Genomic DNA, 56,959 nt, shown 5'->3' with positions numbered 1-56,959 from the left:
AGGCGGCTACCTCGAATACGACGGTGTGTCGAAGGGCTATCGCCTCGCGCCGGTATGCCTGAGCCTGGCGCGCTCGTTCCATATCGGACGCTCGGAGCTGGATGCCGTGTTGCCGCTGATGGGCCAGGTGGCGACGGCGGAGCAGATCAACGTCACGCTATCGGCAGCCGATGGGTTCTGGATGGTCTATCTCCACACGATTCGCAAGGGCCGTGGGCTGATGAGTCGTGCCGCAATGACCGGAACGCGATTCGGGATGGTAAGAAGCTCGACCGGGCACGCATATCTTGCTGGCCTGCCGGAATCGCGGCGGCAACTACTGATGGGCAGGCTGGCGAGCCACTACGGCGAGAAGTGGCCGAAGTACAAGGAGCGCATCGACACATCGAGGGCGAAGTACGCGAAGGACGGCTATTGCCGCTCGCGCGTCGTGCTCGGCATGGAGGGCATCGCGACTGCGGTGATGGGCCCGGATGGTGTGCTCTATACCCTGAGTGTCTCGTACGCGGTAGGGGACGATGACGATGGTCCGCTGGAGGCGCGATATGCGCCTGTGCTGCTCTCACTGCGTGACGCCATCGAGATTGCGTGGTCCGAGTTTGGCGGCGTGTAGGCGGGCGGTTCGTGGGTTCAGGAGCTCATCTGCTTCAGTTGCGGAATGAGTTCTCCAAGAAACTGGCGTGTCGCGAGCGTGGGGCGTCCCAGCCGACGCCGGATCAGCGAGATGCGATGCGCGTCGTGCGGAATATCGGCGATGGGTATCGTTCGCATTCCCCATTCCTCAGCGATGTCCGCCGCATAGGCCGGCGCAATCAACACACCCGCTCCTCGCTTGATCAAGCCAAGCACGCCGCGCCAGTTTGGCAGGCCGACTGGCCTGCATCAGGCGATCAAGCAGCATCGATGCCTGGTCCCCTGCCAACATATTCCATTCGATGATAAATCTATGAAGACAATTCGCTTGTTTGCATGAATGGATCGGAACAACATGGCGGTCATCAGACAGAGGAGACACTCATGAAGACACGTATTGCCGTCTTGTTGGCCGCCGTCATCGTTGCGCCACACGCTTTTGCCCAAGGCGACGGCTATCCGAACAAGCCGATCAAGCTGGTCGTTCCTTTCACGGCCGGCAGTGCTTCCGATACGGCGGCGCGCATTGTTGCCGAGGAGGTGCGTTCGTCGATTGGCACGATCGTCGTCGACAATCGGCCGGGCGCCAACGGCATCATCGGCTCGAACTATGTGGCAAAGTCGCCGGCGGATGGCTACACGCTGTTGTTGACAAGCAGTTCCACGCATTCCGGCATCGAAGCGTTGTTCAAACGTCCCGGCTACGACCCGATCAAGGACTTTGTTCATATCTCCCGCATCGCTACGATCCCCATGGTGCTGGTCACGCGTCCGGATGCGCCATACAAGACGGCAAAGGACATGGCCCTGTACGCGCAGAAGAACCATCTGCGTTATGGCTACGGCAGCGGCTCGGCGCAGATCGCGGCCGCCACGTTCTCGCAGATGGCGAACGTGCCATCCGACGCCATTCCCTACAAGAGTCAGCCTCCTGCGGTGACCGATCTGCTCGGTGGGCAGATCGACTACATGGTGGCGGATACATCGGTCGTCATGAGTTTCCTTCACGGTGGCAAGCTCGATGGCCTGGCCATCACGAGTCCCCGGCGTTTGCCTGAGCTTCCCAACGTGCCGACGATGGCGGAGGCTGGATACAAGAACTTCGACCTGGTCGTATGGGTGGGGCTGGCCGCGCCGGCTGGCACGCCGGCGGCCGTCGTGGAGAAATGGAACAAGGCCGTGAACGATGCCGTGGCACGTCCCCCCGTCGTGGAGAAGCTTGCGAAGCTCGGCATGGTTGCGGCGCCGGCCAGCACGCGTGACTTCGCGGCATTCACTGTCGCTCAGCGTGGCATCTGGACGTCCAGGGCCACCAAGGCGGGTGTGGAGCAGCAATGACGCATCGCGCACCGGATACGACGGGGCCGCTTGCGGGCGTCCGTGTGCTGGATCTGACGTCGGTCATCATGGGTCCCGTCTGCACGCAGATTCTGGCCGACTATGGGGCGACGGTCGTGAAGATCGAGCCGCCTGATGGTGACGTGATGCGCCATGCCGGCAACAAGCGTGCGCCTGGCATGGGAAGCATGTTCCTTCATGCGAACCAGGGAAAATCGTCGGTCGTCCTGGATCTCAAGCGAGAGGATGATGTCCGAACGCTCAGAGAGATGCTACCGGGCTTTGACGTGCTGGTGCACAACGTACGACCGCAAGCCATGCGCCGGTTAGGGCTCGATGAAGCGGCCGTGCGCGGCCTGAATCCGTCGATCATCTATGTTGAACTGACCGGGTATGCAGAAGGTGGGCCGCTGCACGGACGTGCGGCGTATGACGACGTCATTCAGGCGCAGACGGGGCTGGCCGAATTGTTTGCACGCCAGACGGGCGGCGCGCCTCAGTATGTGCCGACGCTGATTGCAGACAGGGTGACCGGCCTGACGGCCGCGCACGCCACCATTGCGGCACTGTTCGCGCGCAAGAGCACGGGGCGCGGTGATACGGTTCGCGTATCGATGTTCGAGACGATGGCGGCGTTCGTTCTTGCGGATCACCTCGGCGGAGCGTCGTTCGAACCTTCGACTGGCGCAATGGGATACAGCCGCCTGCTGACACCGCACAGGAAGCCATATCGAACGCGCGATGGCTACATCGCAGCGGTTGTCTACAACGACAAGCACTGGAAGTCGTTCTTCGAGGCGATTGATGATCTCGCGACGTTCGAGCGCGACAGCCGGTTTCAAACTGCGCCCGCGCGGGCCGAGAACTACGACGTCATCTATGGCCACCTCGCGCAGGTCATGCTGACGCGCACCACCGACGCGTGGGTGGCGCTGCTGGAAGCCGCGGATATTCCGTGCGCGCGTGTCAATCGCGTGGAAGACCTGCTGGAAGATGCGCAGCTTCGCTCGGTTGGCTTCTTTGATCAGCGCGACTTCGGCGATGGTGGTCAGCGGCGTATCGTTGCACGCTTTCGCTCGCCAGCCGCGCAAAATGATCTTGCAACGCCGGCGCCGAAGCTTGGTCAGCAGGCAGGGGAACTGGAAGAATGAATCAGGAAACGGTGAAAATGGTGAACACGGAAGAGATCAAACATCTGGCGCTCGATGTATCGGAGCAGGGCGTGGCGACGCTGCGCATCGCCAATGGCACCAGTCTGAATATTCTGGACTCGGACACGATCGTCGAATTCACGCAAACGCTGCGTCGGCTAGCTCGTCGCCCTGACGTCCGGGTACTGGTGTTGCGCGGGACGGGGGAGAAGGCATTTGTTGGTGGCGCGAACATCAAGGAGCTGGCCAGGCTCCAGCCGGAGACGGCGGTGGCGTTCATCACGCGGTTGCACGATCTGTGCGAGGCAGTCCGCGATTTCCCGGTGCCGACGATCGCCCGTTTGTCGGGCTGGTGCATGGGGGGCGGCATGGAGTTTGCCGCCGCTTGCGATATCCGCATCGCTGACGAGCATGCCAATTTCGCCATGCCGGAAGTCAGGATCGGCATCCCGTCGGTCATTCATGCAAACATCCTTTCTCGCCTGATCGGTGAGGGGAACACGCGCTGGATGTTGCTGACCGGATCGTCGATCAATGCTGCGCGCGCCCACGCTTGGGGATTTGTTCACGAGGTCGTTGCCAACGACGCGCTGGACGCCGCAGTCGCGCATACGGTATCCGAGATACTGGAGTGCGGGCCGGAAGCTGTGCGCGCGCAGAAGTTGCTGCTGCGCGCGTGGGAAGATCCTGCGATCGAGCGGGGGCTGAAGCACAGCATTGCCGTGTTTGGCGACGTCTACGCTGGGTCAGAACCGGATGCGTACATGGCGCGGTTTCTTGAGCGCAAGAAGAAAAGCTGACGGGCGCGGCGAGCGGTCATGTACCATCGAGCGCTCCGTCCAATTGCCAGCGCCATGAAGCCAGCGCCATGAACTTCACACTCAGGGAGTTCCGAGTATTCCGCGTCGTGTACGAACTCCGCAGTTTCAGCGGAGCTTCCCAGGCCGTTCACATGACGCAGTCGGCGGTGAGCAAGGTGTGCCAGGAGATGGAGGCCAAGGTCGGGCAGCGGCTCTTCGAACGGTCGACGCGCAAGGTGACACCAACCCAGTTGGCGCACCAGCTGTATGGCCATGTATGTGAAGTGCTCGGGACCATGGATGCCGCCGAGCGCAGTATGCAGAGCCTGCTGAACCTGGAAGCTGGCGAAGTCAGCGTCGCATCGTCGCCAATGATGTGCGTGGGATTGTTGCGTGGGGCGGTTTCGGCGTTCCACGAAGCCCATCCGGCGATCCGGATCGGCATGCATGAGTTGTCGACGGACGAGACGATCGAGTACGTGGTCAATGGAAAGGCCGACTTCGGACTGGTTTCGATGGAAGAAGCCCATCCCAAGCTCTCGATCGAGCACCTGTACAACGAATCCATGTTCGTGATCTGTGCCGGCGACCACGAACTGGCACGCAAGCGCAAGGTTAGCTGGGAGTTGCTTGCGGACTATCCGCAGATCTCCTTGCATTCAACGTTCAGCACACGGCGGACCATCGATCGCGTTTTTGCGTCGAGACACCTGACGTACTCGACATCCGTCGAGGTCGGGACGGTTCTGTCGGCCATCAGCTTTGCGAAGGCGCGGCTCGGGGTTACGGTGTTGCCCGGCTACGTTCGGGAGTTCGTATCGGAACTGGGCCTGGTAGCGAAGGCATTGCCCTGCGAGGGAGTCGAACACCCCATCTCACTCATTACACGCTGGAATGCGCGGCTTTCGACGCCAGCAGAATGTCTGCTTGACAGCGTCAGGAAGCGACTGGCCGCCGCACGAGCCTAGTTGCGTCAGAAGGCAGCGTCTCGATCCTGTCGTGTCCGAGGGCAACGCTCAGCATCGAACAATCAACTCGCACATCGCGTGGCGATAGTGGTAGTTCGGGCCGTTGTACGAGGTGTCGCGCTTGGAAGCCGTTTCAAAAAGATTCTGGAGTCGTTGCGGGGCCTTGCCGTACTACTTGTACTGTCTGCGGCCCCGCCCCGGGCTTTGCATGCCGATCTCGAACAGTCTCATGGATTCCAGAGGTGCGTCTGCTGCCCTTGCCTTGCTGGGTCCGCCTGTCAATACATGATTTAACGTAGGGGCGTGAAGCCGCATGGAAGGCAAAAATCAACGCTTTAATTCCCAATATGAACTGTACGCTCCCCGCCAACTGAATTCCCATCATCATTGACTAGCGAGAAGTGGATCCTTGCGTCATTGCTGACGCTGTCTTTTTGCGGGCTGAGATGGACGATGGTATTGGAGAAAGGCGCGATCATTTCCACGGGTGCCACTTGTGAGGCAGATCCAGTATCGACTTTAAGCGCCGAGATGGTTGCATAGTATGGCGTGGGATTTCTGATCTCCAAAAGGAACTCATCAGGAATTTTTGTCAAGGAAAACGCGAGGCGCTTCGGGAGTTCGTCTGATGGAAAAGGAAGTTTGCGAGGTCGAACGAAAACTTTGATCTGCGTCCGCATCGTTACAGTCACCAGCTGGCGCTCCGCAATAACGCTATTGGGCGTCGACGGTATCTCATAGATATTGAGCCAGAATAATGACTCGCGATCTTGCGGAAGCGCGGCACCGGAGTTTATTAGTCGGAGACTTGTCTGATCGCCGCGGCCGAGGCGGAATATTGGTGGAATTACGATTATCGGTGCGGTCGACTCTTGTGGCAGCGCGTCTATTCTGCCGTCGTCGACCCAGGCCTGAACAAGAACCGGATAATCATTGACATTAAATACCTGCAGAGACTGTTCAACAGCATCCGCCGCGTAAACAACCCGGGAGATTTCCGGTGTCACGCCAGCAGCTGCTTGCGGGCTCCATGTCTGCATAAGCATCGCGCTGAGGATAATTACCAGTCCAAGTGCGCGGAAACCGGAGAGAAGGCGCCAATCACTCCAGATTTTATTGATTCGGATTCCGCGGAACTCCGGTTTTTCGCGCCCTATCGGGGACATTGCTGATACACCTTGCAAGATAGGAATACTTATTAATCGTCGAGTCTGGATATGCGTAACATAGTCACTGGACTCGAACGACCACTTGGGCGGTCGCATTGAATCGGCCGGCGGTCACCGGTGTAACGCCGGGTGCGAACGCTTTGAGGGTTGCATTGAAGACGCGTGTATACGAAGTCATTCCGCCACTTGCAGGCCCGTTCGCCGTTGCGTCGTTTAGCACGGGGTCCCATCCGTCGATCGCACCTCCTGTCGTAACGTACTGATTTGTCAGGAAGTTCAATGGCGTGCCGTTTGGCCTGGACAGTGTCACGCCCACACCGGTCGCAACGCTCGGATCGATACCATAGCCATCGGAGAGTAGATAAGTGACGCCACTTCCCGCGGTTGTCAGGCCTGCTGCGATGGCGCTTTGCGCATTGGCGGGCTGGACGAGTACACCAAGAGCGGTCTGATTCGCGGCAGTTCCACTTATGAACGCAGACAGTCCGGAAGGTGTTGAGCTCTGGCACTGCATTTGTATAGTCACCGGCAGTTGTCTTGTGTTTCCCTGATTCAGTTCCCGGACAGATATTATTGGAAAACGTACTAAAGGCGTCGCGTTGGTTACCGCGCAGGTTGCAGCCCTTCTAACTATGACCGTCTGGTACGCATTGATTGCGCCTGGCCATGTGCTAGGCCAGCCTGAAAAGTTGGATGCGGAGTCGGCGCCTACAGCAAGGTTGCCTTTGATAACCGTCCCAGTGGCTCCCCCGACGAATGCGACATATCCTTGTGGCTGAGGTTGCGCCCAGGTACCTGTACCATTCGTAGCGCCAGACTGGCAAACCGTACACTGAAACATCTCCAGCCTGTATTGGCTGAAATTCTTTGCTTTGACGAGAATCCATCCCTGACTATCACGGTCCAGCCCGGTTAGGGGACGGGCTTTCCACGCCCGGCTGAGATAATCACCCGTAGTAATATTTGTTATCCGCGACACGACCCCCGTATAGTACGACCTGTAGGTTCCCGGGATACCAGATTGTGCACTTACGTCAGTGGCTCCCGCGTAAGAGGAATCGCCGTTTGTCGCATAGTACTCGTACAAGGTTCCATCTGCATCCGGAGAACATCGGAACAATACCTGCTCAGGGCTATAGCTTCCCACGCCACTTCCCCCGAGGTTATTGATTGACGAAACGCCGCTTCCGAGCAGCGTGCCATCTGGTACCAAAGCGGGTATGTTGACCGAGACGGTCATGGGATACGCGCCTTGCCCTGCCGTATCGACTGCGCCATTCCAATTCCTCGCAACAGTACCGGGATCGGTATAGAGGTAGGAGTTTGGACTCGTTGTCGTTGTCGTGATCGCCCAGCATCCTTTGGATGTCGACTGTGCTAACGCCAACATCGGTCCTGCTATGCCAACAATAAAGAGTAGCGCAGCAAGTGAAGGAATGAGACGCTCTTTCCCTAAACGAAGAATGAATATCTGCAAGCGGCGGATCATGGGTGGTTATTCCGAATTTCTGCCGGCTCCGGCAGGTGTATTTGCCATTGACATGTGCTCTTGAGCTCGTGCAGCAGTCTTGTCCGTATGAGCTGAACGGCATTTCCCCTCAAAACGCTGTATGACTTCCTTCGCATCCGCTGTCTTGAGGTCATAGCCGATGACGCACAGATCCTCCTTGCCTTCCCCCCATTTGACGGTCAGCGTGCCTTGGTCGTTTGGCACACGCGCATAGACCTGATTGCCTTGGCCAACGACGCCAATCGTCGTGCCAGAACTGTCGAGAACGGTGGCACCAAACGGCAATAGTTCTCCATCTGTACCCGTAGCGGTTATCAGCACCGCATGACCAGTGAGCGTCGAGAACTTGAGCAGGACAGAAGATCCGGCATATGGCGCGACCCTGACCTGGCTACCAGTTAGTTCTGCGTTTGGATTGATGCCCTTGGAATCGAGCGCCACATCGTTGTAGCGATAGGGCGTTAGCGAAGGCACGATTGCGAAGCCGAACCGGTTCACGAATGTCCCTGGAGCATTACGCACTGCCGCACCTTCCGCACCTTTTGCCTCGATGAGTCCGAAGGTATCGCTGAGATATCTCCCGAGCGTGACACCGCCTTCGTGCACAACCGCAGCGCCGCGTGCGTTCGCACCAGCCTGCCAATAGTTGTTGCCCTGCGAGTAGTTTGCACCGACTGTTACCGCCGACAGGTTCTTCTGCAGGTTGCCACTGAAGTTGCGCGATTCGTTTTGCGTCTGCCCGGCAACAGAGAATCCATAGCTAAGCGTCTGTGCCGTATCGGCGACGCCGCTTACGGATGTCTGATACGACACGCCTTGATCCGTGCTGTGCGCCACGCTGCCAGATACTGAAGCGGAGCGAGCTCCCAGATCGAGGGGTATGGAAACCGTAAACATCACGGCATTGGTCAACCTGGGCGGCGAACTTGGTAGCGGGGCGCCGCCAATCATGCCAGGAGCATTCCCACCGTAGAGCATGCCCGTTTGCTGACGGATTACCGATAAGTTGTAGCTGATGCGCCGATAATGGTTGTTGTAGCTGAGCTGGAATTGCGTATCCCGTGACCTTGAACTGTAATAGCTACTGGTCGAAGCGGATAAAGACAACGAGCCGAGTCCGTTGAGATTCTGATTGGCATTGACGGTAAATTGGTCCCGCTGACGATAGGTGCTGGAGATCCAATTGGCTCCGTTCTGCAAAGCTGCACGAGAGCTGATCGCATCGATAAAATCTCGATAACCATTTGTTGAATAGCGATAGCCTGCCAACGTGAACGTCGTCATTGTTTGCTGGATCGTATGACTGTAGTTGACAGAACTACGCCAGCCGTTCACGTTACCGCCCTGCGGTTCCTGCGCTCTCGACCACGCTGTGTTCACACCGAATGCTCCGACTTTCGTGCCAAACACGACTCCGCCAAGCACTGACTGATAGTCAGGTGAAATTCGCGCACCGCCGTTTGCCGTCAGTACATTCGTCAAACCGCGTTCATAAGTAACATCGGCAAATTTGGCGTTCGAGTCGGCTATCTGTCGTACCTGGCCAAGCGTCAGACTGTAGTGCGACAGGCCTGGGCGAAGCGAGTTCGGTACCGCCGAGAACGGCACAATGAACGTGGTGACCTCTCCGTTGGCTTCAAGAACCTGTACGGTCAGGTTCCCTTGGTAGCTTGTCGGATTGAGATCTTTGATGGAAAACGGACCCGGTGCCACCGTGGTCTGATAGATCGTTTGACCGTTCTGGCTGATTACGACGCGGGCGTTCGTATTTGCCACCCCATTGACCACAGGCGCATACCCTCGCATTGAATCCGACAACATGCGGTCGTCGCTTTCGATGTGCACGCCGGTGTATCCCACCGCGCTCAGGAGATTGCCCCCGGTGAAGCTCTGCCCAACGACAAGATTGCTGCGCAGCGAAACTAGCGGCCGCTCCGCATAAGTGCGGATATTGTTCCAATGAGAACGACTTTCCCCAAGCCCACTTGTATACGTGTAGGTCGATTGTTGGCGAAGACGCCAGAGTCCAACGTTCAGACCCGCATTGATGCCTGCGTAAGCGGAGTTTGACCGAGCGCCGTAGGCTGACGAGGTGTAATAGTTGGTGTCGTAGTTGACATATCCCATCGTCTGCCCGGCATTCAGATTGGCCGAGTCGACGAAACCGCGTGGCACTTGCTTCATCTGTGCTTGGGGGACGCCGATATCCAGGCGCAAGCGGGACAGGTCAAACGCAGTAGATGCCCCCGGCACGCGGCGCTCAAGCGGGACACAATTCTCGGCGTGAGGAACGGGTGCCAGAGTTTCCGGAGCGGGCGCGGCCCGCTTCCCCGTCGGGGCTAGCGACCGAGTCGACGTGCTGCCAGTTGCACTACCTTCATCAAGGAGTATGCCGCTGGAGGTCAGGAACTCGTCGTTCAAACAAGGGCCAACAACATCACCTTCCATGGCTCGGAAATCGACGGGCTTGCGTGCCGCGAAAGCACCATTGACGTAGATGTCGACCGGATAAATACCAGGCTCTACCGCACTTGCCTTGTTGAATCGTTCGATGTTGGCCACACCGAGCGATGAACCAAGAAGCAGTTTGCTGTCGAAGCTGTAGGCTAGCGTAGCGCCGCCAGACGCCTGCTTGTCAACGTTGATTGGAGCCGCCATAGCCTGAAGCGTTGATGCGGTAATGACTAGCGTACTCAGTATCACGGAAAGCAGAACAGTTCTGTTATGCCTCCAAATCACGGAACTACGAAAGCCACGGGTTCTCCCGTTAGTCATTTCAGTGCGCGCCTTGAACTGTTACCGGAAGCTCCGATTCACGAACTGCGCCGTAGTCATCGACATATTGCACTTTCGTATGGATGGGCGATTCGCCCGCAGGACAGCGTCCCTTCACGCTCCACTCCATGTCGGATTGGGGCGAGATCATGGCAGGGGAGAATGTCGCAACGTCTCCACCGCAAATCAAATTTCCGTTCGCGAGCGATATGTGGTAGCTCGATGCATTCTTTGCAATGATGCTTACATTGGCACCTTGCCGAACTATCTGAAAGCTGAGCTTTTCGATCGCTTTCTGAGGGCTTCCTTCGATACCAGACGGTCGGTAAAGTATCTTGATTCTGTTGCGTAGCATTACCAGCATTTGATTCTGGTTTGCATACGAAGAATTTAAGGAAGGAATTTCCAGGGTGTTAAGATAAAAGACAGATTCGCGGTCTTTAGGCAAATCCTTGCCCACATATAGCAGGCGAATTGTCTGGCCTGCAGTGGGTTCAATACGGAATACCGGCGGAGTGACAATAAAAGGTGCGTCAGCGGTCTTTGGAGTGGATTGCTCGTTTCCAGAGTCAACCCATACTTGCATCACGCTGGGGCTGCTTCCTTGATTGGTGAACTGCAGACTTTCTCCGGGCGACCGTCCGTCGTAGATCACGCGGGTGCCAGTCATGGTTACGCTGCCAATGGCGGAACCTGCTTGTAGCGCGAGCACGATGCTCAGTACGGCGCCTAGAACAGGCATGGGGTAACGCGAGGCCATTTCAACAACTCTCAGTTTTCTCCGCCCGAAGGCTCCTGGGCCTGTCCGAGAAGACAGACCCGGGAACTCCAGTCGTATTTACAGATAGCTCACTGCATACTGGACGCTACCCAGCACCGAACCGGCAGTTGCGCCGCCTGGCTCGGAGATGTACTGAACAGCGAAATCATGCGATGCCGACGTGGCGCCGACTGGCAGCGTGAGGCCGCTGGCTGCGTAGCCACCAGCATTGCCCAGGTTGAAGGGCACCGTCGGCGTCGCCGGATCAAGCAATTGCAGAGCGACATTCGTAGCTGTGCCGGTGTTGCCGAGGTTCCCGGCTGCCGTAACCTGGTTGCCCACGAAGACAGTCTTGATTGCTTGCGTGGTGGTTGTCGGCGCTACACAGCCGCTTACACCCACAGTGAAAGACGTCGTTCCTGCAGTCGCGCCCGCAGAAGTCAAAACCGTCGATGAGACGGCTGGCAACAGAACCGTAGGGTTGGCTGCGTTACCGTTGATCGTGACCTGGCAGGTCTGATCCGTAACTTCCCCTTGAAAGTTGATCGTATTCCCACTGGCCGCGTACGCCATGACCGGTGCGATGGATGCTGCAAGAATAATGAGATGCTTTTTCATGATCTAATTTCGTTTGTTAATTGATGGTAATCTCCACCTGGAAAGTGGTCGTTCTCTACTCCAGATCGTCCCTTTCGGACACGTTTTTGAGCTGAAACTGAATAACCAGATTTCTGCCGCGCGTCCCTAATCGGTTCTTTGCCAACATAATCTCCCGATCAAGATCTGCTCACATCGCACAACCACTTGATACGATAGTGGTATAAGAAGTTTTCTATTTATATAGAACGAGTTCTAAAAATAGATTCCCGGCACTGTCCAACGGTGCGCAAACCTGGGGGGAGGATCTCCGGCGTGTTTCAATGTGATGATTAGTTCGGAGTGGAGCGAGTCCTGCGAGGGGGAGTAAGACGTGGGCAGGATGATTCACTTTCGTTGCCGAGCGCGCGAGGATTACAACGGCCGCGACAATGTAGGGCAGGGTAGTGGCATAGGAGCGAGCTGAATCTTCCTGACTGCCGCTCAAGTCAAGGGAACGTCACCCTGGAACCATTCTTCGGTTTACTGATTTGCGCGGCACGCGCCATTTCCCGCGAGCGTCGCCAGGCGATCACGAGTATCTGTAGCGGCACTGAGTGCTGCGTCTCTCTCGGCGATTGCCACAGCCGCTGATTTCTTGTGCTGCTCGCTCTGGCGCGGGGGAGGGGTGGTGGTGATCAGCGCCGCAAACACTCCGGGCTTGTCAGCACTTCCGCCCTTTTTTCTTCGTTCTAGTCATAGAACGTAGTCGTATGCCTACCCGCTATCGTAAGTGGGGACTGTGCCCGCCGATTCGGGGGGGGGGCTCCACAGGCGTACGAGCCCATGGAGATACAAGCGTTCCTCGGTCGCTCTCCGGCTGAGTATTTCCTTCGGATCTACACAGCATTTGGCTGAATTTTCGCTGAGTGCTGGCGCTCGCCTGGATCAGGCTTCGGCTGCGTTCGTTTCTTTTCAGGAAATCTTCATCTAACCGCACTCATATACCATAAACATTGTTATGCGCCATTTTTATTTAATCTGATGATGATGGGATGGTAGATCATATTTTATAGATTTTATCGATAAATATATGATCTGGAGTCCAAGTTGTGGTGTTCAGCATGTTTGTAAATGCTAGTGCCCACTCTAAAAATAGAATCTATTCTATATCCGGCGCAAAAAAATCGATTTAATTTGCCACCGTGGGTCGGCAGATTGACGGCTGATTCGCTGACCATTCCCGTAATGGGTTGATCCCGTCTGCCGGACTTCCGCCCCAGGCTGTTGCTCCCCGTGACAGCCTGGGTTTTTTATCGAGCAACGGGAGCGCAATGAGGGCTCGGTTGGTGTGCGTCAATCTTGCGAACTCGGGCCACGCGCTGCCGGTGCCGCGTGTGGTAGCGGCCTTGCGCAGCTTTTGCAGTTGCTGCCGCAGTTATGGGCGTAGCCAGCGTCTGCGCCTGGCTGTGGGCATGAACGCGTTCCTGGTAAAGCCGGCGACATTGGCATCGCTATGGCAGGCGATCGAGACCGCATTGCAAGGAGGCCCGGAAGCGCCGTTGCCCAAGACGTAAATTTCGTCTCCGGAAGCATCATCGGCCGATCGGACGTCGGAATCCGGGGAGTTCTGTCCGGAATGTATCGATACCGTCGGGCTGCGGTCCCAACTGGTGCCCATGTTGGCAGAGCGCGACGTGCGCGAGATCTTCTCGCGATCCCTGGCACAGGATCGCGACGCCTTGCATGCGCAGCTGGCGGCGCCGACGCCTGCAGGGCTGAGCAAGCGGTGTCATCGTGCCGGCGGAGCGATTTCCGTGATGGAGCAGCCATACCTGCGCGGGTTGCTCAATCGGATGGTCGATCTGCTGGAGACCGGCTCTCCGGCTCAAATCCAGTCGGCGGGTGCTTCGCTGTCGGCGATGTATGACTACCTGATTGATTGGCTGGAGAAGTTGGATGTTGCGTGACTGGTGTGCGACGGACCGGGGGCGACTGTGGAGCCAGTCGTGAAGATGGCGCGCCCCACGGGGGGGCGTCGGCAAAAGACTGTCAATGGATGCTCGGCCATGCTCACCTGGAACGAAGTAGGACGTTGAAGCCGCGGCGTCAGTCGGCCTTCGGTCGCCGTACGGCGAAGTCGGTGACAAATGCCACCGCCATGGCCACTGCGCCGCACATGAAGATCAGTCTGTAGTTCTCATGCGATTGCGCGAACAGATACGCATAGCCGTAGCCACCCAGCGCCTGACATAGCGCGAACGCTATGGTGGCACGGCTCCATGCGGCGCGCTGGGCCGTGGCGTCGTGGGGCAACATCTCCTGCACTCGGCCCAAGACAAGCGGCACAATGCCTGGCGTGAAGGTGCCGAGGACGATGGTCGATAGCCACAGGGCTACCGTGTGGTGGGAGGCGGCCAGCAGTCCCACGGCCAGGCCTTGCAGCAACATCGCAAGCCGATAGGCGTTCCTGAATCCGAGCTTGCCACCTATGGCGCCCGCGAGCAGTGGGCCTGCGATAGCTGCGACGCCATAGAGTACCCAGTACCCCGCGCCGGCCGATGCACCCTGACCAAGACCGCGCGCGACGTAGTCGACCAACAGCACCATGGCAGGCACCAATCCCAGCGCGTTTGCGGCGTACTGGAAGTACAACACGCGCAATGCTGGATGGCTGGAACCCTGTGCATGGTCGGCGGGGCGGTGGCCTGCCGCAGTTGGTGCTGGCATGCCGGTTGGCACATCGGCTGAGGGCCACCCCTTCCAGCTGACAGCAGTCAGAAGCAATGACACGGCACCAAGTCCAAGCCACGTCTGTCCCAGCCCAAGCTTGAGCAACTCTGGTACCAGCGTGCCCGATGCTGCAATACCCAGTCCAAGCCCCAGGAAGATCATCCCGCTAACGAAGGCTCGCCGGCCCGGCGGCATATGCGGCAGGATCGCAGTAGCCACGAGCACCATGATGGCGCCGCCCGTCAGGCCAGAAAGAAAGCGCCAGAGGAAGAACCAGCTTACCGACACGGGTACTGCGCACGCAAAGAATGCCGCGGTGGCCAGCACCATCAGCAGACGTAAAGCATGGCGGTTCGACAGCCGGGTCGCCAGTGGGCGGCCAATCACAGCGCCAGCGAGGTACCCGGCGAAGTTTGCGGCGCCGAGTGCCACGGTGTCTGCGGCGCTGAACCAGTGGGCCTGGATCAACGAGGGAATCAGCGGCGTATAGGCGAAGCGGGCAAGACCTATAGCGACAAGGCTTGCGCAGAGTCCGGCCAGCGCCGCGTGGAGCGCACGCGCATCCAGCGCACGGTCCGTGGTGCCTGGGACTGGCGTGGTGACAGTGTTCTGTGACATGGGGTGATACCTCTGGGCGAGCGCCGCCCCACGCAGGCGGCAGCCGCGCGTAGAGGCGAAGCGTTATTCAGGGAGAAGTCAGGTCGTGCCGCGCGGCTTGCGTCCGAGCAGAGCCAGTACGGGTCTGACGGATGCCTCAAGCAGTGCGCGATCCGGCATGACGCGAGACATCACGCGCAAGCCGATCTGTACCGACAACAGCGTGGCCGCAACGTCCCTGGCAGTGAGTGTCGGGTCGACAGTCCCGTCGGCCTGGCCCGCGCGAATGGTGCGTTCGAAGAAGTGACCGAGTGTAGTCAGCTCCTCTGCAACGATCGCCGCCAGTTCAGGGTCGTCAGCCGATGCGTCGAGCGCCGTATTGATCAGCATGCATCCACGATGCAGCGGATCGGAGGCGCCACGTTCGATGCTTTCGGCAAAGAATGCTTCTAGCGCCTGGGCCGGGGGAAGGGTGCTTTCCAGTCGCGCAATCCGTTCGCGGAGCGTGTGGTTCAGGTAGTCCTCAAGCGCCTGCAGGAACAGTGTGCGTTTGTCGCCAAAGGCGTTGTAGAGGCTAGGTTGAGTCAGTCCCATCGCCTGCGTAAGTTCGCGGGTCGACGTGGCGTTGTAGCCCTTGGCCCAGAACGCGTCCTGCGCGGCGGAAAGTGCGGTTTGGGCGTCAAATTGGCGGGGTCGTGCCATGGCAGCAGAATTCTGTATCGAATGATATGGAACGTATTTTAGATTGATCGATACAGAATTCAAGGACGATCTTTCGTGTGGAGCTTGAGGAATGTGGAGAGGGTTCGATCAGTGATCTGCAAACGATATGTTGAGCCAGCTGGATCCCGGCTATGCAAGCCGAGCACGGCGCAAGGCCAGCGGTGTCACGCCCACATGCCGACGGAAAACGCGCGTGAAGTGAGAGTCGTCCGTGAAGCCGCACCTGCGGCCAATGGCCGCCACGGTGAGGCGATTGAACGCCGGCGATGACAACTGACGCACGGCGATATCGATGCGGGCCTTCATCAGCAGGAATCCAAAGGTCTCGTTCTGAGCGGCCAGTGCGCGATGCAGGGATCGCACCGAAATCCCCAGGTCTGCTGCCACCTGTGGCGCGATCAACGTGGACTCGGTGCATCGCGAACGAATGCAGTCGACGATTCTCTCGTTTAGCGGCTTCGAGATCTCGTGTTTATGCGTGGCGACCTGATCTGGTCCGCTCGACGCCAGAAGAATCAGCGCACCGAGCTGGTCCACGATCAGCCGGGGCGGGAGCGGCGCATTGAGGATTGTGGTGGGCTGCAATGCGGCGATAAATGTGTTCAGCGCCACTGCCCAGCGCGAGTCAGCGCCAAATTGCCTGCCGACCACTGCGCCTGTCTGAGGGACCCACTCGCTTAGCCACTGCGGATCGAAACCGATATTGACGAAGTCGTAGTCAAAAGCGATATCGAGGCTTAGCGCCTGCTGGGAATCCGTGATGAATGAATCCATGGGGCGCATCGAAACTCTCGACTGGTAGCTCAGGTTCCAGGGAACGTTTCGGCTGAGTACCAGATTCAGGCAGCGTGCGCGTTGTCGTGAGATCTCGACGGCCGTGCTCCGCGCGATATGGGGGGAGCCTGCCACGTGCATCACGGTAACGGGACCGAGCGCCAGAGCCTCGATCTTCGCGCTCAGATCGGGCGAATAGGGCGTCTCGAACTGGAACGGAATGATGGCCGACTCGGTGGCGGCCTGGAAGTACTCACGTCTTTGCGTCGCTGGGACCAGATCGGTGCTCCAGCGTTGCAGTTGCCCAAGCTCGTTCCCCATCCTTTTCCCCCACTCATGGACCGTCGTCGGCGTGGCTGGCACGTAGCGTCCACGCATTCTGTGTTGCTGTCATGAATAGTCAATCCATCAAAGCATATCAAGGGCACTCTGCAATTGCCGATTGACGGGTGCCGAGCCGGCGCCCTTAGCCGGTTGCATCAGGGACTTCGCGCGATATGTGCAGCATAAGCATCTTTCGCTTTTGCCCTGCGGACCGTCTGGATCTGGCGCCGATCGAACATGGCTTCGGAGGTGGCGATGCAGTATCTGAATGGCTTGGACGCGAAGGTTGGTGACGTGGTGATGCTCGGTGACCGTGAAACCGGCGTGGTCGTGTGCAGCTTTACCAATGCGGAATATAGCCCGGGATATGAGTCATTCATGAGGCGACATGCGTCCGAGGGAATCTTGATTGATTTCCCGACCTACGGGCTGATGCATTTCAAGTTCGCAGAGGTCGGACTTACGCTGCTGTCCCGGCGGACTGGCTAGGCAAGCGTCATCCGCTGGCGCCTCGTTGCCTGGCTAGTGCCGCGATGCGGGCTATCTGCCGGTCTCTTTGGGGACTTATGCCGCGCTCCCTCCATAAACTACGACTCTGCAAGGGGCAGTAATGCTAGCGAGTCCGCGGCGACGGTGCAAGGACGATGGTGATTCCCGCACGCACACCCCGGGCTTTCGAATTCTTCCTTGCTTTTAAAACTACGACTCATAGAATCGTAGTATTGCAGTTGACGCTTGTCATTGCTGAAGAAAGCGGGCGCGCGATGAAGGTGCGGCCGAATCACTCAAACCAGGGATTGATGCAGGAGTTTGCAAATGTCCAAACGCATTCTTGTGATTGGCGCCGGCTTCGCCGGCATGTGGAGCGCGCTGGCTTCGGCCCGGCTGCTCGATGAAGTCGGACGCACGGATATCGAGATCGTGTTGGTGGCGCCTGAGGCGGAGTTGCATGTACGGCCGCGCCTCTACGAGCAGAATCCAGGCGGAATGAAGGCGCCGCTGCAGGAGATATTCAAGGCTGTCGGCGTCCGGTTCGTACAGGGTTACGTTGAGCGGATCGATGTGGCGAATCAGCAGGTGGAGGTCAGCAGCGCAGCGGGGACATCACCCGTCGTGCTTGGTTTTGATCGACTGGTGCTGGCCGCTGGAAGCCGTCTGTTCAAGCCGCAGATCTCCGGGCTGGATGAACATGCATTCAACGTCGATCAGGTGGCTTCCGCCAAAACGCTGGAAGCCCACATCGAGAAGCTGGCAACCCGTCCGGCTAGCATCGCCAGAAACACGGTCGTGGTTGCAGGCGGAGGCTTCACTGGTATCGAGACGGCGGCGGAGATGCCAGCACGTTTGCGTGAGGTTCTGGGAGACGACGCACAGGTCAATGTGATCATCGTGGAGCGAGCCAGCGAGATCGGTCCGGATCTGGGTGCCGGACCTCGACCAGTCATCATCCAGGCGCTGACGGAACTTGGCGTCAAGTGGAAGCTCGGGTCGGGTGTTGCGGCCGTGGATGCGGCCGGCGTGACGCTGGAGAGCGGTGAGCGTATCGAAGCCTTGACGGTCATCTGGACCGCTGGTGCGCGTGCCAGCAAGCTCACGGCTCAAGTCCCTGCCGAGCGCGACGGCTTTGGCCGTCTGCACGTCGATAACTATCTGAAGGTCAGGGGGCTCGAGACGGTCTATGCGACGGGCGACGTCGCGTATGCAGCCGTTGACGATGCCGGCAACTACGCCATGATGTCATGCCAGCATGCAATGAACCTTGGGCGTTCCGCCGGACACAACGTGGCCGCGGACCTGGTTGGCGACGAGCAAATCCCATACAGCCAGCCAAAGTATGTGACCTGCCTGGATCTGGGCCCCTGGGGCGCGGTGTACACGGAGGGCTGGGAGCGCGAGGTGAAGCTGGTTGGTGCCGAGGCCAAGGCGCTGAAGACGAAGATCAACACCGAGTGGATCTATCCGCCAAGCGCGGATCGCGCCGAGGCACTGGCCTCGGCGGACCCGCGTCGAATCGTGGTGGCGTAACGATCAAATGGGGCAAGACGAATCGTCTTGTCTCGTTGTTCCTGAAGGAGTGGCGAAGACCGCGTAGCTCGGGCGCTCCCGCGGTCTTGCGGAGTCGTGTGCCGGAACGGGCGTGACCGCGAACGCGGTCTTGCCGGGTCCGACAAGCTCTCGGAAGGCCAATCGTTCGAAGCATTCGAGAAGACATGCTTCGAACAAGCACGTCCGACGTCGCTCCTCAAGCGATTCACTACCCCTGAAGAGGTTACGAACCTGGTTGTCTACGTCTGCTCGCAGCGTCTTCCGCGACAAATGACGCAGCACTACGTGCGGATGGCGGTGTGGTTCGTGCCGCTTTCTGAGCCGCCTGTCAAATGAGAATCGCCTTCCATCTGGAGGGCGATTTTTTCATGCACGGTTGCGCGGTCGTACGGACTTGCGCGCGGGTGGCAACGATTCCTCTGACTTGTCGCCGCGGCGGTTGACGGAACGGGCCGTCAGCCATTGGACCACCTGCGTCCCGTAACTGTTGGGTGCCTTGTCGATGGCGCGATTGGCAATGTCGAATAGCGTGTGTTGCCTGAGTTCATGCCGCATCGCCTTCTCCGCTGATTGCATGACAGCATGGATCGAGCACACGCCGCGAGTGGCCCAGGCGGGTGGCGCGTCCTCGAACACCGCGCAACGGTCGCGGATCTCCAGACAGTCGAACAACGGCTTGTCGCCATCGATGGCGACGACGACGTCATGCACCGTGATCTTGTCTGCCGGCCGCGCCAGGCTGAAGCCGCCTCGTATGCCTTCGGTAGCGACTACGAGGTTTGCCTTCGCCAGCTTGGTGAACAGCTTTGCCAGATAGTCAGCGGGGATACCCTGCAGTTCCGCGAGATCCCTCACGCTTGCGGTTTCCACCGACGCCTGTGAGCGCGACAGGTAAAGGAGGCAATGCAACCCGTATTCCACACCGGTGCTGATGAATGACATGACAACTAAGAGTTATTGGATCGTAGTTGTCAGGTTATACAGGTGCGCGCTGATCCGCAAGCAAATGTACGTTTGGCGAGCACCTGCGATTTGTTCGGATGTACCCGGGATCGTACTGACGACATCTAGTGGGCAGCGGATGCCGCACCGGACGCCGCACCACGCGCTGGCTTGGTCAGCCAGATCAGCGGAACGATGGCGACGAAGATGACGGCTGATATCCAGAAGATGTCGTTCAGGCCCAGCATGATCGCCTGGGTATTGAGCTGTCTTTCAAAGTAGGCGGTCGCCTGGCCAGGGGATAGGTGCATCACGGACTGGATGGCCTCCAGCGCGGCACTGTAGTTCGGATTACCAGGGTTTGCCTGTTCGACCAGTTGCGCGTGATGCAGTATGGCGCGGTCGTTCCACACAGTGGTCGCCAGCGACGTTCCCACCGCGCCGCAGAACACGCGGGCAAAGTTCGACAGTCCGGCCGCGGCGGGGATCTTCTCTGGTGGGAGACCGGAAAGAATGATGGCCGTCAACGGAACAAAGAACAATGCTGTTGGAATGCCCTGCAGCAGCGTTGGGAGAACCAACGTGAACGTGTCGACTCCCGTGGTGTAGTGAGAGCGCATGAAGAACACCGCGGCAAAGCCGAGAAACGAAAGGGTGGAGAGAATGCGCAACTCGGCTTTTGGCATCAGTTTGCCAAGGACTGGCGCAAGCACCACCGCGAAGATGCCCAATGGCGCCGTGACAAGGCCGGCATTGACGGCTGGATAGGCGAGGTACTGCTGCATCCATTGCGGCAGCACGACCAGATTCGCGAAGAAGACCGCGTAGGCCACCGATATTGCGATGGTGCCGGCGAGGAAGTTGCGTCCCTTGAACAGCCTCAGATCGACGATCGGATTGGCTTCGGTCAGTTCCCAGATCACGAAGAACAGGAAGCCGAGCAGGGCGACAATGGCCAGGCTGATAATCACCGGCGAAGCGAACCAGTCGAGATCCTTGCCTTTGTCCAGCATGATTTGAAGGGCTGCCACCCAGGTGACAAGGGCCGCTAGTCCTATGGCGTCAATCGGCAGAATACGGGTCGTTGTCTCGCGACTACGATAGATCGCCCAGGTGACTGCGGCAGCAAATAGCCCAACGGGGATGTTGATATAGAAGATCCATGACCAGGAATAGCTGTCAGTCATCCATCCCCCCAAAGCCGGGCCGGCTATTGGTCCCACTGTAGCGGTCATCGCCCACAACGCGAGTGCCTGACCGCTTTTCTCCTTGGGATAGGACCCCAGGAGAATTGCTTGCGAGAGCGGAATCATCGGACCCGCGACGGCTCCCTGGAGGATTCGTGCCGCGAGAAGGAAAGTGAGATTGGGCGCGACGCCGCATAGCCACGACGACAGGACAAACAGCAGAATCGATCCCACGAACAGGCAGATCTGCCCCACGCGCTGGGTCAGCCATCCCGTCAGTGGAATGGCTACCGCATTGGCGGCCGCGAACAGCGTGATCACCCACGTGCCTTCATCCACGGAGACGCCGAGGTTGCCAGAGATGGTCGGGATGGCGACGTTGGCAATGGATGAATCCAGCACGTTCATGAATGTGGCCAGCGCGACGGCCAGACTGCCCATTGCCAGCTTGCCACCGGTCAGCGGCGGCGGTAATTCGCTTGTCATCGGATTTGCCATGATGCCCTCAGTTAGCGTTGGCGACTACGGTTTCACGAGGCCCTGGCGATTGCCGTAGGACTGGCCACCGGCCGCGCATTTCTGGTCGTTTCGTTTCGCGTGGCGAGGTCGCTGTTGCTGTTCCGGGCGATGATCCGATTGATCTCGCTGTCGGCTTCCGCACCGTAGCGCTCGAACACTTCGGTGCGATAGGCGGTGCGAATTGGTGTGCTTGCGCCCTTGGCGGGGGAAAGTTCTCCGCCGCGCTCCCGGGTCTCCACATCGACCTGCATAGACAGGCCAACTTGCAGTGGGTGCGCGCGCAGCTCCGTCGGATCAAGTGCGATCCGCACCGGCAGTCGCTGGACGACCTTGATCCAGTTGCCGGTCGCGTTCTGCGCTGGTAGCGCGGAAAACGCGCTACCGGTGCCCGCGGAGAAGCCGACGACCTTGCCGTGATAGGTCACCTTGCTGCCGTACAGATCGGCGTGCAGTTCCACTGGCTGGCCAATTCGGATGTGCTTGAGCTGAACCTCCTTGAAGTTGGCATCTACCCAGACTCCATCGAGAGGCACGATGGCCATGAGTGGATTGCCAGGCGCAACACGCTGACCGACCTGCACGGATCGACGGGCGACGTAGCCGGTCACGGGTGCGGGCAGCGTGTTTCGCGCATTGGCGAGATAGGCATCCCGCACGCGTGTGGCGGCCGCTTGAACGCTGGGGTGATCGGCCACGCTAGCCTGGTCGGTCAACGCATGGTTCGAGGCGAGCTGTTGCTTCGCCGTTTCCAGCGCGGCTTCGGCAGCCTTCACGGTGTCCCTTGCGTGCGCGACGTCCTCCGCGGCAACCGCGCCACTTTCCGAGGCTTCGGTTCGACGCCGCAGATCATCTCGCGCCCGGGAAAGGTCCACCTGCCGCTGTTGAACAGTTGCGGCCAGCGTGTTGTTGTTGACATATAGGGCACTCACCTGGCGAACGGTCTGCCCGAGCGCCGCCTCGGCGTTGGCCAGAGCGATGCGAGCGTCTGCGGGATCGAGCGTGACGATCGCATCGCCCGCCCTGACGATCTCCGTGTCGTCGGCATTGACGGCGACCACCGTCCCGCTTACCTGAGGGGTGAGTTGCACCAGATTGCCGTTGACGTAGGCGTCGTCGGTGTCTTCGTGAAAGCGTGCCACGCTGTAGTAGTACGCGCCGTAGCCTGCCGCTGCCACCAGAGTGCCCAGCCCAAGCAGGGCCAGCAGACGCTTGCGGGTTTTCGGCGCGCTGGACGCGGCCTTGGGATTGTCAGTGGGGTTCGGGTTGGTCGTGGTCATCATGTCACCTGTATCTGTGGCGTGGCGGCTCACCGGGTTGTGTCCGCGCTTTGTGTGTCGTCGGCCGTGTACCCGCCGCCCAGGGCGGCTGCCAGCGCAATCTGGCGGTCGCGTCGTTGCATCCGGAGCGTTGTCACGATCTGGCTGCTGGCCAATGCCGTGGTCTGCGCATTCAGCACCGTCAATTGCGTGGTCAGTCCGGCGCGGTACTGCGCCATCGCCAGTTTCAAGGCGCGTTGCGCGGCCTCGTCGGTTCGGACAGCGTTGACGATCTGGGCATCGGTGGAGCGAATGTCCGACAGTTGCGTTGCCACATCGGTCAATGCCTGGATCAGGGTGTCGTTGTAATTCGCCACGGCAAAGTCGAAGTCGGCGTAGCGACCTTTCAGTTGCGCCCGCAGTGCGCCACCGTCGAAGATCGGCAGGTGGATGGCTGGGCCGGCGGAGACGGTCCGGCTTGCCGCATGCAGAAAGCGGCCCCACCCGAACGCATCGAGGCCAATGGCAGCGCTCAGATTGATGTCTGGGTAGAACTCGGCTTTCGCCACCTTGATGTCGTGAGTGGTCGCCTCCACTCTCCAGCGCGCGGCGACGATATCGGGGCGGCGTGCCAGGAGGTCTGCCGGAAGGTTGTCAGGCAGATGAATTTCTTCGGCGCCACCGAGTGCCGGCTTGGCGATGGCGAGCCCGCGGTCCGGGCCTTTGCCGAGCAGCGCGCCAAGTTGGTAGCGGGTACGCTGGATACTTCCCTCAAGGGCCGAGACGGAAACTTGCGCCGCCGCGAGATTCGCTTCGGCAGTCTGTTGCTCCACGGCGGTATCCAGTCCCATCCGGACCCGACCGCGTGTAACCCGCAGGACTTCCTCGCGTTGCGTGACTTCATCGCGCGCAATATCCAGAAGCGCGTACAAGCGGGCGAGTCCGTTGTAACTGCGGGCGATGGCCTGGCTCAGGGTCAGTTTTACCTGCTCCGCTTCGGCCTCCGTCATGTGGACCATCGAGACCGCGGAGCGGAGGGCTTCGCGATTCTTGCCCCAAAGATCGAGCTCGTAGGACGCGCTGATGATCGCCTTGTTTTCCGATTGCCACGTGCCGGCAAAGGCTGGCGGTATGAAGGTGCTTTCAGTCAGTCGCTGGCGAGTCCAGGAATACCCCGCGCCTACCTGAGGGAGGGTGTTCGCATTGGCGCTTTCGCTGAATGCCACGGCCGCCGCGATACGGGCACGTGCCTTGTCGATGGATGGGCTACCCGCCAAGGCTTCGTCGATCAGGGCCTTGAGTTGAGCATCGCCAAACTGCGATGCCCAGTCCGTGGCGGGCCAATGCCCTCCCTCGGACGGCAGGCTTTGCGCAGTGGCAATCTGCGTCGGCAGTGCCATGTCCTTGTCGCTATGAATGCCCGCATAGTTCGCGCATCCGGCAAGTACTGCGGCCACTATCGTTGAGAGCGCGAGCAGTGTGGCGCGCTGCTTCGCCTGGGGTGATTGCCAAACCATTTTCCGACTCATCAGTTGGTGTGGTGGATACAGTGACTGGACGTGCATTCCTGAACCGATTTCGCCGTCCGCGCATTTAACTGACTGGACAATAGTTGCCTAGGCAAATAAATTCAAGGCGCGCAGCGATGGATTCTTTCAATGGGGTCGATTGCGAAAACCGATGCGCTGTATTGGCCTCGGTGGCCGATGTGCGAACGACAGAAGCGATGACAGGGCGACGCGTCGCCCTGTCAATCTGGGGTGGATTTCAGGACGGGCGGCAGCGTCGCGACATCAGGCCGAGCTGCCCAACGGCATGTCCGGGGTCCAGGTGCCTAGCGAGCGTCCAGCGGCAGCTTCACCGGCGTATTGCCCTCCGCAATCCCGTAGACAAGCAACTTCGCAGGCTTGGTGGAACTGGCATTGCGGGACACCAGGTGCTTCGCGCCTGGCGGTTCATACCAGGCTTCTCCCGCCTTGTAGACGCGGGCGGGTTGGCCATCGAGCTGGGATTCCACTTCACCGTCGAGCACATAGGCGAAGATCGAACCTGGATGTCGATGTGGCTCAGAGGCTTGCCCCGGTTCGTAGGCCACCGTGATCATGAACACATGACGTCCTTTGGCCTCGGGGATGTCCTGCTTCATCACCGGCGTTGTTGTCTCGTGTCCGGCTTCGTGCGCAAGTGCCGGCCTGGCGGCTGTCATGGTGCAGAGCAGCATGGCGGCAATCAGGGGCACCTGAAGCGCAGTGCGACGTATGGCGAGCGCTGTCATGGCGGACCTCACGCTGGTGTCTTGCGGAACGAAATCGCGAAACGGTTCCACGTATTGATGGTCGAGATCAGAAGCGTCAGGTCCACGAGTTCCGCGTCGTCGAAGTGCGGCCGCACGGCGGTCCAGACTTCATCTGGCACATGATCCTGAGATACGAGCGTCACGGCTTCGGTCCAGGCCAGCGCCGCGCGTTCGCGATCTGTGAAGAAGGGTGTTTCGCGCCAGACGGACAGCGTGGCAAGGCGGCGATCGTCTTCTCCGCCCTTGCGCGCGTCCGCGGTATGAAGGTCGATGCAGTAGGCGCAGCCGTTGATCAGGGAGGCGCGGAGCCGAATCAGCTCCACCAGGGACTTCTCGAGACTGGATTCGCTGATGCGCTTTTCCAGACCAAGCAGCGCCTTGATGGCGTTCGGGTTGGCATTGTAGAAATCGAGACGTTGGGTCATGACTTTTTCCTTCGCTTGTTCATATGCGTGCCGGCTGGCACGCCTCAGACGCAAGCTTAGGCAATGAAGTGGTGACCTTTTAGTACCGATTTATGGCTATTTTGAGGTGACCAATTTTTGGCGCACGCCGTCAGCGCCGGGTGGCGCGAAGTGTTTCGCCGAGTTGGGTCAGGCCACTCCGCATATCGTCCACACCGATGCCGCCGTAGCCAAAGAGGATGCCTTGCCGCGAAGGCTGGGAATTGAACATCCTGGAAATGCCGTACAGGCCCACCGATGCCTGGTTGGCCCGGGCAATGACGTCTGCTTCGTTTGTATCGTCGGCCAGTATCGCGACCAGATGGATGCCGGCCACGGACGGTAGCGGCGTGAAGAAATCGGACAGGTCGCCCTGCAGGTACTCCAGCAGCGTCGCGCGTCGCCTGGCATATTCCCTGTGCATGTGGCGCAGATGCTTGGCGAAGTATCCGTCCAGCATGAACTTGCCCAAGGCGGTCTGCATCAGGGTGCTGCTATGCCAGTCACTGACCTGCTTGGCCTTTCGAAGCGTGGCTGCCAGGGACGATGGCGGAATCATGTAGCCGATCCGCAGTTCCGGAAAGATGGTCTTCGAGAACGTGCCGACGTAAGCAACGACACCGGCGTTGTCGAGACTCTTCAGTGATTCCATCGGTCGACCCTCGAAGCGATATTCGCCGTCATAGTCATCCTCGATCACGAGAGCGCCTCGCCGGTGCGCCCATTCGAGCAGGGCAAGGCGGCGCTCGAGCGTCATCGGCATGCCTAGCGGAAACTGGTGGGAAGGCGTGACGTAGACCATCCTCGCCTTCGACGGCAGGGCATCCACCCGCAGACCGTCCTTGTCGACCGGTACGTCGATCACCCTGGCGCCCGCCGCGGTGAAGACGCTTCGCGCGGGGGGATAGCCGGGATCTTCCACCGCGATCACATCGCCTGGCCGGATGACGGCGCGCGCCAGCAGTTCAATGGCCTGTTGCGCGCCATTGGTAACGATGACGTCCTGCCAGTTGCTGACCACCGCGCGGTTCGAAGCCAGATAACGCGAGATCGCCAGACGCAGTTCCTGATCGCCCGATGGGTCGTGATAGGAGCCGTTTCCGCGCGCCTGGATGCGCAGCGCGTGGCTAACGCATTTGCGCCATTTGTCGAACGGAAACAGGCGCTTGTCGGTGACGCCGCCTACGAAATCGAAGCGTGCCGGCATGTCTTTCCGGCTCGCGGGCAATGCCTCGGGTAGCGTTTCCCACACCGCTCCAGTGGCCTGCACGATCCGCTCGCGCGGCGGCGTAGGCGCCAGGCGCGTCATCTCTTCGGACACGAAGGTTCCGTCGCCGGTACGGGACCGCAGATAGCCTTCGCCGATCAACCGCTCGAACACATCGAGCGTCGTCTTTCTGGAGACGTCGAGCTCCGACGCCAGCGTGCGTGTGGAGGGTAGGCGTTCTCCTGGCGCGAGCCGTCCGTCGACGATGCTGGCGCGAATCTGTCGATAGATCTGACCAGCCAGGTCACGGCGGCCGCGGAGCTTGATGTGGGCGTTCATCTTGTAGGCGCGAATGGCGATTCCGCCGGATTCTAGGGCTAGTTGCGGCGTTGAAGAGGAGTACGCGGCCCGAAACCACACTGGTGATGTGGGGTCTCGGCGCGTTCGTTGTGTTTTGTATCGATCGATCTATAATAATTTCGTAGCAATCGATACAAAATAGGCCGGGGCGAGGGCGCTCCGGCACGGAACCTGGATATGCAATGTCACACAAGACTTTCCTGATCACCGGTGCGAGCAAGGGAATCGGCCGGGCCTTGTCCCATCGCCTGGCGGCTGCCGGGCACAAAGTGATCGGCGTCGCGCGTAACGCCGACCCCGGTTTCCCCGGCATTCTGGTGCCCGTCGATCTCACGGACGCGGTTGCCACTGAACATGCGCTGACGACACTGAGGTCCGAGCACGTGATCGACGGTGTCGTGAACAACGTGGGGTTCATCGAGCTTGCGCCACTTGGCAATATCGACCTTGACGCCATGGACGATATGTTTCGGTCGAACCTGCGGCCAGCCGTTCAGCTTGTCCAGGCGCTATTGCCGGATATGCTGGAGCGGGGTTGGGGCCGTATCGTGAACCTGTCGAGCCTTGTCGTGCTGGGCGTTGCGAACCGCTCCGTCTATGCCGCGGCCAAAAGCGCCATGATCAGCTTCACACGAACGTGGGCACTCGAACTCGCTCCCACCGGGATCACGGTGAATGCGGTTGCGCCGGGGCCAGTTGAAACCGAAATGTTCCGTGCCAATACGCCACAGGGCAGCGATGCGGAGAAGCGATTTCTGTCCATGGTGCCGATGGGGCGTCTGGGCAAGCCGGATGAACTGGCCGCCGCGATCGAATTCCTGCTTTCCGAGCCTGCCGGCTTTATGACGGGGCAGACGCTGTTCGTGGATGGCGGCGCGTCGATTGGCAAGGCGGCGCTCTAGCGCCCGGGACAGTGCCCCGTAGTCCTGCGATGGAAGGGCGTATCGCGGAGACGACCGGTGGCACCGCCGTAGGCCGGCGAGACATCTTGTGGCCTCGTTGGCCCCTTTGTGCTCGTTGGCCCCTTTGGGCCGATTGGCACGCAGCGGCCAGACGATCGTGACGTCTGGCACTTATATCCCGGTTGCGCTGGTCGCGCGCGGGCACACTGGCATCAAATCCCATGAGATGACCGCCGATACCAGACCGGTAGAGGCGGCCGTTCCGACCATGAGGTCTCGCCATGCGTGCCCAATCGCCCCTGTTGATCAGAAATTGGTCCACCAGCGATGTTCCGCAAAGCCAGCGGTACGACTACTACGCCCATGCCTTGGCAACAGCGATTTTCCCGATCCAGTTGAGCGGGAGCGCGCCGAGTGCCTTTGGCGTGGACATGTCAGCGGCCGACCTGGGCGGCATGACAGTCATCCGCCAGCGCGGAACCCCGCACCGTTGCTTTGCCGACAGGGGCAATATCGCGAGAGCTGAGGGCCGAACGTTCCACTTGCTTACCAGCACGCGATCCGCATGGACACTGGAGCACTTGACGCGCGAACGTCTGGGGCCCGGCGATGTGATCATGTGCGACTCGTCTATTCCGTTCAATCTCGAAATCGGCAACGATTTCAACATCGTTCACGTCGCGCTGTCGGAAGCCTGGATCCGGCAGTGGCTGCCCGCACCGTCCGTCCTGGTCGGCGCCAGGATAGACGCGAACGATAGCTGGGGCCGCGCGCTATCGGCATTCATGCAGAGTTTGGAACCCGCACGGCTCGCCGACTATCCGCTGCCACGGTCATTCATTGGCGACCACATCGGATCGCTGCTGGCGTTCCTTGCGCAAAGCAGGAGCGCAGTTTCACCGAAGCCAGCCAAAACCGAGGGTGCTGCGGTGCTGGATCGCATTCGCGACTGCATGGCCGGACAGTCGCGCGAGGCGACCCTGTGCGCGGCCGACGTCGCTGCAGCGGTAAGCATTTCGGTTCGTAGTCTCCATCGCCACTTCGCAAAATCGTCCACGACGTTTGGAGCCGTACTGATGGCCATGCGATGCGCGGATGCGGTTCGGATGCTGGAATCATCGAGCTTCAGCAGGCTGACCGTCGCCGAGATTGGGCGGCGGGCTGGGTTTGCCGATGCCGCCCATTTTTCCCGGGTGATGCGTGCTCGCGTGGGACACACGCCAAACCAGCTCCGCCGCGCGCACGCTGGCCCTTCGTCCCGCGACGATCCGAAGGAGGAGTAAATCGTGAGCGCAATCGTGACCTGGTCGACCAACGCCGTTCCCCGAACGCAACGACTTGACTACTTCGCCGCGGCGTTGTCCTCGGCCCTTGTCCCAATGCAGGTGGAGGCCACACACACGGGTGCGCTCGCATCGCATATGTCGATGCTCGACATCGATGACGTAGACGTGCTGTCGCAATGCGGATCCGCGCATCGGTCATTGCGCGGTCGCGCGGAGCTTGCGCGGAGTGGTGCGCACACCTACCACCTCATCGTGAATCGACGCGCAGCCTGGTACGTGGAGCACGCGGGCGCCACGCGCGTGCGGGCGGGGCAGGCGTTCCTGATCGATTCGGCAAGGGCCAATCTCATCGAAATGCCGTCAGCCTACGAGGTCATCCACGTGAAGATGCCCGAAGCATGGCTGCGCCGCTGGGTGCGGGAGCCGAGCCGGTTGGTTGGCCGGCCGCTCGGCGGCGAGGTCGGCCAGATGGATCATGCGTTGGCAGCGTTCGTGGCCGGAATGACGCCACACGCGCTGCGCGATGGACCGTTGCCGGCATTGATGATGATCGATCATCTCGGCGCCATGCTCGCCATGGCGAGCGGAACAACGGGAAGACCGATCGCGGCCTCGTCCGCCGCGCTTGCGCTCTACAACAAAGTTTTCGCCTGCATTGCCAACCGGAGCGCGGAACCCCTGCTGAGCCCCGGTGACATCGCGAATTCGCTGGCGATTGCAGAGAGCGAATTGCACAGTGTGCTCGCGTCGTTCGGTGACACCTTTGCGAGCCTGCTTGTCACGCATCGTCTCGCCAATGCGCGTCGGATGTTGGCGTCTCGCGCGTTCGAGGCCTTTACTGTGCCCGAGATCGCGCTTCGCGCCGGCTTTTCGCGCGGCGCCGATTTGACGAAGCTGCTTGATCCCGGCGACGCATCCGCCAGCGATACCCGCGAAGCGCAGGATCGGCCGAAACGTCTCCGACCCTCGTAGCGTTTGGCGCCGCTCCAATGGCTACCTGAAAATGCATCAAAAGTGGCTATGTGAAGTAACCGGAATTCGGCCGTAAGCTCCGGCACCAGCACGTTTCATCGTTCGCCTCGAACTCACCAGCGGATTCACGTCGGATACGCGTTGCCTGCGAGTCTTCATGAATACAGTCGCCATCCTGATGTCGGCGTTTCTGCTTTCCGTGTTTGCCCTCGGGGCATTCATCTGGAGTATGCGGAAGGGCCTGTTTGATACCTCGCCGGCTGCGGCACGCGTGATCTTCGCCGATGAGGAGGCTGGGCACCCGGAAGACCCAGCGTCGGCGCGCCATGGAATCGTCAACCGGTCGCGCGAAGAAGCCGACCGGTCATCCGCGCCAGTCGTGTTCCTGTTCATCTGTTGCGCGATGGTATGGCTTCTGGTTGCTTCGGTCGCCGGCCTGACCGCGTCGATCAAGCTGCACGAACCCGATCTGCTGGCTTCGGTGCCGTGGCTGTCTTTTGGCCGGATACGCACGATTCATCTGAATGCGGTGGCCTATGGCTGGGCACCAATGGCGGGGCTTGGCATCGCGATCTTCTTGCTGCCGCGCCTGCTGAAGACCGAGCTGATGGGCGGGCGCTGGGCGGTGCTGGGGGCCGCGCTCTGGAATGCCGGGTTGATCGCGGGTATCGGCAGTATCGCGGCGGGCATTTCCGATGGACTCGAATGGCTGGAGATTCCCTGGCAGGTCGATATCCTGTTTGTGATCGGCGGCGCGTTCGTCGGCTTTCCCCTTTTGTTGACGCTGGTGAATCGCAAGGTCGACCACCTCTATGTTTCCGTCTGGTACATGGGATGCGCGTTGTTCTGGTTCCCCGTGCTCTTTCTCGTTGCCAACATTCCGGGTCTCCATTTCGGCGTGGAGCAGGCCACCATGAACTGGTGGTTCGGACATAACGTGCTGGGTCTGTTCTACACACCGCTTGCGCTTGCCTCGATCTACTACTTCCTGCCGAAGATCATTGGACAGCCGGTCAGGTCTTACGGCTTGTCATTGCTTGGGTTCTGGGCGCTGGCTTTCTTCTACGGCCAAGTGGGCGGGCACCACCTGGTGGGCGGACCGGTACCGGGTTGGCTGATCACACTTTCGATCGTGCAGAGCATGATGATGCTGATTCCGGTCATCGCGTTCTCGATCAACCAGCACCAGACGCTACGGGGCCACTTTCGCCAGCTGATCGAATCCCCGACGCTTCGGTTCGTGACTTTCGGCGGCATGATGTACACGCTGAGCTCGATTCAGGGTTCCTTCGAGGCGTTGCGAGCCGTCAATCGCGTCACCCACTTCACGCACTACACGGTCGCACACGCGCATCTTGGCCTCTATGCCTTCGTGAGCTTCGCGTTTTTTGGCGCGATCTACTTTATCGTGCCGCGTATCTCCGGTCGCGAGTGGCCATACCGTTGGATGATCTATTGCCACTTCTGGCTGGCCGCCGGCGGGATTGGCGTTTACTTCCTCAGTCTGACCATTGGCGGCTGGTTGCAAGGCATGGCCATGCTTGATGCCGCTCGTCCGTTCATGGATTCGGTGCAGGTGACCATTCCTTATCTGAAGGCGCGATCGGTGGGCGGCACGATGATGCTGGCCGGTCACCTTTTTCTTGTTGCGAACTTCGTATGCGCGATCTTTGGGCTTGGTCCCAACCGCGATCGCCCTGCGCTATTTCACCAGGGCAGCAAGCCGGAGCAGGGAGTGGGAACATGAACAACGAAAGCGCACTGCTTGCCGGTGGCATGACGATGCTGGCGATCGCCACCAGCGCATTGGTCGTAATCCCGTACCTGCAGTTGCACGACGTAAAGCCAACGCCAGGCCTGAAGCCGTACACCACCGCGGAGTTGCGTGGGCGCGGCGTGTATATCGCCAATGGCTGCATCTACTGTCATTCGCAGCAACCACGAGACAGCAGTTTCGCGCCCGATGCCAAACGTGGCTGGGGGCGAGCCGCCGTTGCCGGCGACTACTACTACGACAGCCCCCATCTTCTCGGCACCATGCGAACGGGGCCGGATCTGATGAACATCGGGGTGCGCCAGCCCAGCGCAGACTGGCATCTCGGGCATCTGTACCAGCCCCGTGCCTATGTCAGCGGCAGCATCATGCCGAGCTATCCATACCTGTTCGATGCCAAGGACGCTCCCGATGCAGGCGAGAAGGCCATCACCTTGCCACCAGGCTACGCGCCAGTTGGCAAGGTAATTGTTCCCACTGCGGCAGCGCTGGATCTTGTGGCATACCTGCAGTCTCTGAACCGGACCGGGCCTGTATTGCCACCGATCGATGGCGCCGCGGCGCGCTGAAGGCAGGAGACTGCAATGACCGATGTTCGGGAAACACGGCAGGCCGAGGCGGCGCGTGCGCGCGAGCACGAAGACCCGCATGAGAACCAGGCGCCCATTCCGCGCTATGTGCTGGCAATGGTTGCTGTCCTGGTGGCTTGGGGGGCGTGGTACATCGCCACGGCGCCAATCAATCAGGCGCCCGAACTGGGCGATCGTCGCACGCTGGCGGACCTGCGCGGCAATTCGAAGGGCGCTGGAGCGAAGGTCGATGGCGCCGCCATCTTTCAGAGCCGCTGCGTGGCTTGCCATCAGGCCAATGGACAAGGCTTGCCCGGCGTCTTTCCGCCTTTGGCCGGATCGGAGTGGGCCAACGGTAACGAGTCCCGCGTCGCACGGATTGTATTGCGAGGCGTGACCGGCAAGCTGACTGTCAAGGGCGCAGTCTATAACGGGGCGATGCCAGCCTTTGCCGACCAGCTTACCGATGCCGAGATCGCGGCCGTACTGACACATGTACGCGCCCAGTGGGGAAATAGTGCTTCGGCAATTTCGGCGGAAACCGTTGCGGCATCGCGTGCCGACACCGCTGGGATGAAAGGATCCTTTGATGGCGACGCCGCGCTTGGCGGGCCCGGCGGCTAGGCCGTGGCTGGCGCTTGGTGCCGTACTGGCGGCGGGCATCGCCGGGCTGCACGCGCTGACCTACGGCCTGTCGGCCTGGACACTGGACGAGCGACGTGACCTGCGGATCGCGTCGCTGGACCTTCGAATGCCAGCGACTGCGGTGCGGAACCAGCAAGGGCATGGTGCCGAATTGTTCTCCGGAAACGCGCCGTCGACGGTGTATATCGTGGATTTCATCTACACGCGCTGCAATACCGTATGTAGCGCGCTGGGCGGCGAGTTCGCGCAGTTGTCTCGCCAGGTCAAGGCCGATGGCTTGTCAGGTCGACTTGGTCTTGTATCGATATCACTCGATGCACGCGATACGGCAGGCGACTTGAAAGCGTACGCCACAACCTATCGGGCGAGCTTGCCGGAGTGGGAGGTAGTCACCGCAAACGATTTGCGCGAACTGAAGGCGTTGCTACGCCAGACGGATGTGATAGCGATACCGGATGGGATGGGCGGCATCACGCATAACGGGGCACTCGACGTGGTTTCCGCGAATGGTGTGGTTTTAGCCACGTATCCAATGGAGCAGTTTCAGCAGGCGTACTTGTTTGCACGAAGCCTCGTGCGTCAGGCGGCGCGATGAGCAGGAAGTCATGGCATCTCGTTCTGCTGATTTGCCTGATTCCGGCGCTGCCCCCGCTCCGTGACGTCGTCGAGGCATCGATGTCTTCGCTGATGTTGTGTCTGCTGCCATGTTTGGCCGTGGCGGGTTGGGCCTTCGCAGAGCTATATGTCATAAGACACCGGAGCCTAATGGCCACTATGCAGCCTTACGGGCTCGCTCTCTGTACCCTGAGCACATTTGCGTACGGCGTCTGGATGGTGCCCATTGCCATTGACCTGTCCAGAATGTCAATGGCTACGGGCATTGCGCGCGATGTTTCGGTGTGCGTGGCGGGATTCTCGATGGCGCTCGCAATCCGCATTTCGCCGTGGCCCGTCTTACTCTTCTTCACTGGCAACCTGGTCTGGATGGGCGTAACGGTTGGGTTGATCTTTGTTGACGAGCAGGTGCGACTCTGCGCGAACTATCTGCTTGGAGACCAGCATCAGGCCGGAGCGGGCATCGTCGCTTACTCGGCCGGTGCGGGACTTTGGTTGCTCGGATGGGCTTGTCGCAAGGCGGGTCTTGCGGATCTGTCATCGGATATCTAGTTGGCTTCACTCCGCATAACCGCCGTCGATCTGCAGGACGGTGCCGGTTGCGAAGCCGTTGGCAATCAGGAAGAGGCCCGCCTGGGCCAGTCCCGATGCAGTACCCACGCGACCGACCGGCAGGCCCGCGCCGATGCCGTGTAGCACGCTGGCGCGCGCGTCGGACGGCAGAAAGTCCCAGGTCGGGGAATCGACTACGCCCGGGGAGACGACGTTGACGCGAATCGGTGCCAGCTCCACGGCCAGCGTTCGCGCCAGTCCGTCGAGCGCCGCGTTGACCGCCGCCGCGATGCTGGCCCCTGCGTTGGCCTTGTACGCGGCGCCTTCGGCCAGTGAACGCTGAATGGTTTGACGGACCGGACGACACGAGCACGTTCTGCAGCTTCTCCCAACGACAGTGCCTGACCGACCCGTAGCAGTCCCTTGCTGCTGACCTGGCAATGTCCGATAACGAGCCAGGAGGGGACAGCGATGATCGATGGTGTCAAAGCAATCCGGCCATGACGGGAAATCACCGAGGGCATCAAGATATTGCTTGTCCCGGGGTACCAGTCCGAAGAGGTTCGGCGTGCAGGCGTCGCGAACGCCGACATCGCCCGAGGTGCTACTTCGTCGATATCAGAGAAACCCACTGGCCAGGTCTAAGACCGCGTGAATTGACTGCCGCCAGAGCAATTGCCATGACCGCGCCGGAATTGCGTCCTTGCCAGGCTCGATCCGTGCGGATGTCTGCGGTGAGAGGAGTTAGGCGAGAAGCCTTTCCCGGTGCGATGAAACGGTCTTATGTGCTGAATCTACGAACCAGTTCCGCAGTTCGATAGTTGAAATGCTTCCTTGTGTGCCATCTGGTGGATTCCTAAGATTGCCCAGTTTGCAATTGCTTGGAGTGGTACATGAGTTCGGTCTTCGAGGCCTCCTACGTCAACGTAGGTCGACGTTCGCTGTTGCGGGGAATCGGCGCTGTGGCGGCAGGTGTTTCAGGCGTGCTGCCCGGTTTGTCGCTGGCGCAACAGCGCGAACAGGCGACGCTAGCCACAGGCAGTGCTGGCTACACGTGGGCCCTGACAGCGGTGGCCGAGAGCGCTGGCTACTGGAAGAAGCGCAATGTGGACCTGCGCGTCCAGGATTTCACGACGGGCCGTGACGCCATGCAGGCTTTGCTGGGTGGCTCGGCGAACTTTTCGACGACGACGGATACGCCACTGGTATTTGCCGTGCTGCAGGGCCTCAAGCCGGCGGTACTCGCGAACTTCAGCCGCTACTCGTATGACATGAAAATCGTCGCCAGCGAGCGCAGTGGGATTGATCCCAGAAACCCCTCAGGTCTCAAGGGAAAGAGGATTGGTACCCCAGCTGGCACGTCGGGCCAGTACGCGCTGGCCAAGTATCTGGAGTTCGCCAAACTGCAACCAGGCGACATCACGCAGATCAATATCGCGCCTTCGGACCTGGTAGGCGCGCTGGTACGCGGTGATATCGACGCCTTCTCCTGGACGGCACTGGCTGGCAGTGCAGCACAGCGTCAGAGTGGCGGGAAGGTGGTGTTTCTCACCCAGAATGGCTACGAGAAGTACTTCCGTAGCCATCAGTTGTTGCTGGTCAATCAGGCCACGCTCAGCAGTCGAAAGGCCCTGCTGTCCGATGCAGTCAATGCCTTGCTCGATGCGGAGAACCATATCCACACCAACGCAGCCTGGCCGGACCAGGTGTCGAGCCGCGTTCGCAGCACGCCAGAAGAGATCCGCCAGTTCACCTCTACGTTCGAGTTCAAGGTGGAGTTCAACAAAAGCTTCGTCGAAGATCTGGTCAGCCAGGCCCAATGGGCCATCGACAACAAGCTTGCCCCTCGTCCCAAAGGCGACTTGCGGGAGCTGTTTCGCAGCGTGATCCACGACGAGACGTTGAAGTCCATCAACCCGAGCCGTGTCAGTCTGGGGTGAACGTGTATGGGTGAGCTTATTCAGTTCCAGCGCGTCTCGCAGTTCTTTGCGGTACGCGATTCCACGCCGACACAGGCGTTGAACGAGGTATCGCTGGACGTTCGCGCCGGAGAGTTCGTTTGCCTGATCGGCCCGTCAGGCTGTGGCAAGACCACGCTGATGCATCTGCTGGCAGGCTTTGTGAAGCCGACCGCTGGCGCGGTGCGCTTTCGCGGTGAGCCAGTGAGGGGGCCGGGCCCTGAGCGCGGCGTCGTGTTCCAGGAGTACGCGCTGTTTCCCTGGATGACCGCGCGCCAGAACGTGGAGTTCGGCTTGCGTGCGTTGAAGGTGGATGCCGGGGAGCGCAAGCGGCGTGCACTGCAGGCGTTGGAGCGGGTACATCTGTCCCATGCGGCGGATCGCTATCCCAATGAACTGTCTGGTGGCATGCGCCAGCGTATTGCCGTGGCGCGCTCTCTGGTCGTGGAGCCTCAGGTGCTGCTGATGGACGAGCCATTTGCCGCAGTGGACGCGATGACGCGGGCGTCGCTGCAGAATGATTTGCTGCGACTTTGGCAGGAGACCGGCGTGTCGGTGCTGTTCGTTACCCACAACATCGATGAAGCCATCTTCCTCGCGCAGCGAGTGGTGGTCATGGCCGCGCACCCTGGAAGCGTCAGGGCCGATATTGCCATCGAGTTGCCGTACCCGCGCCAGCGCGGTTCGCTGGAGTTCGCGCAGCACTATGCCGAAATCGAGTCGGCGCTGGCGGAAGGTTACGAAAGGCGTGCAGGATGAGTTTCCCGAGTATTGCGCAACCCGAACTGGGCGCGGAAGGCAGGCGTCAAGGTGGCGCGGCAGCCACCGTCGCCGACACGGCGTCGCTGGCCGAGCGGTTCCAGCAGGATTCCGAACGACAGGAGCGAAGCCGGCGTCGCGGACGCATCGCGCTGAATCTGCTGGGCGTGGCCTTGTTTCTCCTGGCATGGGAGGCGATTCCGCATGTGTTCGAGTGGATCAATCCCGCGCTGTTTCCGCCGCCGTCCAAGGTGCTGGAGGCCGCTATCCCCTTGATTCGGTCAGGTGAACTCTTCGGGCACATCGGCATGAGCTTGTTGCGTGCCATATCAGGCTTTGTCATCGCTCTGGTGCTGGGCATTTCCGTGGGTGTGCTGACCGCACGCATTCCCTTGCTGCAGTATGTGAGTGAACCAGTGCTGCATGGCTTTCGCTCAGTGCCGTCGCTGGCCGTCGTCCCGCTGGCAGTGCTGTGGTTCGGCATAGGCGAGGCACCCAAGGTTGCGCTGATTGCCTGGGGAGCGTTTTTCCCGATCTGGATTACCACCTTCATCGGCGTGCGCGACACCAACGTGGTGTACCTCCGTTCGGCAGCTTCCTTGGGGGCGGGGCGGTTGCAGCAGCTGTTCCTCGTCGTACTGCCGGCGGCTTTGCCATTTATTCTGGCCGGCGTCCGTCAGGCGCTTGCGGTGTCGCTGGTCGTACTGGTCGCCGCGGAACTCTCCGGGTCGACACAGGGCATTGCCTACATGATGTCGCTGGGACATCAGCTCTTCCAGGTGGAGATCATGTTCATCGGACTGGTGCTGCTGGGCGTGTTCGGTTTCCTGGCGGATCGCTTGTTCCTTCTGGTGACGCGCAAGCTGTTCCCGTGGTATCACACGGTCAGCTAGGACATGGGAGCGACACGAGGTCTGCTCGTCCTGCATAACGCGCAGATCCATACATTCGACGCACGGCACCCGCGCGCCCACGCAATCGCGCTGCGCAACGGTCGCGTGGTGGCGCTGGATGACGCTGCCATGGCGCTCGCGCAGCAGGCCGAAGCCGTACGCGACTTGCAAGGTGCGTGTGTCATTCCGGGCTTCAACGATACCCACGCGCACATGGAGCGAGAAGGGCTGAAGACGCTTCGCCCTTCGCTTGCACAGGCCCGCAGCGTGGAGGACGTGTTGAACGTCGTTCGCGAACGGGCGAGATTGACGCCGAAAGGGCAGTACATCGTCACCATGCCGGTGGGCACGCCGCCTTACTACTTCGGCGGGCCCGCACAGTTGCGGGAGGCGCGCATGCCCACGCGCGAGGAGCTCGACGAAGCTGCGCCGGATCATCCGGTCTACATTCCGGCGCACTTCGGCAACTGGGGCAAGCCGCCGGGACGCGCGGCACTCAACAGTCTGGCGCTGCGGAGGAATGGACTCACGCCTGCCAGTCAGTCACGCTGCGCCGGCGTGGAGATCGGGCTGGACGCACAGGGGCAACTGAACGGTGAGATCGTCGAACACAATAATCGCCCGACGATTGAGTTTGACTTGCTTCCGGATGTGCCCCGATTCAGCTTTGCCGAGCGGATTCAAGGGCTACGTATCTCACAGCGCCTTTATCATGCGCAGGGCGTCACCAGCATCTACGAAGGCCATGGCTCGGCGCCTGAGACAATCTCCGTGTATCGCCGGTTGTGGGAGGAGGGGGAGTTGACCATGCGCACCAGCCTGGTGGTGAGCCCAACGTGGGACAATCTGACTGAGGCGGCACGTGCGATGCGGGATTGGCTGGCAGCGGCCCGTGGGCGAGGTCTTGGTGACCCGTGGTTGCGCGTGAGCGGCGTCCATCTGGCCTATGGAGGTGACGCCGCCGTGGCCTGTTGCGCGCGGCAGGACTTGCCGAACACCGGATGGTCGGGCTTCGTCGAGCAGGCCGTGACGCCGGCAGACTATCGGGCCCTGTGCTTCCTCGCGGCCGAGCATGATCTGCGAGTCAACACCATTGTGGGCGATCGTCTGCATGAGATCGTTCCGGTGCTTCGCGAAGTGGACGCAAGATTTCCGCTGAACGGGCGCCGATGGGTGATGCAGCATATTGCCCGTGCGCGTCGCGAGGACTTGCTGGCGCTGAAGTCGCTTGGCATTCTGGCCACCACTATTCCGACGTATTGCCTCTGGAAAGGTGGCAGCGCCTATCTCGACGAGACTGACGGTGGAAACGCCGTAGTGCCACATGCTACGTTCGAGGAGCTGGGGCTGCCGTACTCCCTTGCGACCGACAACATCCCTTATCAGCCGTTTTTCACTCTCTGGGTGGCGGCACGCAGGCAGGAGCGCGTCAGTGGCCGTACCATCGGGCCCGGGCAGGCGCTGTCTCTGCAACAGGGCCTGGCTGCGTTCACGGTGGCAGGTGCGCGGCTGACGTTCGACGAAGACTGGAAGGGGCCGCTCTATCCCGGCTACGCGGCCGATCTGGCAGTGCTGTCGGATGACCCGTTTTCGCAGGAGCCCGAAGAATGGAAGACATTGCACAGCACGCTCACCATCGTGGGAGGCCGGGTGGTGCATGAAGCCGAAGCGGCTTGAGTGAAGCCAGGGAACGGGACTGGCCCTTGCCAGTCCCTGGTCCGGCGACAGGGTAGCCGTCGCAGACTGCGAGCGACTCCCTCGCTCAGCGGGCACCCGGCATACTGAGGAGCTGATATGAGTCGTCTACGCCCCGCTTCTCCGGAAATCCGCGATTCCAGCCAATGTTCTTGCGGTAGCTCCCCAGCAGTTCCTCGCGCACTAGCGATTGCTCGCTCACGCCGGTCGAAGCCTCGGCGTTGGGAGAGACGAACATGGCATCCTCCGGGCACCAGGCCTCGCACATGAAGCAGGTCTGGCAGTCGGCCTGTCGGGCAATGGTCGGTGCGGCCTGAGGCACGGCATCGAACACGTTGACCGGGCAGACGCGGACGCAGATGTTGCAGCCAGTGCAGCGGCTTTCGCTAATGAGTTCGATCATGCGGCAATACCTTCCTGCTTGGCACTGGCCTGCGCCGATCGCGGACTACCTTGTGTGTCATAGGCCAACGGACGGGCCCAGACCTGGTCCAATCCCCCGCTGACGATATGGTGGTGCTGCGTGGAATCCAGCTGCAAGTGGTCGTAACGCTTATGCATGCCGCGTGATTCCTTGCGGGCGAGGGCGCTGGCGTACATCCAGCGCGCAGTGGCAAGCATGGCCGCTGCCTCGCGCGCGGCAAGCATCTGCTCCACCGCCGCAGGCGCGGACTCGCGCACGCCGAGCCACGCGTCATCCAGACGACCGAGAGAAGGTGCAAGCACGTCGGCGTGGCGAAAGTAATTGCGGTCGAATGGGAATACTTCGTCTTGCACGGCTTGGGTGAGCGCGGCAGGATTGATGGCCTGGCGGCCGGCACCGGAAATGGCCGCGACTCCGGCGCCCCGCGCCGCGCGCTGGTTGGTGCCGCGCTGGAGTGCAAACCTCGCCGCCCCTTGGCCGGCCCATGAGCCAGAGGAAATGGCCCAGGCTGCATTGTGGCTGCCGCCTCCGGTAAATCCGCCGCAGATGGGCTCGCGTGTGGCGGCATCTCCGGCGGCATACAGGCCGGACACGCTGGTGGCGCAGTCTTCGCTGGTGATACGCAACCCGCCGGTTCCGCGTACCGTGCCTTCGAGACGCAGCGTGACGGAAAAGCGTTGCGTGAAAGGATCGATGCCCTGACGGTCGAACGGCAGGAAGAAGTTGGGCTGCGAGGCGCGCATGGCCAGGCGTGTCGCCTCATCGGCCTTGTCCAGCCGGGCGTAGACCTTCTGCCGATTTAGCTCGCGCGCGATCACGCTGCGCCCCCCTTTGGATGCGGCGCCGGGAATCACCTCGCCAGCTTCATCGGTGAAAGAGGCCCAGTTGTAGAACATGGTCTTGGTAACCGAGCCGCTCTCGGGCGCGATGGCATAGGCATTGGAGAACTCCATGCCAGACATGTCGGCACCCACTTCCGCACTCATCAGCAATCCGTCACCAGTAAGGACATTGCAGCCGAGCGCACGACTCAGGAACGCGCAGCCACCGGTGGCGATGACGACCGCTTTGGACCTGACTCGCCATTGTGAGCCGTTCTGACGGTGAACACCGCGCGCGCCAGCCGCGCTGCCATCGTCAGCCTGCAGCAGTTCCAGCGCGGGGCTTTGGTCCAGAATCTTCACGCCCGCCTGCACCACGCGTTTGCGCATCAGCCGCATATACTCGGGCCCCTGCAATGACACGCGCTGTGAGCGGCCCGCCGCATCGACGGGGAACGGATACCCGTGATCGGCCAACTCATTCATGCCATGCCACGTGCGGTCCAGCACGCGTTCCATCCAACGATAGTCCGCCAGCCGACCACCCATGTCGTAGCGGCTGTCCATAGCGGTCTCGCGTTTGCCTTCGTCCGGCGAGATGTACCACACCGTGGTTCCTGCCGCCGCCGTCGCGCCGGAAGAACCGCAGTATCCCTTCTCCGCCAGCACGACGTTTGTTGCGCCGTTGCGTACGGCCTCCAGCGCAGCCCACGTACCTGCGGGACCGCCGCCTATCACCAGGACATCAGCTTCCAACTCGGTATCTGTGGATGACGAGGATTTCGTGCGCCCGACCTGATTCATTTGTCACTCCAAGGTTTCATGCAGCAACCAGCAATGCTAGGCAACACATCCCGACATGGGAATGAAGCTTTTGGCATTAGTTAGTGCGCAAACTGGCGCACGACGTCTGTCCGACGTTGCCTACCAGCGCGGATGGACCGGGTCGAAGACTGAGGTGCGCCAGAAGCGCCTCGCTATCTCGGTATAGCCACGGTAGTAGAAGCCGCCATTGCCGTGTAGTACTGCGGCGCGATGCGCGCGGAAGTAACGGGGGATGTGATACCAGGGCAGTGTGGGAAACAGGTGATGCACGTAGTGGAGGTTGTTGTAGAGGTAAAGCAGACCACCAATGCTGTTGGATTCCACGATAGCCGTACGTTCCACTGGACGTTCACCCCAGCGATGCTCGGTGAACGTCCGGAGCTGACCGAGCATCATGCCCGGATAGACGAAGTACAGCAGGTACTCCCACCAGCGCATGCCGGCCAGCGCCAGCGCGAAGTACAGCACGGGCGTCGCGGACAACGCATGTATCGCCCAGATCTTCAGACGACTGAAATCGCCTGCCATCAGGCACCGATACTCATTGCGCGCGAGCCGTACCAGACGCAGGCCGGGGCCGCATATCAAACGCACCGGCAGGATCTGATTGGCGCGATAGATCGCGCGCCATGTGGCGCTCATTGCCTGCCATTGAGTGGGGCTGTGGTACGCGGTTTCCGTGTCTTTCTGGGGATGGGTGAGATGGGCGTTGACGTGGTGCGTGCTGTGTCCCTTGTTGTAGAACGGATACGGCAACCAGAGGTTGATGGGTGGCCAGACTACGGCAGTACGCAACCAGATCGGCAGGTGCCGCATGGCGTGAATGGATTCGTGCTGCAGGGAAAAATGGAGCTGCGCGACATAGCCGCCCGCCAGGAACAGCAGCGGCCCGGGGATGCTTGCGTGCCACCAGACCAGCGCGGCCCACGCGGCATAAAGTACGGCGGCCAGTGCAATGGTGGGAAGTTCATAGCGATCCCAGGCATGCGACGAGCGTTCCGGCGCGGGTAGCCGCGTCGAGTGGGCCGGCGATGTGCTGGAGTCGGTCGCCGGCACTCGGGCCTTTCCTGTCGGCGCGCTTTCGATGGTCTTGGTGGCTGGGCCAGTGCTCGCGGGCGTGACAAGGGACATGATGGGCAAGTTCGTATCACGCCAACGCTCACCATGTAACGGACGAGGGCAGGGCGCGGTCGGTGTCTGGAGAAATAGTTGCCATCGTAGGAGGCTGGGCCGCGCCGTCGCAACGAAGATTCGGATATGTGAATACACGAATTTCTTCGTTCCCTTGGGTATTCGCTTCGGCATCCAATAGATGTCTGTTTGCATCACGTCTAGCGAAAATTCCAATGAAGCACTCACATCAGCAGCGCAGAAGAATCGGGTTTAACGGGGTCATATTCGGCATGCTGGTGTGCCTTGCAACGTGGTTGCCAGGGGCGGATGCCGCGCCCACGGATGCCTATCCCAGCAAGCCGATTCGGATGATCGTGCCGTATCCCGCAGGCGGCATTGCCGACAAGGTGGCCCGCGATGCGTCCGATGAGCTAGGCAAGCGCCTGTCGCAGACGATCGTGGTGGAGAATCGCCCGGGCGCGGCAGGCAATATCGGTTTTGAGTGGGTGGCACGACAGCCCGCGGACGGCTACACGCTGTTGCTGGCACCCGCTTCCAACCTGACGGTACAGCCGGCGTTGTTCAAGCATCTGTCCTACGATCTGGATCGCGACTTCACCCCGGTTTCCCTGCTGGTGCTAACCCCGCAGGTGCTGGTGGTGAACCCGAACTTTCCGGTGAACTCGGTGCGGGAACTGATCGACTACTCGCGTGCGCACCCGAATAAGGTCAATTTCGGGGCAAGCATCGGCTCCTATGCGCATCTGGCGGGCGAGAAGCTCAAGACAGAGACTGGCGCGAACTTCACCTCCATTCCGTATCAAGGTTCCGTGCCGGCTCTCAACGATCTGATGGGCGGACAGATCCAGTTCATGTTCACGGAGATGGCCACTGCGCTGCCCTATATCCAGGGCGGCAAGTTGAAGCCCCTGGCAGTCGCCTACAAGAGCCGCGTGTCATGGTTGCCCAACGTGCCGACACTGAAGGAGCTTGGTTTGCAGAATTTCGAAGTGACGTCCTGGTACGCCATCGTTGCCCGCAGTGGAACGCCCCCGCAGATCATCCAGCAACTGTCGCGCGAACTGAACAACATCGTTCAAGCGCCTGGGTTCAAGAAGCGCTACACCGATATCGGGGCAACAACGGTAGGCGGTCGTCCGGAGGAGCTCGGCAGATTCGCGCGGCAGGAAGCCGTCCAGTGGATTGAAGAGGTCAAGCGTGTGGGCATCGAGCCAAACTGAGTTGGATGTCTTGCTGCATCTATCGCATTGAGATAAGCAACGATATCCAAGGGAGTTGTTTCGATGGCAAGCATTTCGCCGCCACGTCTGAAGGCGTGGCTTGAGGAGGGAAGCGAGCTGGCGTTGCTCGACGTCTCCGAAGGGCGCTATTTCGCGGCGGGTCACATCGTCGCGTCGCGGCACCTGCCGTTGTCGCTGCTGGAGCTCGAAGCGCCGCAGATCCTGACGCGGCGGGACGTACCTGTCGTCCTGGCCAGCGCGGATCCGCGTGCGGGTGCCGCGTCCGAACAGGTCGCGCGTGCTGCGGCTGTCCTGCGGCGGTTGGGATACCAGGAGATCCATGAACTCGAAGGTGGGCTTTCCGCATGGGCGGCGAGTGGCGGCGTCTTGATCGATGGCTACAACGCATTGGTCAAGGCGTTCGGCGAGGAAGTCCGCAAGCACTACCGCGTGGATGAACTGTCGCCAGAGGCGTTGGCCAGGCGCCTGGATCAGGGGCAGCCGACAACCGTGGTGGACGTACGCACGCTGGCTGAGCATCAATTCAGCACGTTGCCAGGCGCGCTGAACTACCCCGGCACGGAATGGCCGCTGCGAGATTTGCCGCAGCGTGAACCGGATCACTTGTGGGCAGTGCACTGCTTCAGTCGGACGCGCGGTGTGATTGGCGCGGCGACAACGCGCGTGGTACATGGTCAGCATGTGCCGGTGGCATGGGTGGGGGATGGTGTCATGGCTTGGGTGGTTCAGGGTGAAGACGACGTGCGGCAGGCGCCAGAGCCGGACGACGTGCTGCCTCCCCTGATTGAGGCGGATGCCATGGCGCGCGCGAATGCGCTGATCGCGCGATACGCCTTGCCCGTGGTGGATGCCGCCACCGTACAGCGGTGGCGTGGTGAGGCCACGCGGAACGTGCAATGCTTCGATCTGCGGCCTGGCGCCAAGTCACGACCCGGTGTGGTGGCGGTGTCTGGCGGCCAGTTGCTGATGCACTTCGAGAACCTGGTGGCGGTACGCAACGCCAGCGTGGTGCTGGTGGACGCGCCGCATCGCCTGCGATCGGCAATCACCGCGTTCTGGCTGCTGCAGTTGGGCGAGGCGCAGGTCTACATCCTCGATGCGCGGCCCGACCACGACTTGGCGAACTTCGAAGCGGTGCTCGAACCGCCAATGCGGTTGCTGGCGTCTTCGGCGCAACCTCAGCCAGTTAGCGCCGCACAGCTCTTGCACCATATCGCGCACGCCGGCGCACGTGTCGTGGACGTGGGGCCGAGCATCGACTACCTGCGCGGGCATGTTCCCGGCGCTTCCTATGCGACCGCTTCGGAGCAGCGTGCGCTTGGCGCGGCATTGGCCGATGCGGTGGCCAACGGGCAGCGGTTGGTGCTGACATCGCCCGACGGCAGGCAGGCCTTGCTCGCCGCGCGAGATTTGCTGGATGCCGCGCGCAATGTCTATGGCAGCGCCACGGCGGAGAACGCGCTGCAATGGCTGCAAGGGGGCACGGATGCCTGGCGTGCCGCCGGCCAGACACTTGAAACGGGGGCGGAAGATGATCGGTTGCTCACGCCTTTCCTGGATGACTGGGGTTCCATCATGCGCGTGCCCGAGTCCCAGCGCATTCCCGCATGGGAGCACTACCTCCACTGGGAGCGCAATCTCGCGCCGCGCGTGACGCAAGATCCCGCCGTGCGGTTCCGGTTCTTTGACTAGGGCGGAAACGGGCCAAGGCAGAAAGGGTGGGCCGCTTCCAGGCACCGAAGATTGGAGTTCGTACTTGCCATCGGCGTGAAGCTGAGTATGACATCGGCTTCACTCGTTTCTTCCATGGCGGCGATTACCGCGCCGCCCGCGTTATGGACGACCACGTCGACGTCGGAATGCCGCGCCGCGGCGACCAATGACGCCCAAATGCGTAAAACGAAATCCTGATGAGTACTTGAGGCCGTAACCCAACATTCGGTCGAATCCGATATGCGCAGTCCAGATAAGACCCGTTGCCAACCATGCTGGAGCATTGAAATAAATGCCAGTTCCAAGAAGAAGCAGCGGAAACGAGTACGAGTGAGCGACGTTGTAGATCAAGTGTCCGCGTTTTGAATTTAGCAAATAAACGATCATTGATACATCCGGAACGAGGAATAGCAGAAAGAAGAATTTCCATCCGATTCCAAGCTTCCCGTAAGCGAGTATGGAAAGAAAAGTACGCATAGGCCCTCGATCTGGAGGATCAACTTAACTGCGCCATCAGCGGAGGGGTTGTTCATGTCAATGTTGATTATTCTTCCTGCTGCGCCTGTAACTGCGCGAGCACGTCTTCATCACACGTGCCATTCATGATCCGCCGAGGAATGGTTCGGCTGTTTGCGGCGTTCACGGGTGTACTCCTACTGCGGCGTCGATCTCCTGAGCCGCGGCATCGAGAAAATCCAGAACGCTGCTGACAACCTGCTCGCGATCGTTATCGACACAGATCATGTGATAGCTGTTTTCGAGCACAACCACGCGCGCATCGGGCGCCGTGCGCGCAATGAAATCGGCGGATCTCAGACTGGTCAGTTCGTCCTCCCGTGCATGCACGACGAGCGTTGCACAAGCGAGGCGCGGCATGCTTCGTATGACTTTGCGGCGCAGCCGGTCCAATTCGCGGATACCTGCGAGCGGCACCCATCTATAGTGGAAGTGGTTGCCGCGCGCGAACTTCGTCTTCATGATGTTGCGCAGGCGAGAGTTCTTGATGCCAAATGGTTCGCTCTCTTCGATCTTCATCTTCGTACGCAGAAGCGGCAGGCGATAGGCAAGGTGACGCGCGGCACGCCACCATGGGGTGCTCCATCCGTCGATATAGATAGGCGGAGAAAGCATGATGAGACGGCCTTTCTCATGTCGCTCCAGCGCACACAAGGTTGCCGCCAGGAGCGAGCCCATGGATATGCCTATCACGTGCACGACCTCGTGCTGATCGATGACTTCGCGGTATTTGGCCGTTACTGCGTCGAGCCAATCCTCGGCGCGCACTGAAGACAGCGCGTCTGGCGTGGTGCCGTGACCCGGTAGGGTGAGCGAATAGGTTTCGATGCCGCAGCGTTTCAATTGCCGATGCATCAAGCCGAAATCGTGTTGGGTGCCGCCCAGGCCGTGAATCAGCAAGGCGCCGACGCGTGCCGTCATCGCTTATCGCTCCGCTGACGGCTGGCGCCGCCGGACCGCAGCGACGAAGGCAGCACGAAAATTGCGACCGACCATCTAAAGGTCTCGATACATAGCGCCATCACGTAATCACCGAAAACATGGGATCTCGAAAGGAACTTACGTCTTGCATCCCTCGACACAACAATCAGGCACTTCCATTGAAACGGAAGTCTTCCGATCCATCGCGATAGCAACAGCATCAGGGATCGACGACCGCACCGCAGGCGTCGGTCGGCAGAGCGGCGAAGTGACCGACGAGAGGCACTGCCTTCAGGCCAGCCGAAACGATGCGACACGGAGCAGCCGCTACCCCGCACCCACTCAGCGCAACGCATGCGGTGCCAAGCGCGAACCATTTGATCCAATGCGCGCACCGAACTTTTTCACGTCTGTTCAACTCATGTTGTTGATTCATGTTTGCCTTTCTGTTTCCGTGCGTCGGCTCGATTGCCGCGCGTGATACCCCAAGCGAGCCTGTGAGTACACAGGGCGACGATGGAGAGCCAGACTCTTTGAAAGAGCTCGTGCCCCGAAGGAACGAGAGCGATATGGCACGCTGGTCAGTACCGATAGGTGATGGACGTCAGCCCGAACCAATTGGCTTGTTTTTGTACGATTGGACTGTCTCTCGATGAACCGATCAGGCGTTCCATGCCAACGGTTGTGTTCAACGACCAGCGCGGCGAGAACATATGGGTCCATGCAACGGACATCGTTGCCTGGTCGAAGCCGCCCTTGGCCGAGTACGGCTGGAAGCGACTTCTTGCCGCTTGCGCGGCGGTCACGCCGAAGAACGTCTGTGTGTATCGGCCACTGCCCGCATGCAGGGTTCCGGTTACGCTGATGTTGTCGTTCCCAGCATGTACGATCGGCATCGTCAGATCGACGTGACCGCTGATGCCTCGTGTCGTATGCGTGACCGGCTGGTCGAGCGTCACGCTGAATGTCGAACTGCCGAACAAGCGCACGCCCGCCTGCACCGACACGAGCAGTGACCCAGGGATGTTGCCCATCCCCTTCAGATAGTCCGAGCCTGGCCCATTGAAGCGGTTCTCGTCGGTACGGCCCATGGCATAGCCAAGGGCTGCCGATACGAACAGGCCGTTGGAAAACTGCTTGCGATACCCTGCGCCGTCGGCAGAACTGATGAAGAAGCCATTGCCAAATTGCGCTGCGAGTACGGGCCCGACCACCGGCCTATAGTCGCGGCTGCCTTCATATCTTGGCGCCACGCCGGTGGCAAGCGAGAGGAGATAGAGGTTTTCTGCATGAGCGACCGAGACACAGCACACGGCAAGAACCGGGGCCCAGCAACAAAGAAGAGGATTGCGCACAGTTACGTCTTTTCGGGAAAGAAGTGCCGAAGTCTAGATACGGCATGGGCGCATGTCTGTCTTGAAAGTCCGGGCAATTGTGCGCAATTGTGTTCAAGTTTGCGCGAGTGTCCAGCGCGCACTTTTCGCACATCGGTTCAGATAAAATTCGCCGATTAGCGGGGAGAAAACGATGAACGAGATACCGCTCAAGCAGACGGTAGTGCTGGTCGAGGATGACAACCGTCTTGCTGAGCTGATCGCCGAATACCTCGGCGGCTACGAATTCACGGTGACAATTGTTCGGCGCGGTGACCTTGCCGTCGCCGCGGTCCGTGAACGCGACCCGGCTCTCGTGATTCTTGATCTGATGTTGCCGCACATGGACGGCATGGAAGTGTGCAGGCGAATCCGCAGCTTTTCGCGTGTACCGGTCCTGATCCTGACCGCGCGGGTTGACGTGTTCGACCAGATTGCCGGCCTCGAGATAGGTGCGGACGATTACGTGGTCAAGCCAATCGAGCCGCGCGTACTGGTTGCGCGAGCCCGGGCGCTGCTGCGGCGTGCGACACGCGAAAGCGCGGTTGCGGCGGATGCAGGCGAAACGCTTGTGTTCGGCGAACTGTCGATCTCGCCGCCCAACCGTACTGTCACCTGGCGTGGCCAGGTCGTAGACCTCAAGACCGCTGAGTACAACCTGCTGCTGATCCTCGCGCGTGCTGCCGGGACCGTGCTGAGTCGAGACGACATCCTGAAACAGTTACGCGGCATCGAGTTTGATGGAATCGATCGTACAGTCGATTCCGGTATCTCACGGCTGCGCCGCCGTTTCGAGGATGCATCGCAGGAACCACAGAAGATCAAGACAATCTGGGGGCGCGGGTACCTGTTCAGCCCATCTGCCTGGGAGGAATGACGTGCTTCGTTCGCTGGTCAAGCTGTATCTGTTTGTGCTGCTGGGCGGTGGCGTTGCCATCACGCTGGTCAATCATTCGTTCCCCCAACTGTTTCACGGTCGCGTCACCGAGAACGTGCGCGACAGCGAGAGAACCTATGCCTTTGTGCTGGCGGACTATCTGCAGCGTCATTCCGGTGCCGAGCGCGAAGCTGCGATTGCGACACTGCTGGCACATGGCAGCGAAGGCTTCAGCGTCATGACGATGCGTGACGTCATCCCATTGGTGGGTGAGGCACAACTGGCGGACCTGCGCGCCGGCAAGCTGGTGCTTAGCCGCAATACCAAGGAATACTATCTGCCTCTTCCCGACGGCACGATCATCCACGCCCACCCCGACGATGCCGTGAACCTCAGCATCCAGGTCTTCGCTTACGCGGTGATCGCTTTCGCGACCCTGATGTCTGTTCTGCTTTGGGTCCACTACCATTGGCGTGACCTGCGCAAACTTGAGGCTGCTGCACGTGCCTTTGGCGCGGGAAGTCTCTCCACGCGTGCAAGGCTGTCGAGGAAATCGAATATCTACGCACTGTCGCAACAGTTCAATGAAATGGCCCGGCGGATCGAAGCATCGATCCAGCATCAGCGCGACATGATGCATGGCATTTCGCACGAACTGAAAACGCCTCTCGCGCGGCTCGAATTCGGCCTCGCGCTGCTGCAGTCTCCGGACGCTGGCGAGCGAAAGCGGCAACAGGCGCTGCGGGCAGACGTGCGCGAGCTTGACGATCTTGTCACTGAACTGCTGACGTTGAGTAGCCTCGAGCAGGGCGAGCGGCACTTGGCGCTGGTCAAGGTTTCAGTCAGCGAGCTACTCGACAGCGTTGCCGCGAGCGTCTCGCACGACGTTGCCGACCACACGCTTACGCTCGCCGTGACTGTGGCCGGTGCCCCTACGTATCATGTCTGCGATCCAAAACTGGTGGCGCGGGCACTACTGAATCTGATTCGCAACAGCACGCGCTACGCGCACCGCTCAATCTCGCTGCGTGCATCATCAGGCGCCGGTGGTTCTCTGGTGTTGACGGTCGAGGACGATGGCCCTGGCATTCCTGCTGCGGATCGTGTGCGTGTCTTCGAACCGTTTCACCGGCTGGACTCGAGCCGCGACCGCCATACGGGCGGTTTTGGCCTCGGGCTTGCGATCGTGCGCCGCGTGGCGCTCATTCATGGTGGCGATGTGCGCCTCGACAGCGGGTCATGGGGTGGAGCACGCTTCATGATGACATTGCCGCCCATGCCGGATGAAGCCACGGTCGCGTAACGCTAGACAAGAGCCTGCGGATGTTGGGCTTTCGCCGGTATGTGACTCAAACTACTCAGAAAATCATCCGTCTTCATTTCCGAATTAGGGTTTTCACCTAGCGCTTTACTCGGCGTGCGTTACAATCCGCGCTTTCGTATCGCTCGGCATGTGGAATCGCTTCCGACTCGCCGTGCACTGACAAGACAGCGCCCCCCAGTCTGAATCCACGTTGGCAAGGTCCGGCTTGGTCAGTCTGTCGACGCTGCACGCATATTTGAAGTGACTCCCATGACTCAAACGGACAACAAGACCGTGGCTCGCCGCGGCGGCAAGCCTTTCACCCGTCGTAAATTCCTTGCAGCCGCCGTCGGTGCCGCAGCCGCATGGGGCGGATACTCGTACTTTTTCGGCAGCCAGTACCGAGCCGCGAAGGCGGATCGCAAGGTCGATGTGCTGCTGATTGGCGGCGGCATCATGAGTGCGACGCTCGGCGTCTATCTGAAGGAGTTGGAGCCGAACTGGACGTGTGAGGTTTTCGAGCGTCTGGATAAAGTCGCGGAAGAAAGCTCGAACGGCTGGAACAACGCCGGTACCGGACACTCGGCGCTTTGCGAGCTGAACTACACGCCGATGGATGATAAGGGCAACGTCCATATCACCCAGGCCATCAACATCAACGAGAATTTCCAGATTTCCCGCCAGTTCTGGGCGCATCAGGTGCGCAAGGGTGTTCTGGGCAATCCGCGTGAGTTCATCAACTCGACGCCGCACATGAATCTTGTCTTCGGACAGGAGAATCGGGAGTTCATTCGCAAGCGCGTCGAGGCACTCAAGGCTTCGCCTCTGTTCGCCGGCATGGAAATGACGACCGAACCGGCAAAGATTGCCGAGTGGATTCCGGTCATGATGGAAGGCCGCAAGCCCGATGAGGTGGTCACCGCCACGCGTTCGCCGCTGGGCACGGACGTGAATCTGGGCGAAATCACGCGTCAGTTCTACAAGCACCTGTCCGGCAATTCGGGAGTGAAAGTCACCACCGGGTATGAAGTGCGTTCGATTACACGGAATGAGGACGGCACCTGGCGCGTGTCCGCGTTCGACACGAAGGACGGCTCCCAGATCCAGACGGTGGATGCGCGAAACGTGTTCATTGGCGCGGGTGGCGCTGCATTGCCGCTGCTCCAACTGTCCGGCATTCCCGAGGCGAAGCAGTATGGTGGCTTCCCGGTTGGCGGCGAGTTCCTGGTCACTGACAAGCCTGAGATCGCGTCGCGCCATCTGGCAAAGGTCTACGGTCTTGCGGATACCGGTTCGCCTCCGATGTCGGTGCCGCACCTGGATACCCGCGTGCTCGATGGCAAGAAGGTGATCCTTTTCGGGCCGTTTGCCACGTGGTCCAGCAAGTTCCTCAAGAACGGTTCGTATTTCGACCTGGCCAAGGCGACGACGCCGTCGAACGTCATTCCTCAGTTGCAAGTCGGCGCTCACGAATTTGCGCTCGTGAAGTATCTTGCGCAGCAATTGGCGCTGTCCCGCGAAGAAAAGATGGCGGCGCTGCGTCGCTACATGCCCGAGGCGAAGGACGAGGACTGGCGTCTGTGGGAAGCCGGACAACGCGTGCAGATCATCAAGAACGATCCGGAGAAGGGCGGCGTACTGAAGCTTGGCACGGAGGTCGTGGTGTCGGGCGACCGTTCAGTATCTGCGCTGTTGGGCGCTTCGCCGGGTGGCTCGACGTCGCCAGCGATCATGTTGTCGTTGCTCGAGCGCGTTTTCCCCGAGCAGATGAAAACGGCGGCCTGGCAGCAAAAGATTCATGAGATCGTGCCCAGCTACGGAAAAAAGCTCAACGAAAACCCGCAGCTTCTGGCAAAGGAATGGGCGACCACGACTGAAACGCTGAAACTGGCCATTGCTCCGCCAAGCCTGGACGGCGTTGTCCCGGCCACTGCCCCCATGGCGAACCCGGGTGTGGTGAAGAAGGTGCCCGATATGGCCCTGTAAGGCCTGCGCCGCGCGCTGGGGCAGCACCAGGCGCGCGCGTCCGCTTTGCCTCCACCGCTGGTGTCGAACCGAAGAGGTACTTGGACTCTCGGCTGAACTGCGCAGGACTCGTGTTGCCCACGGCGTGGCCGGCTGCGTCCGCGCGCAGGCCTTGGCGGACCATCAAGAGGCGGGCCTGATGCAGACGCGTCGACTTGACGCACCATGGGCAATCGCTAGCTCTTGCTGCGCGACCTGACGGGAATCTCGTCAGTATTTTTTCTCGCGGGAGGCGTTGAGGAAACCAGACGTCATGGCTGGTCGCCGCGTCGTTGTTCTTTCGTTCGCGAGAGGCTGCTTCGGAATCCACCCAAAAAAAGGGCCCTCCACGCGGGAGGGCCAGTACTGCCCAGTGTTTCGCTGGCAGCGTCTGCCTTGGTAGAGTGGCGATTCAGTCCAGGGAGATCCTGGCGTGCTCGATCACCTCACCCCAACGTTTCCCTTCCTTTTCCATGAGTCGGGTCATGTCCGCACTGGAGCCGGGGTACGGTCGTGCGCCTTGCTCTGCCAACTGCGAAATAAATCGCTTGTCTTTGGTCACGACCAGCAAGGTGTCTTGCAGCTTCCTGATCACCTCCGGTTTGGTACCGGCAGGCGCCATCAAGCCGTACCACGACTCGACAACTGCATCCTTTACACCGGCTTCCGCAAAGGTCGGCACGTCGGGAATGGCGGGGTCACGCTTTTCGCTGGCGACTGCCAGCAGGCGAACCTTTCCAGCCCTTGCATAAGGCAGCACGTTGGGCAGGTTCGCGAAGATGAGCTGTACCTGCCCCGAGAGCAAATCGACACCGGCCGGGCCAGCGCCCTTGTACGGCACATGTACGAAATTGGCCCCGGTTCTGGACATGAAAAGCTCACCAATCAGTTGATTGATCGAGCCGATTCCAGCGGACGCCATGTTCAACTTGCCGGGATTAGCCTTCGAGTAGCCAACCAGCTCCGAGACGTTCTTCGCGGGAGCATTGCTGGATACGGCCAGAACATTCGAAACGGTTGCGAACAACGCAACGGGAACCAGCTTCTTGGGATCGTACGGTAGCCGTTTGGTAAGCAGAGGCTGAACGGCCTGCCCCATCGAGCCCAGCAGCAACGTATATCCATCCGGGGTGGCCTTGGCGACAAATCCGGCGCCAATCGCGCCGCCCGCACCGGCCTTGTTGTCGACGACAACTGGCTGACCTAGCTGTTCCCCCATGTGCTCGGCAACCAGCCGCCCCATCATGTTCACCGTACCACCTGCCGCAAAGGGCACCACCAGCGTGATTGGCTTCGAGGGATAGGTCTCTGCGCGCACACCCAGGGAGAGTGTCGCGAGGGACATAAACAAGGCAAAGGACTTCGACTTCAACATAACCTGCGTCTCCTTCGGTATTTTTTTCGTAAGCGTCACGCTTGTTCTCAGGCAACCAGCTTGCTCACGGCTTCATTGAGTGCCAGTTGCGATCGACTCAGTCGGCCGCGCGCCTCGTTGACCCATTGGCGATCCGCAGCGCGTTCCTGCGCCGCGCGCTCAAGCAGTCGCGCAACCTGCTGCGGCCCGACGCTGCCTTCCGTTATCCGGGTTTCGACAAAGCGAACCGGATCGAGCGCGTCACGTACCGCCGCATCACCCAGATTCAGCGCGATACCCACTGTTTCGAGAGCCGCCTCATCGAGGCGACTGCTGGTCAACTGATCGGGACGCAGTCCTTGCGCCACGCAGTTGCGCACCGCACGGGCGACGATGTGGTGCACCTGGCGGAAGGACAGACGTCGTTCACGCACGATGACGTCCGCCAGATTGCTCGCGGTGCACCAGCTTCCCTTGAGCGATTCGGCCATGTGGTCCTGATGCACGATCAGCGTTTCCATGACGCCAGTGAACAGATCGAGCATGCTTTCTGTCGTTGCCACGGCCTCGTCGATATGTGCGACGGTACGCATGGCCTGGTCGCCGGTCCCTTCCGCGCGGAACGTGGCCAGCGCCGCGCTCAGCCACGTCACGGCAGGACCGGCGGCCTTCCTGATGGTTTCCAGCGCGACCGGGTTCTTCTTCTGCGGGAAGATGCTGCTCGTACCACAGTAGCTGTCATCGGATTCAACCAATCCGAACTCGGTACTGGACCAGATATGCAGGTCGGTAGCCAGATCGTTCAAATCGGCCATGATGAACGACAGTGCGCAGATGGCATCCGCGGCATCGAAAGCTTCGCGGCCAAGCTTCGAGTTCTCGATTTTGCCGTCGAATCCGAGCAGCTCCGTGGTTCGCTCGCGATCAAGCGGCCATGACGTGCCGGCAAGACCCACAGTTCCCAGTGGATTGCGGTTGACGCGTCCGTACGCTTGAGCCAGACGCTCGAAGCTGTCATGCAATCGGGAGCTGAAGCTGAGCAGATAGTGTCCGAACACCCATGGCTGGGCCTGCTGCATATGTGTGTAGCCGGGCATGATCGTGTGCGCGTGTCGGCGCGCTTGTTCGGCAATCGCCTCCTGGAACACGTTCAACTGGTCCATCACATCCAGCATGCGGTTGCGCTTGTACAGGCGGCGTACCGTGGCGCCCTGATCGATGCGACTGCGGCCGGTGTGCATCTGGCCGCCCACATCCTCGCCGATGGCGCCGAAGAGATACGACTCGATCTGCAGCAGAAAGCTGCCCTTGCGCACATCCACGGGAAACGCGGAGGGCTGCATTCTCCGAATGATCAGCAACTGCTCCAGGATGGCCCGACCGGTCTCCGCCGAAAGAATGCCCTGTTCCACCAGCATGGTCGTATGGGCAAGATCAACGGCGACGAACTCGTGAAACTGCCTGCGTTCGCGCTCGAGTCCTGGCAGTGCGTAGTGCTTCGTCAACCGGGAGGCAGGAGGCGAACTCAGGCGAGCCTCGGCGAGTAGTGTTTCGTGGGGAGTCGATGTCATGGTAACAAGCGAGGCAATCGGCGCCTGGCGATGCGGACGGCGCTTCTTTACCCAGCAATAAAGCGGTTCAGACAGGGGCCTCGCCCGGCGCGCTGCTAGCAGATCGCGCCGGGCGAACGATCGGAATGAACCTTTGCCGAAAGACCGCGGTGCGGTCACTTCTGCTAGTCCGATTCCATGACTCGATGATGAATTTTTGGTCCGCGAGGCACAACTACAGACACGGTTGGACGCGCATAAGGAAATCTTCTGCTTATGCGTGGTTTCAATGCGGCTCGCCGCGAATCAGGACGAGGCGACGCTTGCCTTGAATTGTTCTTTGACCAGCTTGATAAAGTCTTCCACAACCTTCGATCGCGGCTGATGGGAGGGCAGAACCATGGAGAAATGGAACTGTACGGCCGGCGACAAAGGACGCCAGACCACACCTGGATCACGCACTCTGCGCGCGGTGAAGGGATCAACGACAGTCAATCCAAGTCCGCCTGCCACCAGGCTGCATGCCACGTGACCGAGCGATGTGACGACCGAGCGCTTGCAGGTCACGCCAGCAGCGTCGAGTTCCATCTCCAGTCGCATCCGTACCGGGCTATTGCGATTCAGCGAGATAAGCGGCTCGTCCTGCAGGTCGGCAATCTTCAATGACCTCTTGCGGGCCAAAGCATGGCCACGCGGGAGTACGCACACCGCCGCGACGCTTGGTAGCGGGAGAACATCGACCCCGGGGTACTCATCGCCGGACATCTGAACGAATCCGATATCGATCTGGTGCGCTGCGGCGAGCTCCATGACGCCTAGAGAATTCCTGACGTCCAGCGAGATCGCCAACTCGGGGCGGGAGAGTGAGAACTGCCTGACGCATTCGCTGAGCAGGCTCAATCCCAGCGTATGCATGGACGCAACACGCAGGGTACCGATGCGAGCGGACTTCAGATCGAGCGCCACACGCTCGATCTGCTCCATACCCTGGTAGAAGCGGTCCACCTCGCGGAACAGCCGCTGGGCTTCGGCGCCCGGAATCAGGCGATTGCCTTCACGCCGGAACAGACGGATTTCAAGTCTCTTTTCGAGGTCCCTGATAAGCGCACTCACCGCGGGCTGGCTGATCTTCAGCCGTTCGGCGGCCACGGTCATGCTGCCGGACACCATGACACTACGGAACGCTTCGAGTTGGC

The 56,959-nt window shown here is 60.4% G+C and carries 52 protein-coding genes and 2 pseudogenes (2 of these 54 only partly in view); 27 read left to right on the top strand and 27 right to left on the bottom strand.

Annotated features, from left to right (window positions below):
* On the top strand, window positions 1–613 hold the 3' portion of the coding sequence (locus tag D769_RS30020; RefSeq protein ID WP_008652446.1) for a helix-turn-helix domain-containing protein. It extends 188 nt beyond the left edge of the window; only the last 613 of its 801 coding nucleotides appear in the window; its start codon lies beyond the left edge, outside the window; it ends in the stop codon at window positions 611–613.
* 17 nt (window positions 614–630) lie between these two features.
* Here D769_RS30020 and D769_RS32875 read toward each other — a convergent pair whose 3' ends face one another.
* The gene (locus D769_RS32875; protein WP_156149777.1) at window positions 631–771 is read right to left on the bottom strand and encodes a hypothetical protein; all 141 of its coding nucleotides are present in this window, start codon (window positions 769–771) and stop codon (window positions 631–633) included.
* A 246-nt stretch (window positions 772–1,017) separates the two neighbouring features.
* Between D769_RS32875 and D769_RS30010 the strand changes: the two genes are divergently transcribed.
* The 4 genes from D769_RS30010 (at window position 1,018) to D769_RS29995 (ending at window position 4,890) form a co-directional block, all read left to right on the top strand.
* Entirely contained in the window at window positions 1,018–1,971 is a 954-nt protein-coding gene (locus D769_RS30010; RefSeq protein ID WP_008652443.1) for a tripartite tricarboxylate transporter substrate binding protein, read from the top strand.
* Window positions 1,968–3,122 (top strand): CoA transferase, encoded by a 1,155-nt coding sequence (locus tag D769_RS30005; protein WP_008652442.1) that lies wholly within the window; start codon window positions 1,968–1,970, stop codon window positions 3,120–3,122. Before D769_RS30010 ends, D769_RS30005 begins: the two co-directional genes overlap by 4 nt.
* Window positions 3,123–3,139: 17 nt before the next feature.
* Complete coding sequence (locus D769_RS30000) at window positions 3,140–3,922, top strand: enoyl-CoA hydratase (protein ID WP_052018200.1); 783 nt, start codon at window positions 3,140–3,142, stop codon at window positions 3,920–3,922.
* A 68-nt stretch (window positions 3,923–3,990) separates the two neighbouring features.
* Window positions 3,991–4,890, top strand: coding sequence for a LysR family transcriptional regulator (locus tag D769_RS29995; protein WP_040011349.1), 900 nt, complete (start codon window positions 3,991–3,993; stop codon window positions 4,888–4,890).
* Between the two features lie 335 nt (window positions 4,891–5,225).
* Here D769_RS29995 and D769_RS31600 read toward each other — a convergent pair whose 3' ends face one another.
* From D769_RS31600 to D769_RS29985, 5 genes are all read right to left on the bottom strand, one after another.
* Window positions 5,226–6,056 (bottom strand): molecular chaperone, encoded by an 831-nt coding sequence (locus tag D769_RS31600; protein ID WP_008652436.1) that lies wholly within the window; start codon window positions 6,054–6,056, stop codon window positions 5,226–5,228.
* A 64-nt stretch (window positions 6,057–6,120) separates the two neighbouring features.
* Entirely contained in the window at window positions 6,121–7,548 is a 1,428-nt protein-coding gene (locus D769_RS31595; RefSeq protein ID WP_008652434.1) for a fimbrial protein, read from the bottom strand.
* Window positions 7,549–7,554: 6 nt separating this feature from the next.
* On the bottom strand, window positions 7,555–10,227 hold the full coding sequence (locus D769_RS29990) for a fimbria/pilus outer membrane usher protein (protein ID WP_234819013.1): 2,673 nt from the start codon (window positions 10,225–10,227) through the stop codon (window positions 7,555–7,557).
* Between the two features lie 118 nt (window positions 10,228–10,345).
* A complete protein-coding gene (locus tag D769_RS31590) occupies window positions 10,346–11,104 on the bottom strand; it encodes a molecular chaperone (protein WP_008652418.1) in 759 nt (252 codons plus the stop codon).
* A 78-nt stretch (window positions 11,105–11,182) separates the two neighbouring features.
* Window positions 11,183–11,722: a fimbrial protein gene (locus D769_RS29985; protein ID WP_008652416.1), complete on the bottom strand. Its 540-nt coding sequence runs from the start codon at window positions 11,720–11,722 to the stop codon at window positions 11,183–11,185.
* A 1,292-nt stretch (window positions 11,723–13,014) separates the two neighbouring features.
* Here D769_RS29985 and D769_RS32120 point away from each other — a divergent pair.
* Both D769_RS32120 and D769_RS29980 read left to right on the top strand, forming a co-directional pair.
* Window positions 13,015–13,257, top strand: a complete 243-nt coding sequence (locus tag D769_RS32120) for a hypothetical protein (RefSeq protein WP_152415115.1) — start codon at window positions 13,015–13,017, stop codon at window positions 13,255–13,257.
* Window positions 13,258–13,377: 120 nt separating this feature from the next.
* Window positions 13,378–13,650: a hypothetical protein gene (locus D769_RS29980; protein WP_152415114.1), complete on the top strand. Its 273-nt coding sequence runs from the start codon at window positions 13,378–13,380 to the stop codon at window positions 13,648–13,650.
* A 139-nt stretch (window positions 13,651–13,789) separates the two neighbouring features.
* Here D769_RS29980 and D769_RS29975 read toward each other — a convergent pair whose 3' ends face one another.
* From D769_RS29975 to D769_RS29965, 3 genes are all read right to left on the bottom strand, one after another.
* Window positions 13,790–15,031, bottom strand: a complete 1,242-nt coding sequence (locus tag D769_RS29975) for a YbfB/YjiJ family MFS transporter (protein ID WP_008652410.1) — start codon at window positions 15,029–15,031, stop codon at window positions 13,790–13,792.
* A 78-nt stretch (window positions 15,032–15,109) separates the two neighbouring features.
* Window positions 15,110–15,712 (bottom strand): TetR/AcrR family transcriptional regulator, encoded by a 603-nt coding sequence (locus D769_RS29970; protein WP_008652408.1) that lies wholly within the window; start codon window positions 15,710–15,712, stop codon window positions 15,110–15,112.
* Window positions 15,713–15,862: 150 nt separating this feature from the next.
* Complete coding sequence (locus D769_RS29965; protein ID WP_241227921.1) at window positions 15,863–16,885, bottom strand: AraC family transcriptional regulator; 1,023 nt, start codon at window positions 16,883–16,885, stop codon at window positions 15,863–15,865.
* Between the two features lie 201 nt (window positions 16,886–17,086).
* Between D769_RS29965 and D769_RS29960 the strand changes: the two genes are divergently transcribed.
* The 3 genes and pseudogenes from D769_RS29960 to D769_RS32870 form a co-directional block, all read left to right on the top strand.
* Entirely contained in the window at window positions 17,087–17,320 is a 234-nt protein-coding gene (locus D769_RS29960) for a hypothetical protein (protein ID WP_152415113.1), read from the top strand.
* Between the two features lie 327 nt (window positions 17,321–17,647).
* Complete coding sequence (locus D769_RS29955; protein ID WP_008652402.1) at window positions 17,648–18,856, top strand: NAD(P)/FAD-dependent oxidoreductase; 1,209 nt, start codon at window positions 17,648–17,650, stop codon at window positions 18,854–18,856.
* A 46-nt stretch (window positions 18,857–18,902) separates the two neighbouring features.
* A pseudogene (locus D769_RS32870) lies at window positions 18,903–19,197 on the top strand (SDR family oxidoreductase); the annotation flags it as partial.
* A gap of 46 nt (window positions 19,198–19,243) precedes the next feature.
* Here the strand turns inward: D769_RS32870 and D769_RS29945 are convergent.
* The 7 genes from D769_RS29945 to D769_RS29915 form a co-directional block, all read right to left on the bottom strand.
* Complete coding sequence (locus D769_RS29945; protein WP_008652400.1) at window positions 19,244–19,819, bottom strand: Rrf2 family transcriptional regulator; 576 nt, start codon at window positions 19,817–19,819, stop codon at window positions 19,244–19,246.
* A 125-nt stretch (window positions 19,820–19,944) separates the two neighbouring features.
* Window positions 19,945–21,504 (bottom strand): DHA2 family efflux MFS transporter permease subunit, encoded by a 1,560-nt coding sequence (locus D769_RS29940; protein WP_040011347.1) that lies wholly within the window; start codon window positions 21,502–21,504, stop codon window positions 19,945–19,947.
* A 32-nt stretch (window positions 21,505–21,536) separates the two neighbouring features.
* On the bottom strand, window positions 21,537–22,802 hold the full coding sequence (locus D769_RS29935; RefSeq protein ID WP_052018198.1) for an HlyD family efflux transporter periplasmic adaptor subunit: 1,266 nt from the start codon (window positions 22,800–22,802) through the stop codon (window positions 21,537–21,539).
* Between the two features lie 29 nt (window positions 22,803–22,831).
* Window positions 22,832–24,298 carry an efflux transporter outer membrane subunit gene (locus tag D769_RS29930; protein ID WP_008652397.1) on the bottom strand — a complete coding sequence of 489 codons (1,467 nt, stop codon included), beginning with the start codon at window positions 24,296–24,298 and terminating at the stop codon, window positions 22,832–22,834.
* Between the two features lie 317 nt (window positions 24,299–24,615).
* The gene (locus D769_RS29925) at window positions 24,616–25,056 is read right to left on the bottom strand and encodes a cupin domain-containing protein (protein ID WP_008652396.1); all 441 of its coding nucleotides are present in this window, start codon (window positions 25,054–25,056) and stop codon (window positions 24,616–24,618) included.
* Window positions 25,057–25,064: 8 nt separating this feature from the next.
* On the bottom strand, window positions 25,065–25,502 hold the full coding sequence (locus D769_RS29920) for a carboxymuconolactone decarboxylase family protein (RefSeq protein ID WP_008652395.1): 438 nt from the start codon (window positions 25,500–25,502) through the stop codon (window positions 25,065–25,067).
* 130 nt (window positions 25,503–25,632) lie between these two features.
* On the bottom strand, window positions 25,633–27,066 hold the full coding sequence (locus D769_RS29915; RefSeq protein ID WP_008652393.1) for a PLP-dependent aminotransferase family protein: 1,434 nt from the start codon (window positions 27,064–27,066) through the stop codon (window positions 25,633–25,635).
* A 203-nt stretch (window positions 27,067–27,269) separates the two neighbouring features.
* Between D769_RS29915 and D769_RS29910 the strand changes: the two genes are divergently transcribed.
* From D769_RS29910 to D769_RS29875, 8 genes are all read left to right on the top strand, one after another.
* Window positions 27,270–27,989: an SDR family oxidoreductase gene (locus D769_RS29910; RefSeq protein WP_008652391.1), complete on the top strand. Its 720-nt coding sequence runs from the start codon at window positions 27,270–27,272 to the stop codon at window positions 27,987–27,989.
* Window positions 27,990–28,270: 281 nt separating this feature from the next.
* Window positions 28,271–29,272: an AraC family transcriptional regulator gene (locus tag D769_RS29905; RefSeq protein ID WP_081596889.1), complete on the top strand. Its 1,002-nt coding sequence runs from the start codon at window positions 28,271–28,273 to the stop codon at window positions 29,270–29,272.
* A 3-nt stretch (window positions 29,273–29,275) separates the two neighbouring features.
* Window positions 29,276–30,247: a TetR family transcriptional regulator gene (locus D769_RS29900; protein WP_040011346.1), complete on the top strand. Its 972-nt coding sequence runs from the start codon at window positions 29,276–29,278 to the stop codon at window positions 30,245–30,247.
* Window positions 30,248–30,404: 157 nt separating this feature from the next.
* A complete protein-coding gene (locus D769_RS29895) occupies window positions 30,405–31,994 on the top strand; it encodes a cbb3-type cytochrome c oxidase subunit I (protein WP_008652387.1) in 1,590 nt (529 codons plus the stop codon).
* On the top strand, window positions 31,991–32,590 hold the full coding sequence (locus D769_RS29890; RefSeq protein ID WP_008652385.1) for a cbb3-type cytochrome c oxidase subunit II: 600 nt from the start codon (window positions 31,991–31,993) through the stop codon (window positions 32,588–32,590). The genes D769_RS29895 and D769_RS29890 overlap by 4 nt, the downstream gene beginning before the upstream one ends.
* Window positions 32,591–32,605: 15 nt before the next feature.
* Entirely contained in the window at window positions 32,606–33,214 is a 609-nt protein-coding gene (locus tag D769_RS29885) for a cytochrome c (protein ID WP_008652382.1), read from the top strand.
* Window positions 33,180–33,830, top strand: coding sequence for an SCO family protein (locus tag D769_RS29880; protein ID WP_008652381.1), 651 nt, complete (start codon window positions 33,180–33,182; stop codon window positions 33,828–33,830). Before D769_RS29885 ends, D769_RS29880 begins: the two co-directional genes overlap by 35 nt.
* Complete coding sequence (locus tag D769_RS29875) at window positions 33,827–34,402, top strand: hypothetical protein (protein WP_008652380.1); 576 nt, start codon at window positions 33,827–33,829, stop codon at window positions 34,400–34,402. The genes D769_RS29880 and D769_RS29875 overlap by 4 nt, the downstream gene beginning before the upstream one ends.
* Before the next feature lie 6 nt (window positions 34,403–34,408).
* Here the strand turns inward: D769_RS29875 and D769_RS31585 are convergent, their stop codons facing one another.
* The gene (locus D769_RS31585; protein WP_081596888.1) at window positions 34,409–34,843 is read right to left on the bottom strand and encodes an SDR family oxidoreductase; all 435 of its coding nucleotides are present in this window, start codon (window positions 34,841–34,843) and stop codon (window positions 34,409–34,411) included.
* A 452-nt stretch (window positions 34,844–35,295) separates the two neighbouring features.
* On the opposite strand from D769_RS31585, the gene D769_RS29865 reads away from it, so the two are divergent.
* The 4 genes from D769_RS29865 to D769_RS29850 are packed head-to-tail and all read left to right on the top strand — an operon-like array spanning window position 35,296 to window position 39,689.
* Window positions 35,296–36,342 (top strand): NrtA/SsuA/CpmA family ABC transporter substrate-binding protein, encoded by a 1,047-nt coding sequence (locus tag D769_RS29865; protein WP_008652378.1) that lies wholly within the window; start codon window positions 35,296–35,298, stop codon window positions 36,340–36,342.
* Between the two features lie 6 nt (window positions 36,343–36,348).
* Window positions 36,349–37,119 carry an ABC transporter ATP-binding protein gene (locus tag D769_RS29860; RefSeq protein WP_008652377.1) on the top strand — a complete coding sequence of 257 codons (771 nt, stop codon included), beginning with the start codon at window positions 36,349–36,351 and terminating at the stop codon, window positions 37,117–37,119.
* On the top strand, window positions 37,116–38,012 hold the full coding sequence (locus tag D769_RS29855; protein WP_008652376.1) for an ABC transporter permease: 897 nt from the start codon (window positions 37,116–37,118) through the stop codon (window positions 38,010–38,012). Before D769_RS29860 ends, D769_RS29855 begins: the two co-directional genes overlap by 4 nt.
* 3 nt (window positions 38,013–38,015) lie before the next feature.
* Entirely contained in the window at window positions 38,016–39,689 is a 1,674-nt protein-coding gene (locus tag D769_RS29850) for an amidohydrolase (RefSeq protein WP_008652375.1), read from the top strand.
* A gap of 85 nt (window positions 39,690–39,774) precedes the next feature.
* Here D769_RS29850 and D769_RS29845 read toward each other — a convergent pair whose 3' ends face one another.
* From D769_RS29845 to D769_RS29835, 3 genes are all read right to left on the bottom strand, one after another.
* Window positions 39,775–40,110 (bottom strand): ferredoxin family protein, encoded by a 336-nt coding sequence (locus D769_RS29845; protein ID WP_008652374.1) that lies wholly within the window; start codon window positions 40,108–40,110, stop codon window positions 39,775–39,777.
* The gene (locus D769_RS29840) at window positions 40,107–41,756 is read right to left on the bottom strand and encodes an FAD-binding protein (RefSeq protein WP_008652372.1); all 1,650 of its coding nucleotides are present in this window, start codon (window positions 41,754–41,756) and stop codon (window positions 40,107–40,109) included. The genes D769_RS29845 and D769_RS29840 overlap by 4 nt, the downstream gene beginning before the upstream one ends.
* Before the next feature lie 120 nt (window positions 41,757–41,876).
* Entirely contained in the window at window positions 41,877–42,833 is a 957-nt protein-coding gene (locus D769_RS29835) for a fatty acid desaturase (protein WP_008652371.1), read from the bottom strand.
* Between the two features lie 347 nt (window positions 42,834–43,180).
* On the opposite strand from D769_RS29835, the gene D769_RS29830 reads away from it, so the two are divergent.
* Together D769_RS29830 and D769_RS29825 are read left to right on the top strand one after the other, a co-directional pair.
* Complete coding sequence (locus D769_RS29830) at window positions 43,181–44,131, top strand: tripartite tricarboxylate transporter substrate binding protein (RefSeq protein ID WP_008652370.1); 951 nt, start codon at window positions 43,181–43,183, stop codon at window positions 44,129–44,131.
* 63 nt (window positions 44,132–44,194) lie between these two features.
* Window positions 44,195–45,844, top strand: coding sequence for a rhodanese-like domain-containing protein (locus D769_RS29825; protein ID WP_008652369.1), 1,650 nt, complete (start codon window positions 44,195–44,197; stop codon window positions 45,842–45,844).
* 660 nt (window positions 45,845–46,504) lie between these two features.
* On the opposite strand, the gene D769_RS29820 is transcribed toward D769_RS29825, so the two are convergent.
* From D769_RS29820 to D769_RS29815, 3 genes are all read right to left on the bottom strand, one after another.
* Window positions 46,505–47,302 carry an alpha/beta fold hydrolase gene (locus tag D769_RS29820; protein ID WP_008652364.1) on the bottom strand — a complete coding sequence of 266 codons (798 nt, stop codon included), beginning with the start codon at window positions 47,300–47,302 and terminating at the stop codon, window positions 46,505–46,507.
* Window positions 47,303–47,522: 220 nt separating this feature from the next.
* The gene (locus tag D769_RS33015) at window positions 47,523–47,738 is read right to left on the bottom strand and encodes a DUF6726 family protein (protein ID WP_085959101.1); all 216 of its coding nucleotides are present in this window, start codon (window positions 47,736–47,738) and stop codon (window positions 47,523–47,525) included.
* A gap of 145 nt (window positions 47,739–47,883) precedes the next feature.
* Window positions 47,884–48,615 (bottom strand): MipA/OmpV family protein, encoded by a 732-nt coding sequence (locus D769_RS29815; RefSeq protein ID WP_040011345.1) that lies wholly within the window; start codon window positions 48,613–48,615, stop codon window positions 47,884–47,886.
* Window positions 48,616–48,829: 214 nt separating this feature from the next.
* Here D769_RS29815 and D769_RS29810 point away from each other — a divergent pair, with 214 nt between their 5' ends.
* The 3 genes from D769_RS29810 to mqo all read left to right on the top strand — a co-directional run bounded on the left by D769_RS29810 (window position 48,830) and on the right by mqo (window position 52,841).
* A complete protein-coding gene (locus D769_RS29810) occupies window positions 48,830–49,552 on the top strand; it encodes a response regulator (RefSeq protein WP_008652362.1) in 723 nt (240 codons plus the stop codon).
* A 1-nt stretch (window position 49,553) separates the two neighbouring features.
* Window positions 49,554–50,855, top strand: coding sequence for an ATP-binding protein (locus tag D769_RS29805; RefSeq protein ID WP_008652361.1), 1,302 nt, complete (start codon window positions 49,554–49,556; stop codon window positions 50,853–50,855).
* Window positions 50,856–51,125: 270 nt separating this feature from the next.
* A complete protein-coding gene (mqo, locus tag D769_RS29800; RefSeq protein ID WP_008652360.1) occupies window positions 51,126–52,841 on the top strand; it encodes a malate dehydrogenase (quinone) in 1,716 nt (571 codons plus the stop codon).
* A 34-nt stretch (window positions 52,842–52,875) separates the two neighbouring features.
* On the opposite strand, the pseudogene D769_RS32865 reads toward mqo, so the two are convergent.
* From D769_RS32865 to D769_RS29785, 4 genes and pseudogenes are all read right to left on the bottom strand, one after another.
* A pseudogene (locus D769_RS32865) lies at window positions 52,876–53,040 on the bottom strand (AraC family transcriptional regulator); the annotation flags it as partial.
* A gap of 231 nt (window positions 53,041–53,271) precedes the next feature.
* Window positions 53,272–54,234: a tripartite tricarboxylate transporter substrate binding protein gene (locus D769_RS29795; RefSeq protein ID WP_008652359.1), complete on the bottom strand. Its 963-nt coding sequence runs from the start codon at window positions 54,232–54,234 to the stop codon at window positions 53,272–53,274.
* Window positions 54,235–54,281: 47 nt separating this feature from the next.
* The gene (gene argH / locus D769_RS29790) at window positions 54,282–55,784 is read right to left on the bottom strand and encodes an argininosuccinate lyase (protein WP_081596885.1); all 1,503 of its coding nucleotides are present in this window, start codon (window positions 55,782–55,784) and stop codon (window positions 54,282–54,284) included.
* A gap of 285 nt (window positions 55,785–56,069) precedes the next feature.
* Window positions 56,070–56,959 carry the 3' portion of a LysR substrate-binding domain-containing protein gene (locus D769_RS29785; protein ID WP_008652356.1) on the bottom strand. The gene runs 16 nt beyond the window's last position, so only the last 890 of its 906 coding nucleotides appear in the window; its start codon lies beyond the right edge, outside the window; it ends in the stop codon at window positions 56,070–56,072.

Source organism: Cupriavidus sp. HMR-1 (genome assembly GCF_000319775.1).
In the GTDB taxonomy this organism is placed as follows: Bacteria; Pseudomonadota; Gammaproteobacteria; order Burkholderiales; family Burkholderiaceae; genus Cupriavidus; species Cupriavidus metallidurans.
This window is presented reverse-complemented; position numbering and strand designations above follow the sequence as displayed.

What these genes read in the sequence shown, in the direction of transcription:
- D769_RS29975 (WP_008652410.1), bottom strand. Translation starts at nt 15,031, where the DNA reads ATGTCACAGAACACTGTCACCACGCCAGTCCCAGGCACCACGGACCGT.
- D769_RS29890 (WP_008652385.1), top strand. Translation starts at nt 31,991, where the DNA reads ATGAACAACGAAAGCGCACTGCTTGCCGGTGGCATGACGATGCTGGCG.
- D769_RS29840 (WP_008652372.1), bottom strand. Translation starts at nt 41,756, where the DNA reads ATGAATCAGGTCGGGCGCACGAAATCCTCGTCATCCACAGATACCGAG.
- D769_RS30010 (WP_008652443.1), top strand. Translation starts at nt 1,018, where the DNA reads ATGAAGACACGTATTGCCGTCTTGTTGGCCGCCGTCATCGTTGCGCCA.
- D769_RS29985 (WP_008652416.1), bottom strand. Translation starts at nt 11,722, where the DNA reads ATGAAAAAGCATCTCATTATTCTTGCAGCATCCATCGCACCGGTCATG.
- D769_RS29960 (WP_152415113.1), top strand. Translation starts at nt 17,087, where the DNA reads ATGCAGTATCTGAATGGCTTGGACGCGAAGGTTGGTGACGTGGTGATG.
- D769_RS31595 (WP_008652434.1), bottom strand. Translation starts at nt 7,548, where the DNA reads ATGATCCGCCGCTTGCAGATATTCATTCTTCGTTTAGGGAAAGAGCGT.
- D769_RS31590 (WP_008652418.1), bottom strand. Translation starts at nt 11,104, where the DNA reads ATGGCCTCGCGTTACCCCATGCCTGTTCTAGGCGCCGTACTGAGCATC.
- D769_RS29965 (WP_241227921.1), bottom strand. Translation starts at nt 16,885, where the DNA reads ATGCGTGGACGCTACGTGCCAGCCACGCCGACGACGGTCCATGAGTGG.
- D769_RS29855 (WP_008652376.1), top strand. Translation starts at nt 37,116, where the DNA reads ATGAGTTTCCCGAGTATTGCGCAACCCGAACTGGGCGCGGAAGGCAGG.
- D769_RS29875 (WP_008652380.1), top strand. Translation starts at nt 33,827, where the DNA reads ATGAGCAGGAAGTCATGGCATCTCGTTCTGCTGATTTGCCTGATTCCG.
- D769_RS29860 (WP_008652377.1), top strand. Translation starts at nt 36,349, where the DNA reads ATGGGTGAGCTTATTCAGTTCCAGCGCGTCTCGCAGTTCTTTGCGGTA.
- D769_RS29825 (WP_008652369.1), top strand. Translation starts at nt 44,195, where the DNA reads ATGGCAAGCATTTCGCCGCCACGTCTGAAGGCGTGGCTTGAGGAGGGA.
- D769_RS32120 (WP_152415115.1), top strand. Translation starts at nt 13,015, where the DNA reads ATGAGGGCTCGGTTGGTGTGCGTCAATCTTGCGAACTCGGGCCACGCG.
- D769_RS30000 (WP_052018200.1), top strand. Translation starts at nt 3,140, where the DNA reads ATGGTGAACACGGAAGAGATCAAACATCTGGCGCTCGATGTATCGGAG.
- D769_RS29940 (WP_040011347.1), bottom strand. Translation starts at nt 21,504, where the DNA reads ATGGCAAATCCGATGACAAGCGAATTACCGCCGCCGCTGACCGGTGGC.
- D769_RS32875 (WP_156149777.1), bottom strand. Translation starts at nt 771, where the DNA reads ATGCGAACGATACCCATCGCCGATATTCCGCACGACGCGCATCGCATC.
- D769_RS29820 (WP_008652364.1), bottom strand. Translation starts at nt 47,302, where the DNA reads ATGACGGCACGCGTCGGCGCCTTGCTGATTCACGGCCTGGGCGGCACC.
- D769_RS29925 (WP_008652396.1), bottom strand. Translation starts at nt 25,056, where the DNA reads ATGACAGCGCTCGCCATACGTCGCACTGCGCTTCAGGTGCCCCTGATT.
- D769_RS29880 (WP_008652381.1), top strand. Translation starts at nt 33,180, where the DNA reads ATGGCGACGCCGCGCTTGGCGGGCCCGGCGGCTAGGCCGTGGCTGGCG.
- D769_RS29895 (WP_008652387.1), top strand. Translation starts at nt 30,405, where the DNA reads ATGAATACAGTCGCCATCCTGATGTCGGCGTTTCTGCTTTCCGTGTTT.
- D769_RS29970 (WP_008652408.1), bottom strand. Translation starts at nt 15,712, where the DNA reads ATGGCACGACCCCGCCAATTTGACGCCCAAACCGCACTTTCCGCCGCG.
- D769_RS29865 (WP_008652378.1), top strand. Translation starts at nt 35,296, where the DNA reads ATGAGTTCGGTCTTCGAGGCCTCCTACGTCAACGTAGGTCGACGTTCG.
- D769_RS29905 (WP_081596889.1), top strand. Translation starts at nt 28,271, where the DNA reads ATGCGTGCCCAATCGCCCCTGTTGATCAGAAATTGGTCCACCAGCGAT.
- D769_RS29935 (WP_052018198.1), bottom strand. Translation starts at nt 22,802, where the DNA reads ATGACCACGACCAACCCGAACCCCACTGACAATCCCAAGGCCGCGTCC.
- D769_RS29795 (WP_008652359.1), bottom strand. Translation starts at nt 54,234, where the DNA reads ATGTTGAAGTCGAAGTCCTTTGCCTTGTTTATGTCCCTCGCGACACTC.
- D769_RS33015 (WP_085959101.1), bottom strand. Translation starts at nt 47,738, where the DNA reads ATGAATCAACAACATGAGTTGAACAGACGTGAAAAAGTTCGGTGCGCG.
- D769_RS29995 (WP_040011349.1), top strand. Translation starts at nt 3,991, where the DNA reads ATGAACTTCACACTCAGGGAGTTCCGAGTATTCCGCGTCGTGTACGAA.
- D769_RS29930 (WP_008652397.1), bottom strand. Translation starts at nt 24,298, where the DNA reads ATGGTTTGGCAATCACCCCAGGCGAAGCAGCGCGCCACACTGCTCGCG.
- argH (WP_081596885.1), bottom strand. Translation starts at nt 55,784, where the DNA reads ATGACATCGACTCCCCACGAAACACTACTCGCCGAGGCTCGCCTGAGT.
- D769_RS30005 (WP_008652442.1), top strand. Translation starts at nt 1,968, where the DNA reads ATGACGCATCGCGCACCGGATACGACGGGGCCGCTTGCGGGCGTCCGT.
- mqo (WP_008652360.1), top strand. Translation starts at nt 51,126, where the DNA reads ATGACTCAAACGGACAACAAGACCGTGGCTCGCCGCGGCGGCAAGCCT.
- D769_RS29885 (WP_008652382.1), top strand. Translation starts at nt 32,606, where the DNA reads ATGACCGATGTTCGGGAAACACGGCAGGCCGAGGCGGCGCGTGCGCGC.
- D769_RS29810 (WP_008652362.1), top strand. Translation starts at nt 48,830, where the DNA reads ATGAACGAGATACCGCTCAAGCAGACGGTAGTGCTGGTCGAGGATGAC.
- D769_RS29850 (WP_008652375.1), top strand. Translation starts at nt 38,016, where the DNA reads ATGGGAGCGACACGAGGTCTGCTCGTCCTGCATAACGCGCAGATCCAT.
- D769_RS29845 (WP_008652374.1), bottom strand. Translation starts at nt 40,110, where the DNA reads ATGATCGAACTCATTAGCGAAAGCCGCTGCACTGGCTGCAACATCTGC.
- D769_RS31600 (WP_008652436.1), bottom strand. Translation starts at nt 6,056, where the DNA reads ATGTCCCCGATAGGGCGCGAAAAACCGGAGTTCCGCGGAATCCGAATC.
- D769_RS29920 (WP_008652395.1), bottom strand. Translation starts at nt 25,502, where the DNA reads ATGACCCAACGTCTCGATTTCTACAATGCCAACCCGAACGCCATCAAG.
- D769_RS29830 (WP_008652370.1), top strand. Translation starts at nt 43,181, where the DNA reads ATGCTGGTGTGCCTTGCAACGTGGTTGCCAGGGGCGGATGCCGCGCCC.
- D769_RS29910 (WP_008652391.1), top strand. Translation starts at nt 27,270, where the DNA reads ATGTCACACAAGACTTTCCTGATCACCGGTGCGAGCAAGGGAATCGGC.
- D769_RS29915 (WP_008652393.1), bottom strand. Translation starts at nt 27,066, where the DNA reads ATGAACGCCCACATCAAGCTCCGCGGCCGCCGTGACCTGGCTGGTCAG.
- D769_RS29955 (WP_008652402.1), top strand. Translation starts at nt 17,648, where the DNA reads ATGTCCAAACGCATTCTTGTGATTGGCGCCGGCTTCGCCGGCATGTGG.
- D769_RS29990 (WP_234819013.1), bottom strand. Translation starts at nt 10,227, where the DNA reads ATGGCGGCTCCAATCAACGTTGACAAGCAGGCGTCTGGCGGCGCTACG.
- D769_RS29945 (WP_008652400.1), bottom strand. Translation starts at nt 19,819, where the DNA reads ATGTCATTCATCAGCACCGGTGTGGAATACGGGTTGCATTGCCTCCTT.